This is a genomic window from Micromonospora antibiotica (genome assembly GCF_017599305.1).
GTDB lineage: Bacteria > Actinomycetota > Actinomycetes > Mycobacteriales > Micromonosporaceae > Micromonospora > Micromonospora antibiotica.
Genome location: NZ_JAGFWR010000019.1, coordinates 1 through 56,746, shown reverse-complemented (window position 1 = coordinate 56,746; position 56,746 = coordinate 1). Strand labels below are relative to the sequence as shown.

Genomic DNA, 56,746 nt, shown 5'->3' with positions numbered 1-56,746 from the left:
TTCGGCGTTGTCGAGGAAGAAGGCGCGCAGCAGGTGCGCGGAGCCGACACCCTTGGGGCCGAAGCGCAGCAGCGCGACGCCGTCGAAGTGCGCGGCGTTGCCCTCCTTCTTGACCTGGAACTTCCGGTTCCGGAAGTCGTCGCCCACGCTGCTGGCCAGGCCCGGCTCGCCGGTGCCGTTCAAGATGTTGATCTTGACATCCTGGTAGGTGCGCAGGGACAGGTCGGCCAACGGCCAGCCCTCGGGGCATCCCCTGGCGTTGGCCCCGCTGCCCTGGGTGTCGCGGACCACGGCGACGACGACGAAGACCAGGGCGACGGCCGCCAGCAGTCCGACGACAACGAGTGCTCGCACTCGCGCAAAACTCATCTGGGCGCTCCCCGGACAGTGAGGTGGTGGTGGCGGCGGACGCCGTCGGCGGGCGGTGTCGTCGGCCGTCGAGTACGCCGCTGAGGTTAACGGTTGTCCGGCAGTCGCGTGGAAACAGTCCGACATGCCGGCGCGCCAACCGGGAACGGGGTACTACTACCCCTATCTTCGTGTCGCCTGAGTCACATTGGGAACATCTTGGGTCCCTGGGGCGTACATCTCTGCCGCGAGGGCGGTATACATGCCTCGCCTGGGAGGGGGTAAGGTACCGCGCTCGTCGGTGCTTGCCCCGGAGACCTCGATCCAGAGGCCGTCGGGTGGGGCGACCGACACACATTGGTGGCCGGCCAGTGGGAACCGAAACAGCGTCGCCCGGCGTTACAACCGGAAGCGACAACATCGATATGGGAGAGTGAAACCGATGGCCACCGACTACGACGCCCCGCGTCGCGACGAGGTCGACCTCGGCGAGGACAGCCTGGAAGAGCTCAAGGCCCGGCGGGTCGACTCACAGTCGGGTGCCGTGGACGTCGACGAGGCCGAGGTGGCCGAGAGCTTTGAGCTGCCCGGCGCCGACCTGGCCGACGAGGAGCTGACCGTGAAGGTCCTCCCGATGCAGCAGGACGAGTTCCGATGTGGGCGCTGCTTCCTGGTGCATCACCGCAGCCAGTTGGCAGTCGAGCGCAACGGCGACCTGATCTGCCGTGAGTGCGTCTGAGTACCCACCCCACCGGCGGCGGCCTCCTCGCGGGGCCGCCGCTGCCCGAGCCGCCGTGCGCACACGGCGGGTTGCTGCTTGACTCGTACCGGCGTCCACCGGAACCGGTGGGACCTCGGGAGGGCAGGCAGATGAACGAGCACGGCGAGCGGCATGGCGAGTCCGACCCGGACGGGTCGCTGTCCGACGCCGGGCCGCCCGTCGCCGTACCCGAGGACCGGACCGCCGGGGCTGACCCGGCTGCCCGGCCCGGCGACGAGTTGGGCGCGACGGTGGCGGCGCTGACCGCCGACGACATCGCGCCCGCCCGCCGCCGGCAACTGCTCACCCGACTGGTCGGGCAGGCCCGTGGTCGAGGGCTGGGCGACCTGTTCAAGCCGCGGTCGGCGCTACGTTGGATGGCCGACACGGTCGCCGACGTCGCGCCGCACGTCCCGGTCCGGGACCTGGCCACCCTGCGGCTGCACTTCCCCGGTCTGGACGACGAGGCGCTCGCCGACCGGCTCGTCCGCAACGCCGCCCGGGCCACCGCCGGGGTGGGTGCGGCCGGCGGCGGCGTCGCCGCGGTGGAGTGGGCCGTCGCGCCGACCCTGCTCTCCGCGCCGGTGCTGCTCGCCGCCGAGACGGTGGCCGTGGTGTCGATCGAGCTGAAGCTGATCGGCGAGCTGCACGAGATCTACGGGGCGCCGCTGCCCACCGGCACGACCCCCAGGACCGTCGCCCTGCTCCAGTCCTGGGCCAGCCAGCGGGGAATCAACCCGATGGTGCCGGGCGCCGGGGTGGGTGCCGTGCTCGGTACCGCCGCCCGCAAGGAACTACGGGACACCCTGCTCAAGCGTTTCGGCCGCAACCTGACCACGCTGGGCCCGTTCCTCACCGGGGCCGCCGTCGCCAGCTACCTCAACCGTCGGGCCACCCGCTCCCTGGCCGACCAGCTCCGGCGGGACCTGCGCAAGCAGCGCCGGGAGCTGCCCCCCGGCGGGCGCCCCGCCCTGCCTTGACCCACCCCGCCCTGCTGCCCTGACCCGCCCTGCTGCCCTGACCCACCCTGCTGCCCTGACCCACCCCGCCTTGACCCGCCCGCTGCACCCGCGAAGGAGCGGTCGACCCTGACCACGGGCGGGAAGGTCTGCCGGGAGCGGCGCAGTGGCGGGGCCGGCGGCGTTCAGGCCGCGTCGCGGGCGGCCAGCAGGGCGGCGGCCAGCTCGGTCGGCCGGCGGGAACTCACCACCCAGAACGGGGTCGGGTCGGCCGGATCGTCGAGCACCACCTGCACCGCGCCGCCGATCCACGGTCGCTGCACCACGAAGGCCAGCGGGTCCGCACCCACCCCGAGTACCTCGCGCCGGCCCTCGGCGTCGAGCGCGACGGCGTCGGCGACGTACCGCACGGGCAGGTGGGCGTCGTCGACCCACAGCTCACCGCCGTCGACCGCGACCCGGACCCGGCCCAGCCACCACAGCCCGGCCAGGACTGCCGGCAGCAGCAGCACGAACGGCAGCCAGGACCGCACCCCACCGGCACCCATCCACAGCTCGGCGGCGGCGAACCCGGCCAGGGCGAGCCCGGCCAGCCAGCACCACCACGGCAGGCCGAGCCGCTCGGAGTACGTCGGGGCGGCCGCGGCGCGCGGCGTCGACGACGACGGGGAAGGCGACAGGCTCACACTCGAAGGGTACGGAACACGACGGCCGGTCGACCCGGCAGGATGGCAGGGGCACCCCGTGAACGCCGACGGAAGAGGCAGAACGTGACCCACGTCGTACCCGTGCCCGTACGGCAGCTCGATCCGGAGCTGCCGCTGCCCGCGTACGCCCATCCCGGTGACGCCGGCGCCGACCTGGTGGCCGCCGCGGACGTCGAGCTGCCCCCGGGTGGCCGGGCCCTGGTCCCCACCGGCGTGGCGCTGGCCCTGCCGGAGGGCTACGTCGGTCTGGTCCACCCGCGCTCCGGGCTGGCCGCCAGGCTCGGCGTGACGGTGCTCAACGCGCCCGGTACGGTCGACGCCGGCTACCGGGGTGAGATCCTGGTCAACCTGATCAACCACGATCGGGGCGCACCGGCGAAGATCTCCCGTGGCGATCGCATCGCGCAACTCGTTGTCCAGCGGGTGGAGCGGGCCGATTTCCAGCCGGTGGCGGTGCTGCCCGGGTCCCGACGGGGGACCGGCGGGCACGGGTCGACCGGCGGCCATGCCGGGCTCGTGCCCCCGCCCGGTGGCCCGGCCGGGCCCGAGGGCCCCGACCGGGCGGGCGAACGGACGGAAGAGGTGGCAGGGTGAGTGCGAACAGCGGAGGGTGGGCGCAGTGATCTTCTCCCGAAAGCGGGCCGACGGTGGGCGGCACGCCCGTGACCAGCGGGCCGACGTCCTCGACTCGTACGAGGCGGCGGGCCCGGCCCGTGGCCCGTACGACCTCGCCGAGGCACCGGACGACGTGCAGCGGCTCGATCTGGGCAGCCTGCACATCCCGGCGGTGCCCGGGGTCGAGGTGCGGGTGCAGGCCGACCCGCAGGGCGTCGTCCAGCAGGTCGTGCTGGTGAACGGCGACAACGCCCTCCAGCTCGGTGTCTTCGCCGCGCCCCGCTCCGAGGGCATCTGGGACGAGGTGCGCGAGGAGATCCGGCAGTCGCTGGTCGGTGACGGCGCCACCGTCCAGGAGACCCGGGGCGAGTACGGCGTCGAGTTGCACGCCCGGGTGCGTACCCCGGACGGGCCGACCGACCTGCGTTTCGTCGGCATCGACGGGCCGCGCTGGATGGTCCGGGGTGTCTACCAGGGCGCGGTCGCCACCGACCCGGCCGCGGCCGGCCCGCTCGCCACCTGCCTGGACGGCCTGGTGGTCGACCGGGGGCAGGAGGCGAAGCCGGTCCGTGAGCCGCTGCCGCTGCGGTTGCCCCGGGAGATGGCCGACCAGGCCGCCGAGGCCCCGAGCGAGAGCTGAGCGACCCCGTCCGGGCCGGAGGCCGTCACCCGAGGGTGGCCGCACCCGGCCCGGACCGCTGTCCGGCTTCGGACCGGGCCATCGTCGACCGGGTGGTCGTCGGTCGGGTGGGACTCGGTCGGGTGGGCCCGGGCTTCGGGCCGGGACCGGCACACCGCACCGACGCCGTCGGGGCCCGATCGGCGTACGCTGGCGGCACGGTCCCGCCCGGGGTCGGAGCAGCGCCGGTGCCGACCGGTCCACCTGGAGAGGGTGACGCGGAGGTCATGTCGACCGACGAGAGCAGGAAGTCACTGCGGGACATCCTGCGCCGGTTCACCGCCAGCGAGGCCGAGATCGAGGCGCAGGAGCTGCGCCGGGAGAGCGCCGAATCCGGTGGCGTGCTGGCCCGGCAGTGCATGCGGGGGCAGGTGGTCTCGGTCGCCGGGCGGCTCCGCACGGTGGTCTACACGCCGCGCACCAACCTGCCCACCCTGGAGGCGGACCTCTACGACGGCAGTGACGTGGTCACCCTGGTCTGGCTGGGTCGACGGCACATCGCCGGCATCGAGCCGGGCCGGCACCTCACCGCCCGGGGCCGGGTGGCCGTCCGGGACGACCGCAAGGTCATCTACAACCCGTACTACGAGCTGGAGTCGCCGAAGTGACGACAGGACAGCCCCCGGCCACCGAGCCGCAGACCACCCCGGCGGACGACGAACGGCTGCCCAGCCTCGCCGAGCAGATGGCCGACCAGTTGGGCGGCTGGCGCGGGCTGGTCGAGTCCAGCATCCCGGTGGTGGTCTTCGTGCTGGCCAACGTGGTCGGGGAGCTGCGGCCGGCGGTGATCGCCTCGGTCGGGGTGGCGCTGCTGATCGCGGTGGTCCGGCTGGTCCAACGCCGTCCGGTCCGGCACGCCGTCAACGGGCTCTTCGGCGTGGGCATCGGGGCGGCCATCGCCTGGCGTACCGGGGACGAACGGGACTTCTACCTCCCGGGCATCCTCTACGGCATCGGCTACGGCATCGCCCTGCTGCTCTCCGCGGTGATCCGGCAACCCCTGGTGGGGTGGATCTGGTCGGTGCTGGTCGCCAAGGGGCGCTCCGAGTGGCGCGACGACCCCCGGCTGGTGCGCACCTTCACCCAGCTCACCGTGCTCTGGGGAGTGGTGTGGCTGGCCAAGGTCGGGGTGCAGGCCGGGCTCTACCTGGCCCACCAGGACACCGCGCTGGGGGTGGCCCGGCTCGCCCTGGGCTACCCGCCGTACGCGCTGCTGCTGCTGATCACGGTCTGGACGGTGCGCCGGGTGACCCGGGAGAACGCCCCGACGCCGCTGCCGGGCAGCTGACCGGCAGCGCTCAGGTCGCGCCCCGGGTCCGTTCCACGCTGTCCGGGCCGAGGATCACCCCGCGCACGTCGTCCTCCACCTGGGCGGTGCACACGAAGATCAGCTCGTCGCCGGCCTCGATCGGGTCGTCGGGGCTGGGCACCAGCACCCGCTTACCGCGCAGGATCGCCACCAGCGCGGCGTCCCGGGGGAGCGGCACGGCGTGGATCGGCTGGCCGACGTAGGGCGCGGTCGGCGGCAGGGTGATCTCCACCAGGTTCGCCTCGCCCTGCCGGAACGTCATCAACCGGACCAGGTCGCCGACGGTGACCGCCTCCTCGACCAGCGCGGCCATCACCCGGGGCTTGCTGACCGCCACGTCGACGCCCCACTGCTCGGTGAACAACCACTCGTTCTCGGCCCGGTTGACCCGGGCCACCACCCGGGGCACCGCGAACTCGGTCTTGGCCAGCAGGGACACCACCAGGTTGACCTTGTCGTCACCGGTGGCGGCGACCACCACGTCGCAGCCCGCGACGTTCGCCTCCTCCAGGCTGGCCAGCTCGCAGGCGTCAGCCAGCACCCAGTCGGCGGTGGGCACCCGGTCCGGGCGCAGCATCCGCGGCTGCCGTTCGATCAGCATCACCTGGTGGCCGTTGTCGATCAGCTCCTGGGCGATCGACCGGCCCACGTTGCCGGCGCCCGCGATGGCGATCCGCATGGCTCAGTGCCCTCCTTCGGGCGGCGTCGCGGCCACCGCGGTGACCGAGGCGGCGATGTCGTCGGTGACCAGCACGTAGAGCTGGTCACCCTCCTGTACGACGCTGGAGGCGGTGGGCAGCATGCCGATGCCGAACCGGGTCAGGTACGCCACCCTGGTCCCCGCCGTCTGCTCCAGTTGGCTCAGCGGTCGACCGATCCAGTCCTTGTGCACCGGCACCTCGATGATCGACACGGTGCTGGTCGGGTCCCGGAAGATCTCCACGTTGCCCTCGGGGACCAGGTGGCGCAGCATCCGGTCGGCCGTCCAGCGGACGGTGGCGACGGTGGGGATGCCGAGCCGCTCGTAGACCTGGGCCCGGCGCTGGTCGTAGATCCGGGCCGCGACCCGGGAGACGCCGAACGTCTCGCGGGCCAGCCGGGCCGAGATGATGTTGGAGTTGTCGCCGCTGGAGACGGCGGCGAAGGCGTCCGCCCGCTCGATGCCGGCCTGGCGCAGCACCTCGCCGTCGAAGCCGGCACCGGTGACGGTGATCCCGGCGAAGTCGGGGCCGAGGCGGCGGAACGCGTCGGCGTCGTGGTCGATCACCGCCACCGAGTGCCCCCGGGACTCCAGGCTCTGGGCCAGCGTCGAGCCGACCCGCCCACAGCCCATGATCACGACGTGCACGGTGTCCCTCCCAAGGTGCGCCTGCGTCCGGCGACTGTCGTCTGCGAGCCTGCCACGTCCACCCCGCCGACGGGGGACCGAACCGTACCGCGCCGGGGCGTGGGAGCGGGATCAGGCACCCCCCGGCGACCACCATCCGGTGGTCGTACCCTTAGCGCTTGTGGCCAGTCCCACCTCGCTGCTGAAGCGACTCCTCGTCGGTCGACCGTTCCGGTCCGACCGGCTCCAACACACCCTGCTGCCCAAGCGCATCGCCCTGCCGGTCTTCGCCTCCGACGCGCTGTCCAGCGTCGCGTACGCCCCCGACGAGATCCTGCTGACCCTCTCCATCGCCGGGGCGTCGGCGTTCCTGTTCTCCCCGTGGATCGCCCTCGCGGTGGTCGTGGTCATGCTGACCGTGGTGGCCAGCTACCGGCAGAACGTGCACGCGTACCCCTCCGGCGGCGGCGACTACGAGGTGGCCACGGTCAACCTGGGTCCCCGGGCGGGGCTGGCGGTGGGCAGCGCGCTGCTTGTCGACTATGTGCTGACCGTCGCCGTGTCGGTCTCCTCCGGGGTGGCCAACCTCGGTTCGGTGGTGCCCTTCGTGGCCACCCACAAGGTGTTGATCGCGGTGACCGCGGTGGTGCTGTTGACCGCGATGAACCTGCGTGGGCTGCGTGAGTCCGGCACCGCGTTCGCCATCCCGACGTACGGCTTCGTGATCGTCATCGGCGGCATGATCCTCACCGGGCTGGTCCGGTACTTCATCCTCGGCGACGACCTGCGCGCCCCCAGCGCCGGGCTGGAGATCCAGGCCGAGCACAGCGTGACCGGCTTCGCGCTGATCTTCCTGCTGCTGCGGACCTTCTCCTCCGGCTGCGCCGCGCTGACCGGGGTCGAGGCGATCTCCAACGGGGTGCCGGCGTTCAAGGCCCCGAAGAGCCGCAACGCGGCCACCACCCTGCTGCTGCTCGGCACGATCTCGGTGTCCATGCTGGTCGGCATCATCTGGCTGGCCCGGCTGACCGGCCTGCAGTTCGTCGAGGACCCGAACACGCAGATCCTCTCCGGCCCCGACGGGTACGTGCAGAAGACCGTCACCACCCAGCTCGGCGAGACCGTCTTCGGTGGCGGGTCGGTGCTGCTCTACGTGGTCGCCGGGATGACCGCGCTGATCCTCTTCCTGGCCGCGAACACCGCGTTCAACGGCTTCCCGGTGCTCGGTTCGATCCTCGCCCAGGACCGCTACCTGCCCCGGCAACTGCACACCCGGGGCGACCGGCTGGCGTTCTCCAACGGCATCGTCTTCCTCGCCGTCTTCGCGATCGTGCTGATCGTCGGTTTCCAGGCCGAGGTGACCCGGCTGATCCAGCTCTACATCGTCGGCGTCTTCGTCTCGTTCACGCTCTCCCAGGCCGGCATGATCCGGCACTGGAACCGGCACCTGCGCACCGAGCGTGACCCGCAGGCCCGCCGCCGGATGTTCCGCTCCCGGGCGATCAACGCGTTCGGCATGGCGATGACCGGCACCGTCCTGGTCATCGTGCTGATCACCAAGTTCCTGCTCGGCGCGTGGATCGCCATCGCCGCGATGGCGGTGATCTACGTGCTGATGCTGGCCATCCGCCGGCACTACGACCGGATCGCCGCCGAGCTGGAACCGACCGAGGTGCGCGGGGTGCTGCCCGCCCGCAACCACGCCATCGTGCTGGTCAGCAAGCTGCACCAGCCGACCCTGCGGGCCATCGCGTACGCCCGTGCCACCCGGCCGGACACGCTGACCGCGGTCACCGTCAACGTGGACGAGAAGGACACCCGGCAGCTCCAGCAGGAGTGGGAGCGGCGGGAAGTGCCGGTGCCGCTGACCGTGGTCGACTCGCCGTACCGGGAGATCACCAGGCCGATCCTGAACTTCGTGGCGAACACCCGCCGGGAGTCGCCCCGCGACGTGGTCACCGTCTTCATCCCCGAGTACGTCGTGGGCCACTGGTGGGAGAACCTGCTGCACAACCAGAGCGCGCTGCGGCTCAAGGGCCGGCTGCTCTTCGAGCCGGGCGTGATGGTGACCAGTGTGCCCTGGCAGTTGGCGTCCACCGCGACCAAGAACCTCGACCGGCTGGACGAGACGTTGAGCCGTACCCCCGCCCGGGGTCCCCGGGTCGCGCCGCGCAGCACCCTGCCGCCGCCCGCCCCGCCGGTGAGCGCCGTCCCGTCGGGCGAGCCCGACCCGTCGACCGGAGACCGCCCGTGACCGCCCGATCCCGCCCCACCCGTTCCGCGACCACCGCCCGTTCCGGCCCGGCCCTGCCCGAGGCAGCCGGGTCCGAGGCGGGACGGTCCGAGGTGGCCGGGTCCGAGGTGGGTCGGTCGGCGGTCGGGGCCGGTGGGTCCGGGGCGGAGCGGCGGCCCGGGCTGGAGGAGGCCGAGCGGGTCGAGTTGACAGTCGACGCGGTCGCCCCCGGTGGGCACTGCGTGGCCCGGGTCGACGGCCAGGTGGTCTTCGTCCGGCACGCGTTGCCCGGTGAGCGGGTGATCGCCGAGGTGACCGAGCTGCACCGGGGCTTCGCCCGCGCCGACGCCGTCGAGATCGTCGCGGCTGCACCGGAGCGGGTCACCCCGCCCTGCCCGTACGCCCGGCCGGGCGGTTGTGGTGGTTGCGACCTGCAACACGTGGCCCCGGCCGCCCAGCTCGGCTGGAAGACGGCAGTGGTCCGTGAGCAGCTCACCCGGCTGGGCGGGCTCACCGACGCCGAGATCGACGGGCTGCGGGTCACCGTGGAGCCGTTGCCCGGCGGCCCGCTGGGCTGGCGCTCCCGGGTCCGCTACGCGGTCGACGCCGCCGGCCGGGCCGGGCTGCTCAAGCACCGCTCGCACGAGGTGGTGCCGATCGACCGCTGCCTGATCGCCCACCCGGCGATCCAGGAACTGCCGCTGCTCGGTCGGCCCTGGCCGACGGCCGAGTCGGTGGAGGTCGTCGCCTCGACCGGCGGCGACGTCGTGGTCACCGCCCTGACCGACGGGGTGCCCACCCTGGTCGACCTGCCCGGCCAGCCGGCTACGACCGTCGACGTCCCGGGTGGGCCGGCGGCCGAGGTCGACGGACCGGCGACGGTACGGGAGGTCGCCGCCGGTCGGAACTGGACGCTGCCGGCCGGCGGGTTCTGGCAGGTGCACCCGGCCGCCGCCGACACCCTGGTCGACGCGGTCCTCGACCTGCTCGCCCCGCAGCCCGGCGAGTCCGCCTGGGACCTGTACGGCGGGGCGGGCCTGTTCGCCGGCGCGCTCGCCGCCCGGGTCGGCCCGGACGCCCGGGTCACCGTGGTCGAGTCCGCCGCCGAGGGGGTCGCCGCCGCCCGGCGCAACCTGGCCGACCTGTCCCGGGTCGAGGTGGTCGCCGCCCGGGTGGAGACCGCGTTGGCCCGCCGCCGGATCACCGGCCCGGTCGACCTGGTGGTGCTCGATCCGCCGCGTACCGGTGCGGGCGCGGCGGTGGTCCGGGACATGATCGCCGCCGACCCCCGGGCGATCGCCTACGTGGCCTGCGACCCGGCCGCCTTCGCCCGGGACGTGCGCACCTTCACCCGGGCCGGCTGGCGGCTCGCCGCCCTGCGCGGCTACGACCTGTTCCCGATGACCCAGCACGTCGAACTGGTCGGCCTGTTCCTGCCGCCGCCCGCTGACTAACCTGGCCCGATGAGGATCGTCGGGCTCATGTCGGGCACCTCGTACGACGGGGTGGACGTGGTCGCCGCCGAGTTCACCGCCGTCGGGCAGACGCTGTGGATGCGGGCGTTGGGGCACCGGGAGTTGGGCTACGACGCGGAGTTGCGGGAGCGGATCGGGGCGGTGCTGCCGCCGAACCCGACCACGGTCGAGGCGGTCTGCCGGCTCGACAACGCCCTCGGTGCGGTGTTCGCCGACGCCGCCGCACTCGGCGTCGCGCTGGCCGGCGGGCGGGCCGACGTCGTCGTCTCCCCCGGGCAGACGGTCTTCCACTGGGTCGACGGCGGCACCGTGCACGGCACCCTCCAGCTCGGTGCGCCGGCCCGGGTCGCCGCCCGGGTGGGCGTACCCGTGCTGTCGGACCTGCGGTCGGCGGACGTCGCCGCCGGTGGCCAGGGCGCCCCGCTGGTCCCCGCCTTCGACGCCCTGCTGCTCGCCCCCGACGACCCGGCCGGGGCGCGCGGTGACCTGGGCGGGCGACCCGGCGGCGGGGTGCGGGCGGCGCTCAACCTGGGCGGCATCGCCAACCTCACCGTGGTCGCCCCGGACGCACCCGTGCTCGGGTACGACGTGGGCCCGGCCAACGCCCTGCTCGACGCGGCGGCCCGCCGGTTCCTCGACCGGCCCTGCGACGTCGACGGGGTACGGGCGGCGGCCGGCCGGGTGCACCCCGGGCTGCTGGCGCTGCTGCTCGCCGAGCCCTACTACGCGGCACCACCGCCCAAGTCCACCGGCAAGGAGCTGTTCCACCCCGGCTACCTCGACGACCGGCTGGCGGCGCTCGGGGAACCGGTCGCCCGCGACGACGTGTTCGCCACGCTGACCGAGCTGACCGCCCGGACCGTGGTCGACGCCTGCCGGCGGCACCGGGTGACCGAGCTGGTGGCCGCCGGTGGCGGGGTCCGTAACCCGACCCTGTGGGGTCGGCTGGCCGCCCTCGGCGACGGCCGCTGGACGCTGCGGACCACCGACGAGCTGGGGGTGCCCGCCCAGGCCCGGGAGGCGTACGCGTTCGCCCTGCTGGGCTGGCTGTCCTGGCACGGCCTGCCGGGGGCGCTGCCCTCGGTGACCGGGGCCCGCCGGGCGGCCGTACTGGGGTCCTGGACCCCGTCCGGGCCGCCGGCCGGGGTGACCGGGACGCTCCCGCCGCGTCGACTGGTCGTGCGGGGCTGATCCGGGCCCCCACCAGCGATGATCCACGGCCGCACTGCGGAGTGTGCGACGGCCGATAGACTCTCTCGTCATGAGTGTTGACGAGGACACGGCCCACCACGGCCGGCTGCTGGGCACCGTGCGTGGTCCGCAGGACGTGAAGCGGATGACCGGCGAACAGCTGGACATCCTCGCCGCCGAGATCCGTGACTTCCTGATCGCCAAGGTCTCCCGCACGGGTGGGCACGTCGGCCCCAACCTGGGGGTGGTGGAGCTGACCCTGGCCATGCACCGGGTCTTCGACTCCCCGCGCGACCGGCTCCTGTTCGACACCGGCCACCAGTCGTACGTGCACAAGATCCTCACCGGCCGGCAGGACGGCTTCGACAAGCTCCGCCAGCGCGGTGGCCTGTCCGGCTACCCCAGCCAGGCCGAGAGCGAGCACGACCTGATCGAGAACTCGCACGCCTCCACCGCCCTGTCCTACGCCGACGGGCTGGCCAAGGCGTACGCCCTGCGTGGCGAGCAGCGCAGCGTGGTCGCCGTGGTCGGCGACGGCGCGCTCACCGGCGGCATGTGCTGGGAGGCGCTGAACAACATCGCCACCGCCGGCAACCGGCTGGTCATCGTGGTCAACGACAACGGCCGCTCCTACTCGCCGACCATCGGCGGCCTGGCCGACCACCTGTCGTCGCTGCGGCTCAACCCCGGCTACGAGAAGGTCCTCGACACGGTCAAGGACGCCCTCGGCAACACCCCGTTCGTCGGCAAGCCGATGTACGAGGTGCTGCACGCGGTCAAGAAGGGCATCAAGGACGCGGTCGCCCCGCAGGCGATGTTCGAGGACCTCGGCATCAAGTACGTCGGCCCGGTCGACGGGCACGACATCGCCGCCGTCGAGTCGGCGCTGCGCGCGGCCAAGAACTTCGGCGGCCCGGTGATCGTGCACGCGGTGACCCGCAAGGGCTACGGCTACCGCCCGGCCGAGGAGGACGAGGCGGACTGCCTGCACGGTCCGGGCGCGTTCGACGCCGAGACCGGCAAGCTGCTCGCCGCCCCGTCGGTGAAGTGGACCCAGGTCTTCGCCGACGAGCTGGTCGCCATCGCCGACGAACGGCCCGACGTGGTGGGGATCACCGCCGCGATGGCCGAGCCCACCGGCATCGCCACCCTGGCCCGCAAGCACCCCCACCGGGTGTACGACGTGGGCATCGCCGAGCAGCACGCGGCCACCTCCGCGGCCGGCCTGGCGATGGGCGGCCTGCACCCGGTGGTGGCGGTCTACGCGACCTTCCTCAACCGCGCCTTCGACCAGGTCCTGCTGGACGTGGCGATGCACAAGCTGCCGGTGACGTTCGTGCTGGACCGCGCCGGCATCACCGGGCCGGACGGACCGAGCCACTACGGCATCTGGGACATGTCGGTCTTCGGGGTGGTGCCGGGGCTGCGGATCGCCGCCCCCCGCGACTCCGCCAGCCTCCGCGAGGAGCTGCGCGAGGCGATCGCCGTCGACGACGGGCCCACCATCGTCAGGTTCCCCACCGGCACCGTCGCCGCCGACCTGCCGGCCATCCGCCGGGTCGGCCCGGTCGACGTGCTGGCCGAGTCGGCCCGTACCGACGTGCTGCTGGTGGCGGTCGGCTCGTTCGGGCTGCTCGGGATGGAGGTGGCGTCCCGGCTGGCCGAGCAGGGCTACGGCGTCACCGTGGTCGACCCGCGCTGGGTGCGTCCGGTGCCGGCCGAGCTGGTCGAGCTGGCCGCCGGGCACCGCCTCGTGGTCAGCGTCGAGGACGGCGTCCGCATCGGTGGTGTCGGTGACGCGTTGGGCCAGGCGCTGCGCGACGCCGACGTCCGGGTGCCGCTGCGCGACCTGGGCGTACCGGCCGACTGGCACCCGCACGGTACCCGGGCGCAGATCCTGGCCGACCTGCGGTTGACCGCGCAGGACGTGGCCCGCGACGTCACCGGCTGGATCTCCGGCCTGGACGGCGACGCCCCCACGGTGGAAACCGTCCGCCTCCCCGCCCGCGACACCACCCCCAACTGACCCACCCCGACCCCGCAGGGGCGGTCACGGCACCGCCGTGACCGCCCCTGCGTCGTCTCTCTCCCGCGCCCCGCCCCCGCCCGCCCGCCTGCCTGCCCGCCCGCTCGCCGCCGCCGACCCCGGTGATCAAGAGGTTTGCGTCACCTGCGGCGGCCACCGTGACGCAAACCTCTTGATCACCGGGGCGAGCGGGGGAGTCGGGGCGAGAGGGAGGGCGGGCCGGGGTGGGGCGGGGTGGGGCGGGGTCAGCGGCCGCCGGCGGAGCGGTAGTAGGTTTTTTCGGCGGTGGCCAGGCTGAAGGTCTGGCGGGCGGCGGGCAGCGGGACGACCACCAGGCCGGGGCGGTCCACCAGGCGGGGGGTGCCGGGCGGCACCGACAGGGACGCGTCCCGGTTGCCCCGCCAGGTCAGCACCACCAGCGGCTGCCCCGGCACCGGCAGGACGTACGTCTGGAGCGGGTTGGACCGGTCGGCGGGGGAGACCACCGGTGTGCCGTCGCCGGCCGGGCGGTAGACCACCGCGGTCATCGTCCCCGCGTCGGTCTCCCAGGTCAGCTGCTCCAGGTCACCGGGGTCGGCTCCGCCGCCCAGCATCATCTCGCCGATCGCCCGGACGGCCACCTTCTCCATCGGCCACGACTCGGGCACCGACCGGGGTGCGTCCCGGTCGCCGATGCGGCGCGGGATGCTCCCGAACGGGCCCTGCTCGTCGGCGAGCATGCAGGTGTCCAGCCCGTCGAGGGCCCGCCGGCCGGAGCCGGTGTCGTCGCGGACCAGGGGGTACCTCGGGTCGGCGGTGGCGACGCCCAGGTCGAGCAGGCGGTCGGCGGCCCGCCCCCGGGGCAGCGACTCGGTGGCCCGCAGGGTGGCCGTCACCGGCACCGCCCGGCACTCGGGCACCTTGACCGCGCCGGTCAGCCCGTCGGTCAGCAGCAGCGCCCGACCGTCCGGGCCGAGCAGGCGTTCCACCCGGCCGGAGGTCAGGTAACGCCGGCCGTCGGGCAGGTGCAGCGGGAGCACGTCGGCGTAGACCAGGTAACCCGGGTCGGTGTACTCGCTGGCCCGGGTCACCTCGTACCGGCCGTCGCGACCGGTGAGCTGAAGCAGCCAGGAGGCGCTCTCCCCGGGCACGTCGGCCGCGACCAGGGCCAGCGGGACGCCGTCGACCGCACCCGACCACAGGATGCCCGACGACGGCAGGTGGGCGCGGTCGTCGATCGGGGAGCGCCAGGCACGGACCGCCTCGGTCACCGCCGACGTCGCCGTGGCGTCCCCGGCGAGCGACCCGCGGGGCGGCCACACCGCGCGGGTGCCGTCCAGGCTGTCGTAGCCGACCCGCAGCTCGCGGGCCTGACGCTCGGCGACCGGGCCGCACGCCGGGACCGCCAGCAGCAGGCCGAGCAGCACGGCGACAGTCGTGCCACGACGGCGAACCGAAGCCATCCCTACGCCCCCGATCGCGTCGCCGTCGTTGTCGGAAGCCCACATGGTACGCAACGCCCGGTGACGCCCCGCAGCCGTGTCCCCGATGACCACAAGGGACACCAGAGTGAATTTCGGGCTTTTTCCCGGCTCCGGTAGACTCCGCCGACTGTGACGTCTGCCGAGCCCCGTGGCGCCTCCGCACCGGCCCCCGACGACTCCGAGGGCCCTGCCCGCGGCACGACGGCCACCGCGACAGCGCCCCCACCCGTGACCCGTACCACCCCTGCCGACCTGCGTATCACCGGAGTGCCGGCACCCGTGGACCGGACCGTCGAGGCGACGCCGGTCGACGCGCCACCGGTGGAGGCCGCGCCCGTCGGGGCAGCCGACGGGTCGGAAGTCGACGGCGACGGCACGGCGACGGTGGGCGTACCGGAGCGGGGGGCGGCGGACACGGACGGTGACGGCGCGACGCCGGCCGCGTGGTGGCGGCGCTGGCGCTGGACCGCCCGCCGCAAGGACCTGGTGGTGTACGGCATCTTCCTGCTCGTCGCGCTCTGGGTGACCAGCCGGATCTGGGCCGACCCGGCCGGCCGGGTGGCCTCGCTCTACAGCAGCGACCCGGCGCAGGTGCAGTTCTTCCTGGCCCACTCGGTGCGGGTGGTGCTGCACGGGGAGTTCCCGTTCTACACCGACCAGTTCAACTTCCCCGACGGCGTCAACCTGATGGCCAACACGGCGGTGCTGGCGCTGGGCATCCCGATGGTGCCGGTCACCCTGCTGTTCGGGCCGGCGGTGTCCTTCGTGGTGCTGGTCACCCTCGGCCTCGCCGGCACCGCCGCCGCCTGGTACCACGTGCTGTCCCGGCACCTGGTGCGGCGGCGGCTCGCCGCGGCGGTCGGCGGCTGGTTCTGCGGGTTCTCCCCGGCGATGCTCTCGCACGCCAACTGGCACCCCAACATCATCAGCCAGTTCCTGCTGCCGTTCATCGTGTGGCGGGTGATGGTGCTGACCCGTTCCACCCGGCCGCTGCGCGACGGCCTGCTGCTCGCCGTGCTGGTCACCGGGCAGGCGTTCATCAACGAGGAGATCCTGCTCTTCACCGCCCTGGCCTGCGGCATCTTCCTGATCGCCATGGTGGCCCAGCGGCCGGCGCTGTGGTCGGCGGCGTGGCGGCCCCTGGCCAAGGGGGTGGCCGCGTGCGCGGTGCTGGCCGGGGCGCTGCTGGCGTACCCGCTCTACATCCAGTTCGCCGGGCCGATGGCCTACCACGGGCTCAGCGACGCGGTGCAGGACTACGGCAACGACATCGCCGCCTTCTTCGCCCCCGGCTCGCCCACCTTCGGCGGCAACGAACGGGCCAACGTCAATCTGGCCCCGAACTACTCCGAGGAGAACGCCTTCTTCGGCTGGAGCCTGTCGCTGATCGCCGTCGGCATCGTGCTCTGGCTGCGCCGCGAACGCCTCGTCCGGGCGCTCGCCGTCACCGGCGCGTTCTTCGCGCTGCTCTCCCTCGGCGAGCGGATCTCCTGGTGGGGGCGGGACCTGGTCACCGGGCCGTGGGAGCTGCTGGTGCGGTTGCCGCTGCTGGACGCGGTGGTGCCCACCCGGTTCGCGCTGATCACCTCCGTGGTGATCGGCATGCTGCTGGCGCTGGCCGTGCAGCGGGCCTGGACGCTGCGCGGCGCACAGTGGCAGCACGCCAAGACCGTCACGGTGGCCGCCCTGGTGCTGGCCCTGCTGCCGATCGTGCCGATGCCGCTGAAGGTGACCTCCCGCCCGCCGGTGCCGGACTTCATCACCGCCGACCGCTGGCGGGAGTACGTCGGCCCCGGGCAGACCCTGGTGCCGGTGCCCGTGCCCAGCATGGGCAACACCCACGGGATGCGCTGGGCGGCGGCCACCAACCTGGACTTCAAGATCCCCGGTGGCTACTTCCTCGCCCCGCGCAACGGCAACACCGGTGACCCGGGGCGGTTCGGCGGGCGGCCCAGCGGCATCGGGCAGCTCCTCGACGAGGTGGCCACCACCGGGCGTACCACCAAACTGGACGACCGGCAGCGCCGGCGCAGCCTGGACGAGCTGCGGCACTGGAACGCCGCCGTGCTGGTGCTGCCGTTGCGTCAGCACAACGCGGAGCCGTTGCGCCGGACCGTCGAGCAGTTGGTCGGCCCCGCCCGCCGGGAACTCGACGTGTGGGTGTGGGACGTCCGGCCGCTGTCCGCCCGCACCGCCTGACCGGTCCGGCCCGGCCGCCCGCACCGCCTGACCGTTCCGGTCCGGCCCGGCCGGACCACGGTCCGACCGGGCCGGGCTGCGCGACGGGCCGGGCGGGTCAGCCGACCAGCGGGCGGACGTCCCAGAGCCAGACGTCGTCGACCCGCTGCGCCGGGCCGAGCAGGCCGGTCATCAGGTCCCGCAGCACCGCCTCGCGCGGATGGGCGCCCAGCACCACCACCGAGGCCCGCCAGAACCGCAGGTCCGCCACCGCCTGCCGACGGTTCTCCTCGGTCAGGGCGGGCACCGTGCCGGCGTCCATGGTGGCGTAGACCAGGGTGCTGGTCGGCCGGTTCGGGGCACCGAAGACACCCTGACCCAGCTCGTTGGGGCCGATGAAGTAACCGCCGGGCACCGGGAACTCGTGCCCGGTCAGCGCGCTCCACCGCAGCGTGGGCAGGCCGTGCACGTTGCTCGGGATCGGCACCGGCACCAGGGTGCGCCCGTCCGGCACGTACGGCCGCCAGCCGCCCGCGGTGATGAAGTGCGGGGGCAGGTCGATGTGCTGCGCGGGCAGCGGACGGGGGAACAGCGGCAGCACCGCCAGCGCGATCGCCGCGTACCCGACCGGGCGGACCCAGCGGCGGCGGGCCGGCGGCCCCGACGGGTCGGGCACGGCGGTGGGGGTGGCGTCGTCGGCGGCGGCGCGGGGCGCGGGCACCCGGGGCCGGCGGTGGCCGCCCAGCGCGTCCCAGGCCAGCGCGAGCAGGACACCGACCGCACCGGTCACCACCAGGGTCAGCCGGGTCGGCATCATCATCTCGACCAACGGCAGATCGTCGGAGATGTACGCCCACGGGCCGTCGACGGTGGTCTCCACCCCGTTGAACCGCACCTTGGGGCCGATCGCCGCGACGGTGAAGACGACCACCAGCACCCCGGCGATCCGGGCGGCCAGCGACCGCCGCCAGAGCAGCACCAGGGCGGCCACCGCGACCAGCACCAGCGGCCAGCCGAACCAGGTGTTCTGCTCGGTCAGTCCGATGGTCTTCTCGACCGCCTCGTCCCCGGCCACCGTGTCCCGGGCGAAGGTGACGAAGGCCATCAGGTCCTCGCCCCAGTTGTGGAACACCCCGCCCTGCAACCCCCGGTAGGACTGCGGCCCGTTGAACTGGTACCAGATCGGGTACGCGGTGAGCAGCAGCGCCAGCCCGCCGCCGACCCCGAGCGCGGCCAGGAAGCCACCGGCCCGGGCGCGGGCCTCGCGGGGCCGCTGCACCACGTACGCCACCACCGCCACCAGGCAGGCCAGCGCGGTCAGCAGCAGCATCTCCTCGTTGATGAAGACCTGGTACGCCACCAGCAGCCCCAGCACCAGCCCGTCGCGGCGCCACCGGCCGGGCCGGCCCAGCAGCAGCACCCGGGTCACGATCACCGGCAGCAGGAAGTTGGAGACGAAGTTGGGCTGCCCGTTGGCGTGGTGCACGATGCCCGGGGCGAAACCGAGGAACGCGCCGCCGACGAACGCGCCGGCCCGCGAGCGCACCAGGTGCCGGGAGAGCATCCAGTACGAGGTGGCCGCCGTCGCGGCGAGCGCCCCGCCCAGATAGAGGGCGTAGGTCACCTGTGGGCCGAACAGCAGCGTGACCGGGGCCAGCGGGATGGTCATGCCCAGCAGCGAGGTGTTCGCCATCATGTTCACCCCGTCCGGGGCGTTCTGCCGGGCGCTGAACAGCGGGTTCTCCAGGTGCCGCACCGAGTACGCGCCGTGGGTGAACAGCCACTCGAACCAGCTGTGGTCGGTCGGCAGGTGGGACGACACCCGGTGCTGCACGTCCACCCAGTAGTTCAGGCACACCAGAACGCCGATCAGCACATAGGCTCCGATGGCGAGCACGTCGACCCGGCCCGGACGACGGCGGGGCCGCCGGTGCGGGTCTGTCGCGTCCGGCTCGACGGCGTCGGGCACGGACGTCGGGTTCAACGAGGGATCTACCACCGGCACGGCCACGACGGGCCATCGTACAGGCGACGGTCGGCCGGTCCGGTGACCCGGTGCACGGCGGTCCCCGTCCACCGGCGGGCGGTGCGGTCGACGGGGTGCGACTGTCGAAAGAGGGTGCGCGTGACGGTCATCGATCTGGGTGAACTCCGCGACGCCGGGTCACCGCCGCCCGGTCCCGTGCCCCGGCCCGTCGGCCGACCGCTGCGGCTGGCCGTGGTGCTGGTGTTCGCCCTGCTGGCGTTGGCCGCCGCCGCACCGGTGGCGAAGCGGGCGACGTTCGTGGTGCCCGCCCCGCTCGGCGCGGTGGCGCTGCTGCACGACGGGGACGTCTTCCTGCTCGAGCCGGCTGACGCCTCGACCGCTTCCGGCCGGTTGAGCGCGTGGCGGATCCCCGACTCGCCGGGGGCGCGGCCGGTGCGGCGCTGGCAGGTGCCGGTGCCGGTGGTCAGCGGCTCCGCCGAGCTGCGCTGGCACGCCGACCTGGTGCTGGTCACCGGCTCCTCCGGCCGACCGGACGGGGCGTACCGGACGTTCGCCCACGCGCGGGACACCGGTCGGGTGCGGTGGCAGCGGTCCGGGGAGGGCCTGGCCGCCGGCCCCGACCTGCTCTTCGAAGACGGTGGGGACGGCCCACCGACGGTTCACTCGGTCGACCCGGTGACGGGAAGGGACCGCTGGTCGGCGTCGATGCCGTCGGCGGTCACCCTGTACCGCAACCGGGCCGACGGCGTGGACCGGATCGTGACGGTACGCCCCGACGGCCCGGCCGAGGTCTGGGACGCCCGCCGTGGGGTACGCCTGCACACCGCACCGTTGGTGACCTCGCCGTCGGGCACCTACGGGGTCGCCGGCGATCTGCTGCTCGCCGTCGAGCCGAACGCCGACCGGCTGACCGGGTACGACATCGACGGGCTGACGCGCCGGTGGGACGTACCGTGGCGGGTCCCGTCGTTCTTCGTCCCGTGCGGGTCGTTGATCTGCGCGCAGGGTGAGGCCGGTGGGGTGCGGGCGTTGGATCCGGCGACCGGCCGGACGGTGTGGCGCGACAACCGGTGGGAGCTGGCCGGCGCCGAACGCGGCGGCCGGATGCTGGCGAGCAGCCTGGGGCGGGGCGTCTGGCACCCCCTGGTGGTGCTGGACGTCGCCTCCGGGCAGGTCGCCGCCGAGCTGGACGTCTGGAACCTCGCCCCTTCGGACACGCCGGACGGGCCGGTGTTCGGGGTGCGTCCGGCCGGCGGGGACCGGATGCTGGTCGCCGAGTTGGATGTCGCCGCCGCGCGGGTCCACGCGCGCGACGTGCTGCCCGCCGTGTCCGGTGACTGCCGGGCCGACGCTCAGCTCCTGCTGTGCCGGCTGATGGACGGCAGGTACGGGGTGTGGCGGGTGTCCCGGTGACGGTGATCGATCTGGGTGAGGTCGGTCACCACGACGAGCCGACGCCGCCGCCGGCAGGCCGGCCCCGGGCGCGGCGGTCGGCCGGCCACCCGGTGTTCGTCGCCCTGACCGTCCTGCTCCTGCTGCTCACCATGGCCGGCGCGGATCCCGGGCCGCCCCGGTTGATCCCGGTGCCCCTGCCGGATATGCCGGAGCCCAGTCACCTGATCGTCGGGGACCTGCTGGTGCTCGCCTACCCGTCGGCGCTGTCACCGGCCGGCAGCCGGCAGCTCACCGCGATCGACCTGACCGACGGGCGGGTGCGCTGGGAGACGTCACTGTCGCCCCGGCACCAGCTGGTGGTGCTGGAGGGGGTCGACGACGACGTGGTGGTCACCACCGATCCCGGCGGCGAACCCGTCTCCATGGTGCTCGACCACGTCGACGGGCGGACCCGGTGGCGGCGGCCCGGGACGGCGGTGGTGACCGGCGACGGCGGGTTGCTGCTGGAGGATCTCCACGTCGACCGGGTGGCGGTGCGCGGCGTCGACCCGGCGACCGGCGCGGTCCGCTGGACGGCCACGGCCGGACCGGCCACCGTCGGGTACCGGACGGGCCCCCGGGGCATCGAGGACCTCGTCCTGGTCACCAGCGCCGGTCAGGCCGAGGTGTACGACGTCGGCACCGGCGCGCGTCGGTCCACCTTCCCGGTGCCGCCCGCCCGGGGCGACCACCACCACCTGGCCCAGCCGGTCGGTGGCCTGCTGCTGGTCAGCGAGGACCCGGGCCGGGTCGCCGCGTACGACCTGGGGTCCGGTCGGCGTCGCTGGGACACGACGGATCCGGTCCCCGGCGGCGGGAGCGCCTACGCCTGCGGCGATGCCGTCTGTCTCGGTGGCTCCTCCACCGCCCGGGTGCTCGATCCGGTGACCGGCCGGGAGCGCTGGTCCAGCGACCGGTGGGCCCCGGTCGAGGCGGTCGGCAACCGGATGCTCGGCGTCAGTTTCGGCGACGGGCCGCAGCGGCTGGCCCTGCTCGACTCGGTGACCGGCCGACTGGAGGCCGAGCTGGGCGAATGGAGGACGGTCTACCAGCGGCCGTTCACCGCGCCGATCCTCGCCTTTCGACCGGCGGCGGGCGGCCGGCAGTTGCTCGCCGAACTGGACCCCACCGACGGCACCGCCCGGGTACGCGACGTGCTGTCCGGGCGGTGGGACGTCTGCTGGCACAGTCAGGGTGTGTTGGTCTGCTGGCGGCAGAGCAACAGTCTCGGGGTGTGGCGGATGCCGGCTGACCGTGCCGGGTGACCTGCCTGCGGCCGGTCGTTTGGCCGGCGGGGCTAGGTTGTCGGACAGGTCGGCGAGGAGGTCGGGATGCGGGTGCTGGTGGTCGAGGACGAACGGAACCTCGCCGACGCGATCGTGCGTGGGCTACGCAAGCGGGGGATGGCGGTCGACGTGGCGTACGACGGGGACGCCGGCCACGAGGCCGCCTTCGTCACCCGGTACGACGTGGTGGTCCTCGACCGGGACCTGCCCGGGATGCACGGCGACCAGATCTGCGCCGAACTGGCCGCCTCCGGCACCCTCACCCGGGTGCTGATGCTGACCGCCAGCGACAGCGTGGCCGACCGGGTGGCGGGGTTGGGGCTCGGCGCGGACGACTACCTGCCCAAGCCGTTCGCCTTCGACGAGTTGGTGGCCCGGGTGCAGGCGTTGGCCCGCCGGGCCACCCCGGCCGCCCCGCCGGTGCTCCAGGTGGGCGACGTGGTGCTCGACCCGGCCCGCCGGGTGGTGACCCGGGCGGGTGCCCCGGTCGACCTGACGAACAAGGAGTTCGGTGTGCTCAGCGAGCTGGTCAAGGCGCGCGGCGCGGTGGTCTCCAGCGAGGAGCTGCTGGAACGGGTCTGGGACGCGAACACCGACCCGTTCACCACCATCGTCCGGGTCACCGTGCGGACCCTGCGCAAGAAGCTCGGCGACCCCCCGTTGATCGAGACGGTGGTCGGCGCCGGCTACCGGACGGTCAGCCCGTGAGCGCGAGGAGTGAGCGGGGTGTGCGAGCCCCGCAGTCGCGAGCTGAGGTCGCTTCCGTGAGCGCGAGGAGTGAGCGGGGTGTGCGAGCCCCGCAGTCGCGAGCTGAGGTCGCTTCCGTGAGCGCGAGGAGCGGGTGGGTCGTGCGGGTCGGGGTGGGTTCGTGACCCGGCGGTTGCGGCCCACCCTGCGGCTGCGGCTGACGCTGCTCAACGGGGTACTGCTGGTCGGGGCCGGGGCGATCCTGGTGACGCTGGCCTGGCTGCTGGTGCGCGACGCGCTGCGGCCCACCGACGAGCTGCGGCCGGGCACCACCGTGCTGCTGGCCGACGGGCGGTCGCTGGACGCGGCGGTGTGGCAGCGGCAACTGGTCGACGCCGCCTCCGACGAGTTGCTGGTCAAGGGCCTGCTGGCGCTGCTGGCGATCAGCGTGGTCGGGGTGGCCGGGGCGTACTGGGTGGCGGGCCGGACACTGCGCCCGCTGCACCAGGTCACCGCGACCGCGCGTCGGCTCGGCGAGACCACGCTGGACCAGCGGATCGGCTGGTCGGGGCCGGACGACGAGGTGGCGGAGCTGGCCCGGACGTTCGACGCGATGCTGGACCGGATCACCGCCGCCTTCGAGGCGCAGAAACGGTTCGTCGCCAACGCCTCGCACGAGCTACGGACCCCGCTGGCGGTGATGCGTACCGAAATCGACGTGACCCTCAGCGACGACGAGGCGGACGCCGCCGAGTACCGCCGGATGGCCACCGTGGTCCGGGACGCCTCGGAACGTGCCAACGGTCTGGTGGACGCGTTGCTGGTGCTGGCCCGCAGCGAGGCTCAGACCGGCCGCCGGTTGGCCCGGCGGACGGAGTGTGACCTGGCGACCGGGACCGCCAACGCGTTGTCGGCGATGTCCCGGGAGGTGGAGCGGATCGGGCTGCGGGTGCAGTCCTCGCTGCGGCCGGCCCCGGTGACCGGCGACCCGGGCCTGCTGGACCGGCTGGCCGGGAACCTGATCGAGAACGCGGTGCGCTACAACCACCTGCACGGTCGGCTCTGGGTGCGTACCGGCACCGACGGGCGCTCCTCGTGGCTGGTGGTGCGCAACACCGGCTTCGAGGTGGACCAGGCCGACGTGCCGGGGCTGTTCGAACCCTTCCGCCGGGGTGGGCGGGAACGGACCGGGGCCCGGGGGTCCGGGCTGGGCCTGTCCATCGTCCGGGCGGTCTGCGACGCCCATGGGGGGACCGTCCAGGTCACCGCACAGAAGGGCGGCGGGCTGGAGGTGACCGTCACGTTGCCGTCGGTCGACCAGGTGCCGACCGGCTCCGGTCGGGTCGAGCCGCACCGGTAGCACCCGGTCCACCGGGCGGATCAAACGGATTGCCGGCCGGCCGGGCCGCCTGCGAGGATCATGCGGTCGGCCCGAGCCGGAGAGAGGGGGTGCGGTTGATGTCCACCATGACCTGTCCCGCGCCCCACCCCGCCCACCGCTGACATCGCACGTCGCGGGGCGCGTACCACTGCTTCGGAGGCAGACCCGTGAGCGCACGAATCCACAACCTGAGCATCGACTGTCATGACACCTATGCCCTGTCCGGCTTCTGGGCGCAGGTCTTCGAGTGCCCCCGCCAGCCCGACGACCTTCCCGGCGACCCGGAGGCGATGCTCCTGCCCGAGGGTGGGCCGGAGGTGCTCTTCCTGGCCGTGCCGGAGGGCAAGTCGGTGAAGAACCGCCTGCACCTCGACCTGGAGCCGGTCGACCGGACCCGGGACGAGGAGGTCGAGCGGCTGCTGGCCGTCGGCGCCGTCCACGTCGACGACCAGCGTCGGCCGGACGGCACGGGCTGGGTGGTGCTGGCCGATCCGGAGGGCAACGAGTTCTGCGTCCTGCGCAGCGCCGCCGAGCGGGCCGCCACCGCCGGCTGACGTTCGCGTCCCGTCGTCGACGGCGACAGGCCCCGCCCACCCGGAGGTGGACGGGGCCTGTCGGGCCGACCGGTGGGTCAGCCCTTCTTCTCGATCTGCCCGCGCATCGTGACGAACTCGGACTTCAGGTCGGCGGCCGACTTGTAGTACTGCACGATCAGGCCGACGCTGCCCCGGTCGGCCCAGATGCAGACGCCCAGCGGGACACCCTCGCTCTTGCCGTCGCCGCACTTGGCGTCGCCGCCGAGCGGGCCGGCGTCGACAGCCGCCATGTTGGTGACGTTCAGCTGGGTGGCGATGCCGGTGACGGCGTCGTTCAGCTCCTTCTTCGGGTCGGCCATCACGCCGGACGCGGCGGCGATCATCAGCAGGTCCCGCTTGGCCGGGTCACCGTAGAAGGCACCTGCGGTGCTCGTCTCGTTTTGCACGGACTTCTTCATCTCGGTGACCAGCCCGTCGGCGACCGCCTTCAGCGCCGGCTCGGTGACCTGCGGGCGGCCGGCCAGGGTGGCCGGGGCGGAGACCGTCGTGTTGACGGCGTCCACGGCCTCCTTGACGTCGTCCTTGAGGGCGAAGGCGGCGATGGCGGCACCACCGAGGCAGAGCACCAGCAGTACGGCCAGCACGATCAGGACGATCTTGAAAGGGGACCGCTTCTTGGCCGGTGGCGCGGGCGGCCCGGCGTACGGCGGCGTGCCGACGGTGTCCGGCTGCGGCGGTGGCGGGTAGCCGCCCTGGGGCGTACCGCCGTCCGGCTGGGAGGCGTGCGGACCGGTCGGGGGCTGGGACATGAGGTCGACTCCAGAACGTCGTGGGTAAGGCCGGATGATCTTAGCCAGAGGGTCGGACAACCGTGGCCCCGCTCCACCGGCCCGTTGCGACCCGGCCCGTCGGGCGGTCGGCGCGTTTCGGGACAGGTCGATGCGGGCGGAGGGGTACGGTCGCCGGGCGGCGCGCGGGGTGGGCCCGGGCGCGCGGAGTCACCGGTCCCACGTGGGACCGGTGACCGTGACCGTCGTCGCGCGGATCAGTCCCGCTTCTCGATCTGCCCCCGGATGGAGACGAACTCGGACTTCGCCTTGCTGGCCGAGGAGAAGTACATGACGATCATGCCGACGCTGCCGTGGTCGGCCCAGACGCAGACGCCGAGCGCGATGCCGGACGCCTTGCCGTCCCCGCACTTCGCGACCCCACCCAGCGGACCCGGGTCGATGGTCGACATCTTGGTGACCGCAAGCGAGCTGCCCAGTCCCTTGACCGCGTCGTCCAGCTCCTGCTCGGGGAGGATGACCGGGCCCGACGCGCCGGCCATCATCACCATGTTCCTGCTGGCCGCGCTGCCGTAGAACGCGCTCACCGCCCCGGTCTCGTTGCGGACCTCGGACTTCATGTCGCGGACCATCTGGTCGGCGATCCGGCGCAGCTCCGGGTCGGTGCTCTTGGACCGGCCACCGAGGGTCGTCGGGGTCACCAGCCGGATCGGGCCCGGGTCGTCGGCGCTCTCGGTGGGGGTCGGCTCGGGAGTCGGGCTGTCGGTCTCGACGGGGGTGGGGCTCGGGGTGGGCGACGTGACCGCGGTGGGCGTCGGCGACGGGGTCGGCGTCTTCGGGTCGTCGTCGCTGAGGGCGACCCAGGTGAGACCGCCGCCGCCGAGGCAGAGCACCAGTAGGCCGGCGAGCCCGAGCGTGAGCAGCAGCGGCAGCTTCGACCGCTGCGGCGCGGGTCCGTGCGGCAACCCCGGCGGAGCGCTGTACGGCGCACCGCCGAAGCCGGCGTACTGCGGCGCGGCGGGCTCCGGGTAGCCGCCGGGCCGGGGCGCACCCGGGTACCCCGGCTGCGGGCCGGGGTAGCCGGGCTGCGGGGTGCCCTGGTAGCCGGACTGCGGGGCGGCCGGGTAGCCGGACTGCGGGGCGGCCGGGTAGCCGGACTGCGGGGCGGCCGGGTAGCCGGACTGCGGCGCACCGGGATAGCCGGCGGGCGGGCCGGACTGCGGCGCACCTGGGTAGCCGGCGGGCGGGCCGGACTGCGGCATGCCGGGGTAGCCGCCGGGTGGGCCGGACTGCGGGGCGGCGGGGTAGCCGGACGAGGGGGTGCCGGGCGGGCCGGAGTGTGGGGGCGTGGGGTAGCCGCCCTGCGCCGGGTCGGGCTGCGACCAGCCGCCGTACTGCGGACCGGGATAGGAGTCGGCCGGGGGAGCTGACTGCGGGTCGGGCCACCCGCCGGGCTGCGGGGTCGCTGCTCCCGGGTACGGCGTGGTGGGCCAGCCGCCACCCGGTGGCGGGGTGTGCGGACCCTCGGGCGGGGCGGGCGGGCCGTCGGACGGAGGCGGGTAGTGACCGGTGGGCGAGCCGTGCTCCGGCTGCCCGGACCAGGGATCGACCGGCGGTGTGGTCATCAGATCAGCTCCAGGCGAGGGTGAGAACGCGTGATCGTAGCCAGACGGAGCCCGGCCCCGCAGCCCCCCGAGTCTGACGAGGGTACGCAAATGACGATCGCGGTGGCCACGATAGCCCGGGGGGAGGACATCGTCGGCCACCGCGATCGCGGGGGAGCGGGGATGGTTCAGGCGCGCAGGCTGGCGACCCCGCGCGGCAGGAAACGCTGCCCGGTGACCCGCTCGGAGGTGCCGGTCCGGTCCAGGTACGGGGTGACCCCGCCCAGGTGGAACGGCCAGCCCGCACCGAGGATCATGCACAGGTCGATGTCCTGCGCCTCGGCGACGACACCCTCGTCGAGCATCAGCCGGATCTCCTGCGCCAGCGCGTCGAGCGCGTTCTGCCGGACCTGCTCGCCGCTGAGCGGCTGGTCGCCGACGACGAGCAGCTTGGCCACCTCGTCGTTGATCCGGTCCTCGACGACGATCGGCTGACCCGACTCGGCGATCCGGCGGAGGTTCTCGCTGACGTCGAACCGGTCCGGGTACGCCGCGTGCAGGGTGCCGCCCACGTGGTACGCCACGGCCGGCCCGACCAGCTGGAGCAGGGCGAGCGGACGCATGGGCAGCCCCAGCGGGTCCAGCGCGCTGTCCGCCACGTCGAGCGGGGTGCCCGCGTCGACGGCGGCGAACACGGTGCCCAGGAAGCGGGTGAGCAGCCGGTTGACCACGAACGCCGGGGCGTCGGAGACCAGCACCGACGACTTCTTCAACTGCTTGCCCACGGCGAACGCGGTGGCCAGGGTGGCGTCGTCGGTCCGCTCGCCCCGGACGATCTCCAGCAGCGGCAGCACCGCGACCGGGTTGAAGAAGTGGAAGCCGACCACCCGCTGCGGGTGCTCCAGCTCGGCCGCCATCGCGGTGATCGACAGCGACGAGGTGTTGGTGGCGAGCACCGCCTCCGGGGAGACGATTTTCTCCAGCTCGGCCCAGACCTGCTTCTTGACGTCCAGGTCCTCGAAGACGGCCTCGATGACGAAGTCGGCGTCGGCGAAGACGGACTTGTCGACCGAGCCGGAGACCAGGCCGTACAGCTTGGCGGCGGTGCCCTTGTCCATCCGGCCCTTGCTGACGGCCTTCTCGATCTGGGTGTGCACGTAGCCGACGCCCTTGTCGACCCGCGACTGGTCCAGGTCGGTCAGCACGACCGGCACCTGGAGGCGGCGGGCGAACAGCAGCGCGAGCTGGCTGGCCATCAGGCCGGCGCCGACGATGCCGACCTTGGTGACCGGCCGGGCCAGGGCCTTGTCCGGTGCGCCGGCCGGCCGCTTGGCCCGCCGCTGCACCAGGTCGAAGGCGTACAGACCGCTGCGCAGTTCCTCGGAGAAGATCAGGTCGGCCAGTGCCTCGTCCTCGGCGGCGGTGCCGGTGGCGAAGTCGGCGTCCTTGGCCGTCTCCAGCAGGTCCAGCGCCTTGTACGCGGCCGGGACCGCGCCGTGCAACCGCTGGTCGAGGGTCTGCCGGGCGAAGTACAGCACACCCGCCCACATGTCCTTGTCGACCTCGGGTCGGGTGACGGTGACCGCGCCCCGGACCACCCCGGCGGCCCATTCCAGCGACCGTTCGAGGAAGTCGGCCGGCTCCAGCAGCACGTCCGCGATGCCCATCTCGGCGGCCTGCTTCGGCTTGAGCATCTTGTTCTGCATCAGCGGGTTCTGCAGGATCACCTGGGTGGCGGCGGGGATGCCGATCAGATTGGGCAGCAGTTGGGTGCCGCCCCAACCGGGGATCAGGCCGAGGGAGACCTCGGGCAGGGCCAACGCCGCCGCGCCGCCGGACAGCGTCCGGTAGTGGCAGTGCAGGGCCAGTTCCAGGCCGCCGCCCATCGCCGCGCCGTTGACGAAGGCGAAGGTCGGCACCGCGCTGTCCTTGAGCCGGGCGAAGACCCGGTGGCCGAGCCGGCCGATCTCCAGCGCCTGCTCCCGGTCCGCCAAGGCCGGCAGGCTGGTGATGTCCGCGCCGACGCAGAAGATGTACGGCTTGCCGGTGACCGCGATGAACGCCGGGTCGGCGGCCAGCGCGGCGCTGATCGCCTCGTCGAGGCTGGCCAGGCCGGCCGGGCCGAAGGTGTTCGGCTTGGTGTGGTCGAGACCGTTGTCCAGGGTGATCAGGGCGGCGGGCCGGTCCAGCCCCGGCACGTTCACCTGGCGCAGCAGCGCCCGGGTGACGACCTCGTTCGGTGCGCTGAGGCTCATTTGTCTGCACCCTCCCAGTTCGGGTTCTCCCAGATGACCGTGCCGCCCATGCCGATGCCGATGCACATGGCGGTGAGGCCGTAGCGCACCTCGGGGTGCTCGGCGAACTGCCGGGCGAGCTGCGTCATCAGCCGTACGCCGGAGGAGGCGAGCGGGTGGCCGATGGCGATCGCGCCGCCCCACGGGTTGACCCGGGGGTCGTCGTCGGCGATGCCGAAGTGGTCGAGGAAGGCGAGCACCTGCACGGCGAACGCCTCGTTCAGTTCGAACAGGCCGATGTCGTCGATGCTCAGGCCGGCGATGCGCAGCGCCTTCTCGGTCGACGGGATCGGGCCGACGCCCATCACCTCGGGCTCGACGCCGACGTAGCCGTATGACACCAGCCGCATGGCGACCGGCAGGCCCAGCTCACGGGCGGTGGCCTCGTCGGCGAGCAGGCTGGCGGTGGCGCCGTCGTTGAGGCCGGCCGCGTTGCCGGCGGTGACCTTGCCGTGCGGGCGGAACGGGGTCTTCAGGGTGGCCAGTTTTTCCAGCGACGTCTCCCGGGGCGCCTCGTCGGCGGTGGCCAGGCCCCAGCCGCCGTCGGCGTCGCGGATCGCGACCGGCACCAGGTCGTCCTGGAGCTTGCCGTCGGCGTACGCCTTGGCGGTCTTGAGCTGCGAGGCGAGCGCGAACGTGTCGGTGCGCTCCTTGGTGATGTGCGGGACCCGGTCGTGCAGGTTCTCGGCGGTGGCCCCCATTACTAGGGCGGACGGGTCGACCAGCTTCTCGGCGATGATCCGCGGGTTGGGGTCGACGCCCTCGCCCATCGGGTGCCGGCCCATGTGCTCGACGCCACCGGCGATGGCGATGTCGTAGGCGCCCATCGCGATGCCACCGGCGACGGCGGTCACGGCGGTCATCGCGCCGGCGCACATCCGGTCGACGGAGAAGCCGGGGACGGTCTTGGGTAGGCCGGACAGCAGGGCGGCGGTGCGGCCGATGGTGAGGCCCTGGTCACCGATCTGGGTGGTGGCGGCGACGGCCACCTCCTCGACCCGCTCCGGGGGTAGCTGCGGGTTGCGGCGCAGCAGTTCGCGGATGCAGCGGATCACCAGGTCGTCGGCGCGGGTGTTGGCGTACATGCCACCCGCCTTGCCGAACGGGGTGCGGACACCGTCGACAAAGACGACATCCCGAACTTCTCGGGGCACTTGGAGCCTCCTCTTCGACCACGATCCGGCGTCATGCCGCCGGACGGCGGCACGCGCCGAACGAGGGTCGGCCGGCACTGGCGTTTGCCCCGAATGCTACTAGCCAGTAACCATGGGCGTCACCACCCCGGGTGTGGCCCACCCCACACCCCGACCGGTCGGGTCAGGGGGTGGGTAGGAGGGCCTCGGCGAGCGCGGGGAGCAGGAGGTCGAGCTGCCACTGCCGGGCACCGTAACCACGCAGGGTCTCCGTGACGGTGTCCACCGTGATCTCGCCGGGCGGCTGCCAGGCCAGCCGGCGGACCGAGTCGGGGGTGATCAGGTTCTCCGGCGGGAGCCGGTGCTCACCGGCGACCCGTACCACCAGCTCCCGGCACCGGGCCAGCCGGCCAGCGGCCACCGGGTCCCGCTCCGCCCACCGGTGCGGCGGGGGCGGCCCCTCCACCGTCGGGGTGACCGGCAGCGCGTCCTCCGCCAGCTGCCGGGCCTCGTCGAGGGCGACCAGCCAGGTGCGGGCCAGCCGGCGTACCGACCGGCCCCCGAAGCCGGGCAGGGTCAGCAGGGTCTTCTCGTCCTTCGGGTCCAGCTCGGCGGCGGCGATGATCGCCGAGTCGGGCAGCACCCGACCGGGCGCGGCATCGCGTCGGACGGCGATCTGGTCCCGGGCGTACCACAGGGCCCGGACCCGGGCCTGCGCCCGCGACCCGCGCACCCGGTGGATGCCGGAGGTCCGCCGCCACGGCTCCGCCCGCACCCGGGGCGGCCGGGTGGCCCAGGTGATCAGCGCGGCGAACTCCTCCGCCGCCCACGGCGACTTGCCCTGCGCGTGCAGCTCGGCGTCGAGCGCGTCGCGCAGGTCGACGAGCATCTCGACGTCCAGCGCGGCGTACGTCAGCCACGACTCGGGCAGCGGCCGGGTGGACCAGTCCGCCGCCGAGTGGTGCTTCTCCAGCGTGTAGCCGAGCAGCTGCTCGGTCAGCGCGGCCAGGCCGACCCGTTCGAAACCGGCCAGCCGGGCGGCCAGTTCGGTGTCGAACAGCCGGCGCGGACGCAACCCCACCTCGGCCAGGCAGGCGAGGTCCTGGCTGGCGGCGTGCAGCACCCACTCGGTGTCACCGATGGCCTCGTCGAGGGTGGACAGGTCGGGCAGCGGCAGCGGGTCGATCAGCGTGGTGCCGGCACCCTCGCGGCGCAGCTGCACCAGGTAGGCCCGCTGGCTGTAGCGGTAGCCGGAGGCGCGTTCGGCGTCCAGGGCCACCGGGCCGGTGCCCGCCGCGAAGCGGGCCACGACCTCGTCCAGCTCAGCCGGGGTCGCCACCGGTTGGGGGGTGCCGTCGCGGGGTGCGGTCAGCGGAACGGGCCCGCCGGTGGGCTGCTCGGTGCCCGCGTCCGCCGGCTCCGCGACGGCCGGGGGCGGAACGTCTGCCGTGCGGCTTTCGGCGGCCCGACGGCGCAGGGGTGGTTCGTCGGTCACCTGACAACCCTAGTGCGCCCGGCGATGTGGTGTGCGCAGCCGGTCCGGTGTGTGTCGTCCCGGTGTCCGGCAGAGGTCCGGACGGTACGGACACCGACCTCGCGCCGGGGACGTTCCCGGCCGCTCGGGACGTCCCTGTCGTGTCCAGGACATCTACTTGCGGCTCGGGCGTGTCGCGCGGTCCTACGGTCAGGCCGCGCCGGCCGGCCGGCGCTCGGAGAGCGCGGTGACCCCGGGCGGCGGCAACCCCGCGGTGGAGGCGAGCAGGGCGCACCAGGCCGACAGATGCGCGGCGAGGTCCTCACCCAGCGGCGTCCAGGACGCCCGGATCTCGACGTCCCCGGCGGCGGGCGGGCCGGCCAGCTCGCCGAACCGGGTCGAGACGGTCTGGGTGACCGTGCCGCCGGCCGCCCGGTGCCGCGCCTCGTGCGCCTCCAGGGCATCGGTGAGCCAGGTCCAGCCCACCCCCGGCAGCAGCGGATCGGCCGCCAGGTCCACCTCCAGCTCGGCGGTCACATAGGTGACCAGCCGCAGGGTGCCCTGCCAGGCGTCGTGCCCCGCCGGGTCGTGCAGCAGGATCAACCGGCCGTCGGCCACCTCGTCGTCGTCGCGCAGCACGGTGGCGGAGAGGGCGAACGCGTACGGCGCGAGCCGCTGCGGCGCACCGACCTCCTCCAGGACGATCTCCGCCCGGGGAGTGACCGACCGCAGGCCGGCGACCGCGCGGGCGAACGTCTCCGGGAGCGCGATCGGGGGGGCCATGACCGGAGCTTATGCCGACGCGCCGCCGCCCGCTGGGACGGCACGCCGAAGCAGCCACCGACGGCGGTGTCCCGTCGCCGACCGGGGCGTCCGGGGGTCAGCCGGCACCATCGGCCGGGGGCGGGCCGGGCCCCGGATCACCGCCGCCGGGCCCGACCGGGGGCGCGGGTCACAAAAGGCGGCGCTGCCCGCCGCGTCCCCACGGGTGCGTGGCACGATTGCCCCGATGACCACCGACACCACGGGCACCGCCGCCCGAGACGGAGAATCCCGCCGCAGCGGGCCGGCCGACTCGCCCTTCGTCCGGGCCTGCCGCCGGGAACCCGTCGGGCACACCCCGGTCTGGTTCATGCGCCAGGCCGGCCGGTCCCTGCCGGAGTACCGGAAGATCCGGGCCAACGTGGGGATGCTCGACTCCTGCCGCCGGCCGGACCTGGTCGCCGAGATCACCCTCCAGCCGGTCCGCCGGCACGGCGTCGACGCGGCCATCCTGTTCAGCGACATCGTCGTCCCGGTCGCCGCGGCCGGCGTGGACCTGGACATCGTCGCCGGCACCGGGCCGGTGGTGGCCGAGCCGGTCCGCACCGCCGCCGACGTCGAGCGGGTCCGCCGCATCGACCGGGCCGACGTGTCCTACGTGGACGAAGCCGTCCGGCTGCTCGTCGCCGAACTGGGCGACACCCCGCTGATCGGCTTCGCGGGCGCCCCGTTCACCCTGGCCAGCTACCTGGTCGAGGGCGGGCCGTCGCGTACCCACGCCAAAACCAAGGCGATGATGTACGGCCAGCCCGAGCTGTGGCACGCGCTCTGCGCCCGGCTCGCCAAGGTCACCCTGGCGTTCCTGCAGGTGCAGATCGACGCCGGGGTCTCCGCCGTGCAGCTCTTCGACTCCTGGGCCGGCGCGCTGTCGGAGGCCGACTACCGCCGCTTCGTCCTGCCGCACTCCACCACCGTGCTGTCCGGCCTGGCCGACGCGGGGGTCCCCCGGATCCACTTCGGGGTGGGCACCGCCGAACTGCTCGGCGCGATGGGGGAGGCCGGGGCCGACGTGGTCGGCGTCGACTGGCGTACCCCGCTGGACGTGGCGACCCACCGGATCGGGCCGGAGCGCGCCGTGCAGGGCAACCTCGACCCGACCGTGCTGTTCGCCCCCTGGCCGGTCATCGAGGCCGAGGTGCGGCGGATCGTCGAGCAGGGCCGGGCCGCCCCCGGCCACGTGTTCAACCTCGGTCACGGCGTGCTGCCGGAGACCGACCCCGAGGTGCTGACCCGGGTGGTCGCGCTGGTGCACGAGGTGTCCGCGCGCCGGGCCGAGCAGGGCTGACCCGTGGGCGCGCGACCGTGGCGGGTGGCGGTGGTCGGTGGCGGCATCACCGGCCTGGCCGCCGCGCTGCGGCTGCGCGACCGTGCCCCCGCCGACACCGAGATCACCGTGTACGAGCAGTCCGGCGCGCTCGGCGGCAAGCTGCGCACCGGTGAGCTGGCCGGCCGCCCGGTGGAGTTCGGCGCGGAGTCGTTCCTGATGCGGGACCCGGCCGGGGGCGAGTCCGCAGCGGTGGCCCTGGCCCGCCGGCTCGGCCTGGCCGGGCGGATCGTGCACCCCACCGTCGGGCAGGCGGCGCTCGTCGTCGACGGCGGGCTGCGCCCGATCCCCGGCGGCACGCTGGTCGGCGTACCCGGGGATCTGGCGGCGGTGGTGGCGGTGGCCGAGCCCACGGCGGACGCCGACCGCGACGGCGGCCGGCCGCTGCTCGGCGCGGACCAGGACGTCTCGGTCGGCGCGCTGGTCCGGGCCCGGTTCGGTGCGCAGGTGGTGCAGCGGCTGGTCGACCCGATGCTCGGCGGCGTCTACGCCGGTCGGGCCGACGACCTGTCCCTGGTCACCACCATGCCGGCGCTGGCCCGCGCGGCGCGGGTGGAACACACCCTGGTCGGGGCGGTCCGGGCCGCGCAGGCCGCCGCGCCCCGCGCGCCCGGTGCGCCGGTCTTCGGCACCCTGGCCGGCGGGCTCAGCACCCTGGTCGAGGCGGCGGCCACGGCCAGTGGGGCGACGATCCGCCGGCACGCGGCGGTCCGCGAGCTGACCCCGGTCGGCGACGGCTGGCGGCTCACCGTCGGCCCGACCCGCGACCCGGAACTGGTCGAGGCGGACGCGGTGCTGCTCACCGTCCCGGCCCGGCCGGCCGCCCGGCTGCTCGCCGGGTTCGCCGAGGCGCAGGCGGCGACCGTCGGCGGGCTGAACTACGCCAGCGTCGCGCTGGTCACCCTGGCCCTGCCCCGGCCGGCGCTGCCCCCGCTCTCCGGCTTCCTGGTGCCGGCCACCGAGGGGCTGCTGATCAAGGCGTCGACCTTCTTCACCACCAAATGGGGGCACCTGGCCGCGCCGGACGGGTTGGCCCTGGTCCGCGCCTCCGTCGGCCGGTACGGCGAGGAGACCTCCCTCCAGCTCACCGACGACGACCTGCTCACCACCGTGCACCGGGAGTTGACCCGGGTGCTCGGGGTGGCGTTGCCCGCGCCGGTCGCCGGTCACGTGCAGCGCTGGGGTGGCGCGCTGCCCCAGTACCCGCCCGGCCACACCGGGCGGGTGGCCGCCGTCCGGGCGGCGCTGCGCGCGTCGCACCCCACCCTGGCGGTGGCCGGGGCGGGTTTCGACGGGGTCGGCATCCCGGTCTGCGTGCGCTCCGGCGAGGACGCGGCCGGGGAGATCATCGAAGCACTGGAAGGATCGGGGCCATGACCGAGCAGACGACCGAGCAGACCAACGCGGCCCGACTCAAGGAACTCAACGCCACCGTCCGTTACACCATGTGGTCGGTCTACCGGGCCACCGGCACCCTGCCGGCGCTGCGGGAGAACGTCACCGGCGAGGTGGAGTCCCTCTTCGAGGAGCTGGCCGGCAAGGACGTGGTGGTCCGGGGCATGTACGACGTGGCCGGGCTGCGCGCCGACGCGGACGTGATGATCTGGTGGCACTCGTCGTCCAGCGACGCCCTCCAGGACGCCTACCTGCGGTTGCGTCGGACCACTCTGGGGCGGGCGTTGACCCCGGTGTGGTCGCAGTTGGCGCTGCACCGGCCGGCGGAGTTCAACAAGAGCCACATCCCGGCGTTCCTCGCCGACGAGGCACCCCGCCCCTACCTGTGCGTCTACCCGTTCGTCCGGTCCTACGAGTGGTACCTGCTGCCGGACGCCGAGCGGCGGGAGCTGCTGGCCGAGCACGGCAAGATGGCGCGCGGCTACCCGGACGTACGGGCCAACACGGTGGCGTCGTTCGCCCTCGGTGACTACGAGTGGATGCTGGCCTTCGAGGCCGACGAGCTGCACCGGATCGTCGACCTGATGCGCGACCTGCGGGCCTCCGGGGCCCGTCGGCACGTCCGCGAGGAGGTCCCGTTCTACACCGGCCGCCGTCGCTCCGTCGCCGACATCGTCAACTGCCTGGTCTGACACCGCCCTGCCCCGCCCGCCCTGCCCCGCCCCGCCCCGCCTTGCCCCGCCCGGTCGGGTCGCGGTGCCCCGGCGGTCAAGATCGTGCCCGATCATGGAAATAGTGGCCTCCCGCCGCGCGGGAGGCCACTATTTCCATGTTGTTGCGTGTGCTGTGCTGTGCCGACCGGTCAGACGGTCGCGGTGCAGACCGGGGTGGGGCTGGCGCCGCTGCCGGAGGCGAGGAAGCCGAAGGTGGTCTTCCCCCCGGCGGCCAACGCGCCGTTGTAGTTGACGTTGCGGGCCGTCACCGTCGAACCGCTGCTGGCCAACGTGGCGTTCCACGCCTGGCTGACCTGCTGGCCCCCGGAGTACGTCCAGTTCACCGTCCAACCCTTGATCGCCGAGGACCCGGCGGTCACGTCCACCTCACCCTGGAACCCGCCGTTCCAGGTGGAGGTCACCCGGTAGGTGGCGGTGCAGCCACCGGTCGCCGGCGGCGGGGTGGTCGGCGGGGCCGTGGTGGGCGGCGGCGTGGTCGGCGGGGCCGTGGTGGGCGGCGGGGTGGTCGGCGGCGCGGTGGTGGGCGGCGGCGTGGTCGGGTTGTTGCCGCCACCGAAGTCGACGTCACTGCACAGGTAGTACGACTGGTCCAGGTGGCTGGCCTGCCACACGGTGTAGACGATGTGCCGGCCGGTACGGCCGGCCGCGTTCACCGGGACCTGGATCGACACGCCACCGGTGTCCTTGTCCCACTGGGAGGCCGGCGTGTTGCCGATCTGCCCGGCCAGTTCCAGGTTGCTCCAGCCCAGTGGCGTGGTCAACGCGTTGAAGCCCTGCTTGGTCACGTAGACCCGGATGTAGTCGGCACCGTGGCTGGCCTGGTCGAAGAACTTCAGCCGGAAGCTGTTCGCCACCGACGTGGTCTTCCAGGCGCCGAGGGTGTCCAGGGCGTTGTAGCGGCCGTTCTGGGTGCGGCCACCGCTGCACAGTTGGCCGTTCGGGATGGCGCCCTGGTGGTTGCCGGCGACACCCTCCCGGAACAGGCCGTTCCAGTTCCACATGGCCTGCGGGTCGGCCTGCCAGGCCTGCCAGCACATCGGGTCCTCGGTGGCCATGCGCGGGTTCTGGAACTCGGCACCCCAGCGCTCCCAGCAGCTGTAGGCGCGGAACCCGGGGTTCACCACCGCGCCGTGCGCGGAAGCCGAGTTGGCCAGGGCGGTGGTGAGCAGCAGCGCGATGATCGCGCCGATGGTGAGCAGCGACCCCGCGAGCGCGGTGGGTCGTCTGCGTAGGACGGTGGACATGGAGCCTCCGAGGTGAAGGGGTCGGTCGAACGACGCCCGGACGGCCGGGAGTTGCCCCTCCCATGCCTGCTGTGCGGCTCCCACGACGGCTCTATCCCGCAGGCTTGCACAGGAAAGCGGTATCCGTCAATGTTTCGGACGGCTCGACCAGGCGGCACCCCGGGTGGGCCGGTCAGCTCTCCCGGCGCATCGGCAGGTGCGGGATGCCGTCCTCGACGTACTGCGGTCCGGTCACCGTGAAACCGTGCCCGGCGTAGAACCCCGCCAGGTGGGCCTGCGCCTCCAGCACGCACGGCCGGTCACCGACCAGCCGCAGGGCCTCGGTCATCAGCCGGCCGGCGAGCCCGCCGCCCCGGGCCGCCGGGTCCACCACTACCCGACCGATCCGCGTCACGTCACCCGGGTCGACCAGCAACCGCAGATACGCCAGGACGACGCCGTCGTGGGCCAGCCAGAGGTGCCGGGTGCCGGGTTCGACGTCGCGACCGTCCAGCTCCGGGTACGGGCAGCGCTGCTCCACCACGAACACGTCGACGCGCAGCCGCAGCAGGTCGTGGAAGGTGCGCGCGTCCAACTCGGCGAACGTGGCGACGTGGACGTCGACGGTCTGAGGTGCCATCCCGCGATGCTAGGCGGCCCCGCCCGACACCGCTCTGCTGCCCTGCCCGCGACGCTGACGCCCTGTGGCCGGCTGCTCTGCTGCCCTGCCCGCGACGCGGCTGTCCCTGTGGCCGGCTGCTCTGCTGCCGGTTGGTGTGCCGTGCCTCGTCGCCCGGTCGGTTCGCGTCGGACGCCGGGTCGCGGCGGACGCCGGATCGCGATGGGTCAGGCCGGGTCGCGATGGGTCAGGCCGGGCGGGCACCGACCGCGTCGCGGATCTCGGCGCCCAGGGCCTCCACCGCGCGGGCGCAGTGCGCGCAGCAGAAGAACCGGCCGCCGACCTCCACGCCGTGCCCGATGATCTTGACCTGGCAGTGTTCGCAGATCGGCGCGAGCTTGTGTGCCGCGCACTCGAAGCTGTCGAAGGTGTGCACGTCACCGCTGACCGTACGCACCTCGAACGCCATCCAGTAGTCGTTGCCGCAGACCTCGCAGGTAGCCATCTGTCGTACCCCCCGAATCGGACATCTGCCCCAAGCGTGCCTTGCGGGAACGCCTCAAGGGGGCAAATGTCCTGAATTCGGTCGGGTTGGACGGCGTGTCGGGGTCAGCTCTGCGTCGGCTCCAGCCGGATCGAGACCGAGTTCACGCAGTGCCGGGTGTCCTTCGGGGTGAAACCCTCGCCGTGGAAGACGTGCCCCAGGTGGCTGTCGCAGCGGGCACAGCGGATCTCGGTGCGGACCATGCCGAGGCTGCGGTCCTGGATCTCCTTGACCCGGCCCGGGATGGCGTCGTCGAAGCTCGGCCAGCCGCAGTGCGAGTCGAACTTGGTGTCACTGGAGAACAACTCCAGCCCGCAGGCCCGGCAGTGGTAGACGCCTGCGGTCGTGGTGTCGACGTACTCGCCCGTGAAGGGGCGCTCGGTGCCGGCCTCGCGCAACACCCGGAACTCCTCCGGGGTCAACCGGACCCGCCACTCGTCCTCGGTGCGGGGCAGCTCTTTCTCGTCAGGACTCACCGGTCAACCGTACGTCGGATGTCGGGGGCATCGCATATGGTCGCGCCATGGCGGGCAGCGCGAAGGCGACCGAGGTCGAGGTGGCCGGGCACACCGTCCGGCTGAGCAGTCCGGATCGGGTGATCTTCCCGGGGCGTGGGTTCACCAAGGCCGACGTCTTCCACTACTACGTCGCGGTGGGCGACGGCATCATGCGCGCCCTGCGGGACCGGCCGACCACCCTGCAACGCTTCCCCGACGGGGTCGAGGGGGAGGCGTTCTACTCCAAGCGGGTGCCCACCCGGGGGGTGCCGCCGTGGGTGCAGACCGTCGGGATCACCTTTCCCAGCGGGCGCGGGGCCGACGAGTTGCGCCCCACCGACCTCGCCCACGTCGCCTGGGCCGCGCAGATGGGCACCGTGGTGTTCCACCCCTGGCCGGTCCGGGCCGCCGCCGTCGACCACCCCGACGAGCTGCGGGTGGATCTCGACCCGCAGCCCGGCACCGACTTCGCCGACGCGGCCACCGCCGCCGCCGAGCTGCGCGGCATCCTCGCCGAGCTGGGCATCACCGGCTGGCCGAAGACCTCCGGCGGTCGGGGGCTGCACGTCTACCTGCGCATCGCCCCGCGTTGGACGTTCACCGAGGTCCGCCGGGCCACCATCGCGCTGGCCCGGGAGCTGGAACGGCGTCGTCCCGACCTGGTCACCACCGCCTGGTGGAAGGAGGAGCGCGGGCAGCGGGTCTTCGTCGACTACAACCAGATGGCCCGGGACCGCACCATCGCCTGCGCGTACTCGCTGCGGGCCAACGCGCGGGCCACCGTCTCGACCCCGGTCACCTGGGACGAGTTGCCCGACGTCGACCCGGACGACTTCGACCTGAAGACGGTGCCGGTCCGGCTGGCCGAGCGGGGCGACCCGCACGCGGGCATCGACGACGACGCGGTCGACATCACGCCCCTGCTCGACTGGGCCGAGCGGGACGCCGGGCACGGCCTGGGCGACCTGCCCTACCCGCCCGACCATCCGAAGATGCCGGGCGAACCGAAACGGGTGCAGCCGAGCCGGGCGAAGCGCCCGGCCGACGACACCGCCGAGTGAAAGCCGCCGACCCACCGACGGAAATCGGAATGCCGGCGGCGACGGTGGTACGGGCTGTCCGCCGGTAATCCGAAATCAGTTGCGCGGCATGCCACTCCCACGCGTGAAAATGGCATTCCTCCAGACTCTTTCCGGTACTGATGATTGCGCTCGGCTGGTCGTCGCGCCTACGGTCGAATATGAAAGGTAGGATGCGCGGAAGTCGGCTGCACTCGTGTGACCAGGGAATATGACCTCGCTGTGGAGTGTCCGGTCGGCTGCTGCCCGGCGGCGACAGTCGATTCGCCGGTCAGCGGCTCCGATTCATCCGACCGGACGCGGGCACCGGACAGGGGAATCACCATGGCGGCCACGACGAGAAGAACGCAGCGGATCGGTGGGACGCCGCGCCGGCATTCCGTGATCCTCGAATACCTCAAGATCTTGCCGGCCGTACTCACCGGGGTGGCGGCGGTCCTCGTCGCCCTCACCGGACTACTGACCCTGCTCGTCAGATAGTTTCCGGCAGGCGGTCGGCCGGGCGGTCCGTAGCCGGTTCCGGTTCCGGTTCCGGGGTCGCGGCCCCGGCTCGACGCCCGTCGCCCGGCCGGGACGTGTTCGCGGCCCGGGTTGACGGTCGGGCCGTCCAGGCGAGGAAACGGTCGAACAGTTCCGCCGGGGACGGGGCCGGGTGCGGATTGAGTCGCACCAGATCGGCGGTGGCCTCGAACAACTGGCTGGCCATGTAGATCGACAGTGCCACCCGGTCCCGTCGGTACTCCCTGGTCAGGAGCAGTCGGGCGGGTTGGCACGGCCAGGGTGCGGCGCACGTGCGGCACCGCCACAGCGGGCGCATCGGCGGATGCCCGCCCACGGGCCGCCGCTGCCGATCATGAACAGGCGAAACGTTCGACTCGGTCACGCCACTATCGTGACCCTGTCCGTTGTCTCCGTCAATAGCCTCCGTAGTTGTCGGCGTCGAGAGCGGTGGGTGCTGTCATTGTCAACCCGTGGACCTCGTCGGCGTGTCGGAGATCAGGACGATGCTCGGGAACGTCTCCCGACAGCGCGCGTCCGTGATCGCCAACCAGAGGAACTTCCCGGAACCCGTGGCGGTGCTGGCGATGGGCAAGGTGTGGCGGAAGGTCGACGTCGAGGCGTGGATCCGCGAGCACCGGCCGGAGCTGACCAAGGACTGACTAGGCCCGGGCCGATGACCAGCCACATCCGCCGGGCCACCGCCCTCGACCTGCCCCGCGCGGCACGTACGCTCGCCGTCGCCTTCCACGACTACCCGTGGACGCGATGGTCGATCCCGGCCGACGACCACCCGCGTCGACTCGAAGAGCTACAGGCCCTCTACCTGGGGCACGCCCTCGCGCACGGCCTGGTCCTCGTCACCGACGACGCTCAGGCGGTCGCCGCGTTCCTGCCGGGCGACGCGCCCGCGCCGGGGGATGACCTCCAGGCGCGGATCGCGGAGCTGCACGGTGACCGGCTGGCGGCGCTCATGGCCGTCGAGCTGCCGGCGCGGCCACCCGGCGCGTGGGAACTCGCGACGTTGGGCGTCCACCCGGAGCGGCGCGGCGTCGGTCTCGGCTCCGCCGTCGCCGCCGCGGGGGTGACCCTCATCGACGAGTCCGGCGACCCGAACGGCATCGCGCTGGAAACCTCCGACGAGCGCAACGTCCGCCTCTATGAACGCCTCGGCTTCACGGTCACGGCACGCACCACGATCGAGGGCGGCCCCCTGGTCTGCTCCATGTACCGACCGGCCCGGCGGACGCCGGTCCAGGGCTGACCCTGGCCGGGTCGGGCGGCGTCCCGGCCGGACCCGGTCGGCTCAGCGTCCGGCGGCGATCGCCTCGACCGCCTCCTTGGCGGTGCGCAGGTCCGTCCCGGTCGCCTCCCGGTAAGCCTTGATCGCCTTGATCTTCTCGCCCCGGGCCAGGTGCTCCCGCACCCCGGGCAGAGCCGGGCCCCGGTCCACGATGCCCAGGTGCTCCATGATCAGTCGCTGGCGACGCTCGATCTCCACCAGCCGAAACGAGCCGTCGCCCCGGCCGTCCCGGCGGGGGAGCTGCAACAGCAGCGCCAGCACGAGGGCGGTGCTCGACAGGATGAGGGCGATTTCCATGCCGCCGATCCCACCAGATCGACGCCGAACGGCCAACCCCGGCCCGGCCGGGCGGTGACCGGAGTAACGATCAAGTAACGGGTGCGAACCTTTACCGCCGGGTCGCCACTCTTGCTCTCCGTCGGCCCGACCCCGGGCCCCGGGGAGGCAACGGATGAAGCTGGTGTGGAGGCGGGCCCGCGAGGCGCGAGGGCTGCTGCTCGCGGCGGTGGCCGCCGCGCTGGTCGCGATCGCACTGGTCACCGGGCTGGCCGACTACAACCGGCGGGCCGTCGACGCCGGTCAATGCGCGCTGATCGCCGCCGCCCCCGTCGAGGAACGCAGCCTGCTGGTCAGCGGCTCCGGCGGGCGCGACCAGACCGAGTTCACCAGCCGGGACCGGGCCGTGCGGGACGGCTTCCGGACCGCCCTCGGGAACGTCCCGGTGCGGGTCGCCGCCGCCCGCTACGGCACGGGGCGGGAACTCACCGGCGACCTCGGGCCGGGCACCCGTACCGGCAAGGAACCGGTCTTCGCCAGCCTGGCCACCCTGGATGACCTGGTCGGCCACGCCGACCTCGTCGACGGCGACTGGCCCACCCCCGGAGCCGGCCCGCTCCAGGCCACCCTGCCGGAGAAGGTCGCCGGTGCGCTGGGACTGCGGACCGGCGACCGGGTGCCGATGCGCGACCGCAGCGCCGACCGGCGTACCGAGGTGGTGCTCTCCGGGACCTGGCGACCGCGCGACCCGGCCGACCCGTACTGGCGGCTCGCCCCCGGGCTCGGCGTCGCCCCGGACGCCGACGCCACGCACGGGCCGTTCGTGCTGGACCCGGCCGACTTCGACGCCACCTTCCCGGGCTCGGTCTCCGCATCCTGGGTGGTCGCGCCCGACCTGGCGGCCGTCGGGGCGGACCGGCTGCCGGCGCTGCGCCGGGCCGTCGCCACCGCCGCGACGGAGGTGCCCGAGGCGGCCGGGCTCGGCTCGTCGGCACAGGCGGTCACCACCCTCGACCGGCTGATCGACCGGATCAGCCGGGCCGACCTGGCCGGTCGCTCCGCGCTGGCCACCCCCCTGCTGCTGATCGTGGTCCTCGGCGGGTACGCGCTGGTGCTGATCGCCGCCCTGCTGAACGAGGACCGCCGGGCGCAGACCGCCCTGCTACGGGCCCGGGGCGCGGCCCGCCGGCAGCTCGCCGGCCTGGCCGCCCGGGAGGCGACCCTGGTGGTCGTCCCGGCGGCCCTGCTCGGGCCGCTGCTCGCCGGTGGGGTGCTGCGCCGGGTCGCCGCCGACGGCCCGGTCGACCTGGGCGGCGCCGTCGGCGGCGGCCGGTGGGTGTGGGTGGCGGCCGTCGCCACCGCCGTCGGTTGTCTCGTCGCCATGGTCGCCCCCACCCTGCGGGGCGCGGGCACCTACGTGGCCGACCTGGCCGCCCGGTCCCGCCCCGACCGGGTCGCCACGGTCAGCCGGGCCGGGCTCGACCTGGCCCTGGTGGCCTTCGCCGTGCTGGCCTGGGTGCAGCTGCGCCGCTACTCCTCGCCGCTGGCCGGGGCCGGCAACGACCTCGGCGTCGACCCGCTGCTGGTGGCCGCGCCGACCCTGGGGGTGCTGGCCGGGGCGGTGGTGGCGTTGCGGCTGCTCCCACCGGCCACCCGGTTCGCCGAACGATTCGTCGACCGGCGGCTGTGGACCGCGACCATCCTCGGCATGTGGCAGGCCGGCCGGCGTCCGCACGCCGGACCGGTGCTGCTGCTCGCCCTCGCCGTCGGCGGCAGCACCCTGGCCTGGTCGCTGGTCGCCACCGGGGAACGGTCCCAGGTCGACCAGGCCGACCACACCGTCGGCGCGGACCTGCGGCTGGTCGAGCGGAGCGGGATCGCCCCCGTCGACCGGGTCGCGACGCTCGCCGCCCTGCCCGGGGTCGACCGGGCGTTGCCGGTCTGGCGCGACGACATCCGGGTCGGCCGCGACGACCGGCAGGCCACCGTGCTGGGCCTGGACACCGCACACGCCGCCGAGGTGGGCAAGTTCAGCGACCGACTCGCCGACCGGCCCGCGCGGGAGCTGTTCGCACCGCTGACCGCCGCCCGGGGACCGGCCCTCGGGGTGCCGCTGCCGGCCGACGCCCGCAGCCTCACCGGCACCGTCCAGACCCCCGTCGACCAAGCCGTCGTTCCGCACCGGATCGCCGTGTCGGTGCTGCTCACCCGGGCCGACGGGGTGGCGTACCGGCTGCCGGTGGCGCGCACCGGCAGCGACGGGCGGGCCGTCGGGTTCCGCGTCACCCTGCCGGCCGTCGACGGGCTACGACTGGCCGGATTCGAGGCCGACGGCGGGGACGTGGCCGGCACCGGATACGCGCTCCAGGTGCGTGACCTGCGTACCGTCGGCCCGGACGCCCGGTCGACCGCCCTCGCCCTCACCGGCCGGTGGCGGGTCGTCGCCGCCGAGTCCACCGGGAACAGCACCGCCACCGCCGACGCCGCCGGACTGACCGCCACCCACCCCGTCGGGTTCCTCGACGGCGGCCGGTACGCCTACCAGCCGTCGTCCCGCTTCGCGGTGGTGCCGGACGGCCCGGACACCCCCGCACCGGCGCTGATGACCCCCGCCGTGCGGGCCGCGCTCAACGTCCGGCCCGGGGAGACCGTGGTGCTGGCCCTGTCCGGGGTCTCCCTGCCGGTGCGCCTGGTCGGGGAGGTGACCGCGCTGCCCGCCACCGCCGGTGACGGGGTGCTGCTCGACCTGCCGGCGGCCACCGACTGGCTGATCCGCAACTCCGGGACCGTCCGGACGGTGCCCGAGTGGTGGTTACGGGTCGACCCCGCCGCGCACGCCGAGGCGACCCGGGCCGCCGCCGCCCTGCCCGGGACGACGCTGCTGGACCGCCGGCAGGCCGCCGCCGTGGCCGCCGACGACCCGTACTGGCAGGGTGCCCGGACGGGGTTGCTGGCCGCCGCCCTCGGTTCGGTGCTGCTCGCCCTCGTCGGTCTGGTGGTGGACGTCTGGGCCACCGCCCGACACCGGACCGGTGAGTTCTCGGTCCTGCACACCCTCGGCGCGTCGCCCCGGCTGCTGGCCCGGGCGCTGCTCGCCGAGCAGACCTTCCTGGCCGGGATCGGCGTCGGTGTCGGGCTGCTGCTCGGCGCGGTGGTCGGGGCCACCATGGCACCGCTGGTGGTGCTCACCCCGGCCGCCGGGCGTCCGGTGCCCGCACCGGTGTTCGCCCTGGCCTGGACCCCGATCGGGTGGACCGTGGCGGGGTTGCTGCTGGCCGCGCTCGCCGGCAGCGCGGCGATGGCCGCCGGGCTGCGGCGGCGGGTCGCCATCGCCCGGCTGCACACCGGGGGAGACCGGTGAGGGCGTCGACGACCCGACCGTCGCACCAGGGGGAGGACCAGCGATGAACATCGGTGCCGTGATCCGTCGGGTGCGCGCCCACAGCGGGCAGTTCCTGCTGCTGGCCGCGCTGACCCTGGTGATCGCCCTGCTCGTCGGCGGGGTGCCCCGGGTGGTCAACCGGCTGGCCGACCAGGGCCTGCGGGAACACCTCGCCGCCGAGCCCGCCGCCCGCCGCGACCTGACGTACGCCACCCGCCCCGGCGTCGACGCCCCGTCGGTGAGCAGCCAGGCGGTCGAGTTGGACACGCTCCAGCAGCGGATGCCCGCCGACGTACGGGCCGCCGTGGCGCAACGGTGGTACGCCGCGCAGACCCCCGAGGACCGGGTCACCGGCCCCGACCTGGCCCGGGGCAACTACCTGGTGCACCTCGGCCTGCGGGCCATGCCCGGGGTCGAGACGGCGGGCACCCTGGTCGAGGGACGCTGGCCGGACGGGACGGCCGCCGCCGACGCCCCGGTGCAGGTGGCCCTGGCCGCCGACATCGCCGGCCGGTTCGGGCTACGGGTCGGCAGCCGGCTCACCCTCGCCCCGCCCGACGAGGAACACCCGCCGACCCCGCTGACCGTGGTCGGGTTGTTCCGGCCCGTCGACCCCGCCGACGGCAACTGGGACACCCTGCCCTCGGTGCTGGAGGTGGCCGAGCCGGAGGGGGACGGCCAACCGTTCATCCTGGTCGGGCTGGTCTCCGTCGCCGCGCTGGACCGGCTGGCCGTCGAGGACCACCCGGTGTCGTTCACCTGGCGGTACCGGCTCGGCGCGGACGGCATGGACGTCCGGCGCATCGACCAACTCGTCGACGGGGTGCAGCGGCTGGTGCGGGCCAGCACCGGCACCGGCACGGAGCTGACCCAGGGGGTCGACGTCCCGCTGCGCGAGTTCGGGCGGGCGGTCACCTCGGCCCGTACCCTGCTCGCCGTCATCGCCGCCGGGGTGTTGGCGACACTCGCCGGGCTGGTGGTGCTGGCCGCCGCGTCGACCGTGCGCCGACGCCGCACCGAGTTCGCGCTGATCCGGGCCCGGGGCGGCGGGGTCACCACCGGCGTGCGGCGCAGCCTCGCCGAGTCGCTGCTGGTCGTACCGCCCGCCGCCGGATTGGGCTGGCTGCTCGGCGGCCTGCTGCCCGGTGCGCCCGGCGACACCGGCCCGCTCGCCGTCGGCGCTACCGCCCTGGTCACCCTGGCCCTGCCGGTGGCGACGCTGGCCGTACCGTCCGGGGTGGTCGGGCGGCGGGACCTGGGCCGGCTACGGCCGTCCGCGCGGCGGGCCACCACCGAGGCCGCCCTGGTGCTGCTGGCCGGGGTGGCGGTGGTGCTGCTGCGGCGGCGCGGGCTCACCCCCGGCACGGTGGACCCGCTGCTGGTCTCGGTGCCGGCGCTGGTCGCGGTCGCCGCCTCGGTGCTGGCGCTGCGGCTCTACCCGTGGCCGGTGCGGCTGGCCGGGCGGCTCGCCGCGCGTACCCGGGGAAGTGTGGCCTTCCTGGGCACGGCCCGCGCCGGTCGGGCGGCGGCGGCCACCCCGCTGGTCGTGGTGGTGCTCGCGGTCGCCACCGCCGCCTTCTGCGCGGTGATCGCCACCGGCATCGAAGCCACCCGCGACGACGTCGCCACCCGGGCGGTGCCGGCGGACGCGCTGATCCGAGGCGACCGGCTCGCCCCGGACACCGGCCCGGCACTGGAACGCCTGACCGGGGTGCGGGCCGCCACCGCGCTGGCCGACGAGTCGGCGCAACGCCTGGCGACCGACGCCGACGGCACCGACGCCCGGCTGCGTGACACCAGCGTGCTGCTGGTCGACGGCCCCGGGCTGGCCCGCACGGCACGGGCCGCCGGCCGGGACGTCCCGGTGCCCGGCCCGCTGCGCGACGCCCGGCCGGGCGGCGGACCGCTGCCGGCGGTGGTCTCCCCGGCGGTCGCCGCCGACCTGGCCGACGCCGGGCTGCGGTCCGCCTTCATCACCGTGCAGGGCCAGCGGTACGAGTTCACGCCCGTCGACACCGTCGTCGACTTCCCGCTGGCCCGACCCAACACCAGCCGGTACGTGGTGCTGCCCTGGCAGGCGCTGCCCCCGCGGGACAGCCCGCCCGTGCCCACCGCGTTCCTGGTCGCCGGTGACCGGCTCGACGCCGGGGTGCTGCGGCAGGTCGGGGACGAGGGACAGCAGCGCTACCAGACCGGCGGCGCGGTGACCGGCCGGGAACGACCCCGGGGCGTGGTGGTGCAGACCTGGTCGCAGACCCGGCTGCGGCTGGGCGGCGGTGGCGCGAACGGGCTGCTGGCGTTCGGGTTCGTCGCCGGGGCGGTGGCCGGTGGGGTGCTGGCCCTGCTCGCCGTCGCCTTCACCGTCCTCGCCGGGGCCCGCGCCCGGGGTGAGGTGCTGTCCCGGCTGCGCACCCTGGGGCTGTCCCGCCGGCAGTGGCGGGGGCTGCTGCTGGTGGAGCTGGCCCCGCTGGTCGGGGTGGCGGTGCTGACCGGAGCGCTGGTCGGGGTGCTGCTGCCGGTGCTGCTCACCCCGCTGCTCGGGCTCGCCGCGTTCACCAACGGCACACCGGTACGGGTGGGTTTCGCGCCCGGTCTGGTCGCCGCCACGGTCGGGCTCGGCGCGGTCGCGCTGGGCTTCGCCATGGCGGTGGAGGCTTTGAACAACCGTCGGATGCGCCTCGGCGAGGTGCTCCGGCTCGGAGAGGAGAGCTGAGATGACCACGACCGCCCAGAACCCCGTCGTACCCGACCTGGCGGACCTGCAACGCCGGGCGGCGCAGCGGGCGGCCGAACGGGCCGGCGGGCAGGACCGGCTGCGCGGGCACATCGTCTGCGACGGCCTGGTCCGGATCTTCAAGACCGAAGGGGTCGAGGTGGTCGCCCTCCAGGGGCTCGACCTGGTGATCGACCGGGGTGAGCTGGTGGCGATCGTCGGGGCCTCCGGCTCGGGCAAGTCGACCCTGCTCAACATCCTCTCCGGGCTGGACACGCCGACGGCGGGGATCGCCCGGGTGGCCGACTACGACCTGCTGGCGCTGTCGGCCCGCCGCCGGTTGCGCTACCGGCGGCACACCGTCGGGTTCGTCTGGCAGCAGACCGGCCGCAACCTGCTGCCGTACCTGACCGCCCGGGAGAACGTGGAGCTGCCGATGCGGCTGGCCCGGCGCGGCGGTGGCGGCCGGGCCCGCCGGCGACGGGCCGACGAGCTGCTGGACCTGGTCGGGGTGGGCTACTGCGCGGACCGGCGTCCCGGGCAGCTCAGCGGCGGCGAGCAGCAGCGCTGCGCGGTGGCGGTGGCGGTCGCCAACGACCCGGAGGTGCTCTTCGCCGACGAACCGACCGGGGAGCTGGACGAGGCGACCGGCGCGGAGGTCTTCGCGGCGCTGCGCACCATCAACGCCGAACTGGGGGTGACCGTGGTGGTGGTCACCCACGACCACGCCGTCGCCGACCAGGTCCGCCGCACCGTCGCGATCCGCGACGGCCGGACCGCCTCCGAGGTACGCCGGACCGCGCGGATCGGCGCCGACGGCAGCACCGAACTGGTCAGCGAGGAGTACGCGGTGCTGGACCGGACCGGCCGGATGCAGCTCCCGGCGCCCTTCGTGGCGGCCCTGGCACTGCGGGACCGGGTCCGCCTCGATCTCGCCCCCGATCACGTGCAGGTCCGCCCCGGCGACCAGACGCCGGACCAGAACGGGAGTGACGCATGAACGAGCAGGTTCCCGCCGTCCGGGCCGACACGACGGTCGTCCGGGCCGCCGACGCGGTCACCGACGAGGTGGTCCGGGTCGAGGGGGTGAGCCGGACGTTCGGCCGGGGGCGGCACACCGTGCACGCCGTCCGCGAGGTCTCCTTCACCGCCGCCCGGGGTGAGCTGGTGGCGGTGCGGGGCCGTTCGGGCGCCGGCAAGACCACCCTGCTGAACCTGGTCGGCGGGCTGGACCGACCGGACACCGGCCGGGTCCGGGTGGCCGGGCACGACGTCACCGGTGCCGGCGAGGCCGAGCTGCTGCGGCTGCGCCGGGGCACTGTCGGGTTCGTGTTCCAGACCTTCGGGCTGGTGCCGATCCTGTCGGCGGCGGAGAACGTCGGGGTGCCGCTGCGGCTGGCCCGGGTCCCGGCGGCGGAGCGTGAGGAACGGGTGGCGGTGCTGCTGGAGCTGGTCGGTCTGGGTGGCCACGCCGGTCAGCGCCCGTACGAGCTGTCCGGTGGGCAGCAGCAGCGGGTCGCCGTGGCCCGGGCCCTGGCCAACGAACCCGACCTGCTGATCGCCGACGAGCCGACCGGTCAGCTCGACTCCGAGACCGGCCGGGCGATCATGGACCTGCTCCGCGCGGTGGTGCACGCCCGGGGGATGACCGCGCTGGTCGCCACCCACGACCCGGCCCTGATCGAGGTGGCCGACCGGGCGCTGACCCTGCGCGACGGCCGCCTGGTCGACGACTGACTGGCAGAGGGTGGGTCGGACCGGCCGGGTGACCCGCACCCACATCCGCACCGTCAGAGGGGGAGTTTCATGCCTTCGTGGCTGGCGACGAAGCCGAGGCGCTGATAGAAACGGTGCGCGTCGGTGCGGGACTTGTCGGTGGTGAGCTGCACCAACCCGCAGCCCCGCCGTCGGGCCTCGTCGATCGCCCAGGTCATCATCGCCTGGCCCACCCCGTGCCCACGCAGGTCGGAGCGGACCCGGACCGCCTCCACGAGCGCCCGTTCCGCGCCGTGCCGGCCCAGCCCCGGAATGTAGGTGAGCTGGAAGCAGCCGACGACCTCCCCGGCGCGCTCGGCCACCAGCTGCTGGTTGCGTGGGTCGGCGGTGATGGCGGCGAACGCCCGCTCGTACGCCTCGTCCACCCCGGTGTGCTCGCGTGCCCGGCCGAGCACGTCGTCGGCGAGCAGGGCCAGGATCGCGGGCAGGTCGTCCCGGACCGCCTCGCGGAGGATCACGTCGGTCATGACCGGCAGCCTGTCACAGCACCCCGCCCGGTCGCCGGGCACAGGTGGGTGTCCCGGCCTGCGGGTCGGTCGTCGGACGCGCCCGGCGGGCGGCGGTGGCGTCCGGGAGGCAGCATGGTGCGGCATGAAGCTGTTGTTGCCGTTCCGGTGGGTCTACCGGGGCCTGGTGTACTTCGCCAACTCGCCCCGGACGCTGATCACGTCGTACCTGTTGATGATCGTGGTGGCCGGGGTGATCTACGGCCAGGTGGAGCACCGCAGCGCCGCCGACGCCGTGTGGTGGGCGGTGGTCACCGCCTCCACCGTCGGCTACGGCGACATCTCCCCGACCAGCTGGCAGGGACGCATCCTGGCCGCGCTGCTGATCTCCACCATGGTGCTGCTGGTCATTCCCCTGATCACCGCGCACTTCGCCAGCCGGCTCATCGTCGACGACGACGCCTTCGAGCACGTCGAGCAGGAGGAGCTGAAGAACGACGTGCGCCGGATGCGGGCGCTGCTGGAGGAGTTGGCCGCCCGGCAGGGCATCGAGCTGCCCGAGCTGCCACCGCCGCCGGCCCCACCGGACCACGCGACCCTGGTCAGGCAGCGGCTGCGCGGACGCCGCAACCGCCGCTGACCACCGGCAGCGACCCCGAAACCCGGTCGGAGCAGCGACCGTGACGTGGTGGGGTCGGCGACCGTCGCTCGGCGGGAGTGTCCTTCGCCCGGAGGGAGCGTCCGTCGCCCGGCGGGAGTGTCCTTCGCCCGGTGGCGGCGTCGCCGGGTCAGCGGGCGGGGCAGCGCAACCCCTCCCGGGGCACGGTGAGCGAGATCAGGTAGGCGTCCACCGCCTCGGTGATGCAGGCGGTCTGCGGGTAGGCGGTGTGCCCCTCGCCCTCCCAGGTGAGCACCCGGCCGACCCCCAGCATCGCGGCCAGCCGGGCCGTCTGCTCGTACGGCGTGGCCGGGTCACCGGTGGTGCCCACCACCACGATCGGTGGCGCCCCGTCGGCCCGGCCGGTCGGGTACGGGTCCCGCCCGCCCGGCCACTCGACACACCCGAACATCCCCACCGCCAGGGCCGGCCCGAACAGCGGGTACTGCTGCCGCCACTGCGACTGCAACTGGCGGATCTGCGCCACGCTGGGCTTCTCGGTCTCGTCGGCGCAGTTGACCGCGAGGTTGGCGTCGAAGAGGTTGGAGTAGTGCCCGTCCTCGCCCCGCCCGGCGTACGAGTCGGCGAGCTTGAACACGTCGGTCGGGTCGCCCTCGTCGAGCCGGTCGATTGCGCGGGCCAACTCCTCCCAACCCGACTCGGTGTAGAGCGAGGAGATCACCGCGTAGAAGACCCACCCGGAGGTGGCCTCCCGCCCGTCGGCACCGCGTACCGGGGAGACCTTCGCCTTGTCGATCGCCGAGGTCACCGCACCCCGGGCGTCCGGGGCGATCGGGCAGCGGCCGGCATTCGCCGCGCACCACCGGTCGAAGTTGTCGAACGCCCGCTCGAAGCCCCGGGCCTGGCTCTCCGAACCGGCCACCAACTGCTGCCGGGGGTCGACCGCACCGTCGAGCACCAGCGCCCGGACCCGCTGCGGGTAGAGCTGGGCGTAGGTCGCGCCGAGCAGGGTGCCGTAGGAGTAGCCGAGGTAGGTGAGCTTGTCGTCGCCCACGGCGGCCCGCACCGCGTCCATGTCCCGGGCGGCCTGCTCGGTGCCGTAGAGGGGGAGCTGGTCGCCGTACCGGTTGCCGCAGCCCTGGCCGATCCGCCGGTTGAGCGCCTGGTAGGCGTCGAACGACTGTTGGCTGCGCGGGTCGGGGTCGTAGCCGAAGCTGGCGTCCAGGTCGGCGTCGGAGATGCACTTGACCGGGCTGGACCGGGATACCCCGCGCGGGTCGAAGCCGACGATGTCGAACCGGTCGGTGACCGCGGCGGGCAGCCCCCCGAAGGACGGCCCGAAGGACAGGTAGACGGCGGTGTCCACGCCGGAACCGCCCGGCCCACCCGGGTTGATCACCAGGGAACCGATCCGGTCCCGTTGTTTCGAGGACCGGGCCCGCAGCAGCGCGATCTCGAAGGTCTCGCCGCTGCCCGGTCCGGTGGTCGCTCCCGTCCCGGCACCCCAGTTGCGGGGCACCGCGATCCGGGCGCACTCGTAGCGCATGCCCGGGGCACCCCGGCCCACCAGCTCGTCGGCGACCTCCGGGCAGGCCCGCCAGGCGGGCGTGTCGCCCGGTGCCGCCGCCGACGAGTCCTCCGTCCGCGGGGCGAACGCCGGCATGGTGCACCCGGTGACGAGCAACGCGCCCGCGACGAACCCGGCCAGGGCGAGCCGGAACCGGCGGTTGCGGCGGGCGGTGCTGGTCACCGGCGAACCTCCATGATCGGATAGCAGTCAGGCTACGCCCGGGTGCCGGCGTCCGGCGGCACGGTCGCCGCCGGATCGCCCCGGAGCACCTGGTCGACGTCGAAGCGCACCGGGCGGTCGAGCTGGTCGTAGCGGCAGGACCGGGGATCGCGGTCGGGCCGCCAGCGGACGAACCGGGCGGTGTGCCGGAACCGGTCGCCCTCCATCGCGTCGTAGCCGACCTCCATCACCAGCCCGGGGCGCAGCGGCACCCAGTCGAGGTTCTTGCCGCCCGTCCAGCGGCTGACCCCGCCGGGGATCCGCTGGCCGCGCTCGTGGTCGCCGTGCACCCACGGGTGCTCCCCGTCGCCCTCCCGGTAGGGGGCCAGCTCGTCGAGCAGCTCCTGCCGGCGGGCCATGGTGAACGAGGCGCTCACCCCGACGTGGTGCAGCACCCCGGCGTCGTCGTAGAGGCCCAGCAGCAACGAGCCGACCACCGGCCCGGACTTGTGCCAGCGGAACCCGGCCACCACCACGTCGGCCGTCCGGGCATGTTTGACCTTGGCCATCAGCCGCTTGCCCGGCTGGTAGGTCAGGTCGGCCGGCTTGACGATCAACCCGTCCAGCCCGGCACCCTCGAACACCTCGAACCAGCGCCGGGCGGTCTCCGGATCGGTGGTGACCTGGGTGACGTGCACCGGCGGCCGGACCCCGGCCAGCGCCCGCACCAGACGCTCCCGCCGGGTCGGGTAGGGCTGGTCGACCAGCAGCTCGTCGTCGAGGGCGAGCAGGTCGAAGGCGACGAAGTCGGCCGGGGTCGTCTCGGCGAGCAGGGCGACCCGGGAGGCGGCCGGGTGGATCCGCTGGGCGAGCTGCTCGAAGTCGAGCCGGGGCTGGCCGCCCGGACCGTCGCGGCGGATCACGATCAGCTCGCCGTCGACCGCGCACCGGGTGGGCAGCTGCGCCAGCGCCTGCGCGACCACCTCGGGGAAGTAGCGGGTCATCGACTTGCCACCGCGGCTGGCCAGCTCGACCTCGTCGCCGTCGCGGAACACGATGCAGCGGAAGCCGTCCCACTTGGGCTCGTAGGTCAGGCCGGGATCGGTGGGCAGGCGGGCCACGCTCTTGGCCAGCATCGGCTCGACCGGCGGGTTGATCGGCAGGTCCACGGCGACAGTCAACCAGACGCCACCGACAGTGGTGAGGCAGATCACCGTCGGTCCCGGTCCGGCGTGTCCCCGCGGGTACCGGCCGTCCCTCGGGGGCGGATTCGTCTGCGCAGCTCAGAGCTACCGTCGCGGGGTGGAGTGGCGGTGTGGTTGCTGTGGGCGCTGGCAGGTCAGCGTCGAGCTGGTGCGGGGCCGGCACCGCTACCGCCTGGTGCACCGCTATCCGGCCCGCTTCGGCGGCGGCAGGAACGTGCTCGGCGAGGCGGGCACCGTCGCCGAACTGACCGAGCTGCTCCACCGGCACACCCCGCTGGACCTGGCCGACCTGCGCGAGGCCGGCTGACCCGCGCCCCGGCCGAGGCCCCGCCCGGTCGAGGCTGCGTCCCACCCGGTCGAGGCTGCGTCCGGTCCCCGCCTCCGGTCCCCGCGTCCGGCCCGGCCGCGTCCCGACGGGCGCACGGTCGGGAGGTCGCACGGTCGGGAGGGCGACCGGAGGGTGGCCCGGTCACGATCGCTGCGGCAGGCTCGTCGGGGAACCGGGCGGCACGCGGGTGCCGCCGGTGGAGCCACGGAGGCGGCATGCGGTTCGAGACGGCGACCGAGATCGACGCGGACATCGACACGGTCTGGGCGGTGCAGAGCGACATCGACCGCTGGCCCGAGTGGACCGAATCGGTGCGGACCGCCCGCCGGGGTGAGACGGGACCGTTGGTCCTCGGGGCCACCGCCCGGCTGGAGCAGCCCTGGCTCCGTCCGACGTCCTGGCGGGTCACCGAGATCGACCCGCCCCGCTGCTTCGTCTGGGAGTCCAGCACCCCGGGGGTGCACAGCCGGGGCGAGCACCGGATCGTGCCGCTGCCCGACGGTCGGGTCCGGGTGGAGCTGGCCCTGGTGCTCACCGGACCCCTCGCCGGACCCACCGGCCGGCTCGGCGGCCGGTTGGTGCGCCGTTACCTGCGGTTGGAGGCCGACGGGCTCCGGCGACGCTGCGAGGCCGGCTGAGCCGGGTGGGCGGCACCGCCGGTCGGGTCGCCGGGCGACGACATCGGCCATAAGCTGGGGGTGACCCTGGGGAGGCGCGGTGTCCGAGTTGACGTACCCCGAGGTGGGTGCGACCCGACGGGGGCCGCTGCCGGCGGGCTACCACCACCTGCGGCACACCGCCCCGATGCCGCCCGGCAGTTTCCTGGTCGCCGCCGAGGCGGTGCTGAGCTGGCGGCTGCACCGGGCGGCCGGGGTGCGGATGCGCACCGACGCGCCCCGGGCCGCGCCCGGGGTGCGGGTCACCCCGGGGCTCGGGCTGGGACCACTGCGGGTGTGGGGGCCGTGCGAGGTGGTCTGGGTGGCCGAGGACGACCGGGAGGCCGGCTTCGGCTACGGCACCCTGCCCGGCCATCCGGAACGCGGGGAGGAGGCGTTCCTGGTCCGCTGCGACGCTGAGGGCAGGGTCAACTTCGAGGTCACCGCGTTCAGCCGGCCGGACCGCTGGTTCATGACCGCCGCCGGGCCCGCCGGTCGCGCCGTCCAGCACGGGTACGCCCGTTGGCTGGCCCACACCCTGCGCCGGCTCTCCCACCAGCCGACGTCATGAGCGACCCGGGGTCGCCTCGGTAACGGCATCCGCCCGCCCCCGTAGCCCCCGCATCGGCGTCACGGCGCACCGGGTCCCCGCCCGGCGGGGCGACGGTGGCTGGTGGGGAGGGGTCAGAAGCGGGCGAAGGAGCGGATCGGCATCCGGGGACCGAACCGGGGCGCCTGGATGCCGGCGACGGCCAGCAGCAGGCAGACCCGCCCCCGGTGACCCCGGAACGGGGCGAGCAGGTCGAGCATCCGGGCGTCGTCACCGCGCGCCTCACCGGCGAGCGCCCAGGCCACCGTGTTCGGCACGTGGTAGTCGCCGACGCTTACCGCGTCCGGGTCGCCGTACCCGATCCGGACCACCTCGGCGGCGGTCCACGGGCCGATGCCGGGGATCGCGGTGAGCCGTCGGGTCGCCTCGGCGCTGTCGACGCAGCGTTCCAGCCGGTCGGCGAGGACGGCGGCCCGCCGTAGCGTGTCGGCCCGGCGCTGCTCCACGCCGAACGGGTGGAACACCCAGTACGGCGTCGCGGCCACGGTGGCCGCGTCGGGTGGCAGCAGCAGCGGCTGGAACGGGCCCGGCGCGGGCTCGGCGAAGTGCCGTACGGTCGCCGCGTACGCCCGGTACGCCTCCGTGCCGGTGACCTTCTGTTCGAAGACGGCGCGCAGCACGCGGGGGAAGAGTTGGCCGGTGGCGGGCATCCGCAGCCCCCGGTGCCGGGCGGCCAGTTCGGCCACCACCGGATGGGCGGCGGCCAGCTCGGCGAAGCCGGTCAGGTCGTCGCGCAGTCCGGCGACCGCGTCGGCCCGCTCGACCACCCAGTCGGCACCCGGCCCGTGGCCCTCGGCGACCAGTTCCCCCTGCCCGGGGCGCAGGGCGAGGGTGGCCGGCCCGGCCGGGGTGCGGGTGGCCCACCAGAAGGTGCCGGCGGCGATCCGCGCACACGGGTCGTACGGGCTGAAGGTGAGGGGCCGGACGGAGGCGGTGAACCGGTAGTCGGCCGGCGGTCGCAGCACCCGGCGTGCTGCCGGCTCGTCCCAGGTCACCCCGTCACTGTGCCATGCCCGGGCGGCCGGGTCACCCGGCCGCGCCCCGGCCCCGCCCCGGCCCCGCCCCGCCCCGCCCCGCCCCGGCCCCGGCCCCGC

General features: G+C 74.1%; 52 protein-coding genes and 1 pseudogene (1 of these 53 cut by a window edge). 31 read left to right on the top strand and 22 right to left on the bottom strand.

Annotation, left to right across the window (positions count from 1 at the left end; genetic code table 11):
- Positions 1 to 354, bottom strand: partial view of a LytR C-terminal domain-containing protein gene (locus JQN83_RS24670; RefSeq protein ID WP_208569585.1) — the 5' portion only. It extends 162 nt beyond the left edge of the window; 354 of the gene's 516 nt are visible here — the first part of the coding sequence; its start codon is at positions 352 to 354; the stop codon falls past the left edge of the window.
- A gap of 436 nt (positions 355 to 790) precedes the next feature.
- On the opposite strand from JQN83_RS24670, the gene JQN83_RS24665 reads away from it, so the two are divergent.
- A complete protein-coding gene (locus tag JQN83_RS24665) occupies positions 791 to 1,087 on the top strand; it encodes a DUF4193 domain-containing protein (protein WP_067315205.1) in 297 nt (98 codons plus the stop codon).
- 131 nt (positions 1,088 to 1,218) lie between these two features.
- A complete protein-coding gene (locus tag JQN83_RS24660; protein WP_244253119.1) occupies positions 1,219 to 2,088 on the top strand; it encodes a hypothetical protein in 870 nt (289 codons plus the stop codon).
- A gap of 164 nt (positions 2,089 to 2,252) precedes the next feature.
- Here the strand turns inward: JQN83_RS24660 and JQN83_RS24655 are convergent, their stop codons facing one another.
- Positions 2,253 to 2,747 (bottom strand): DUF3093 domain-containing protein, encoded by a 495-nt coding sequence (locus tag JQN83_RS24655; protein ID WP_208569583.1) that lies wholly within the window; start codon positions 2,745 to 2,747, stop codon positions 2,253 to 2,255.
- Positions 2,748 to 2,795: 48 nt separating this feature from the next.
- Between JQN83_RS24655 and dut the strand changes: the two genes are divergently transcribed.
- From dut to JQN83_RS24635, 4 genes are all read left to right on the top strand, one after another.
- On the top strand, positions 2,796 to 3,368 hold the full coding sequence (dut, locus tag JQN83_RS24650) for a dUTP diphosphatase (protein ID WP_372444119.1): 573 nt from the start codon (positions 2,796 to 2,798) through the stop codon (positions 3,366 to 3,368).
- Positions 3,369 to 3,393: 25 nt separating this feature from the next.
- Positions 3,394 to 4,029, top strand: a complete 636-nt coding sequence (locus tag JQN83_RS24645) for a DUF3710 domain-containing protein (RefSeq protein WP_208569536.1) — start codon at positions 3,394 to 3,396, stop codon at positions 4,027 to 4,029.
- Between the two features lie 266 nt (positions 4,030 to 4,295).
- Positions 4,296 to 4,676, top strand: a complete 381-nt coding sequence (locus JQN83_RS24640) for an OB-fold nucleic acid binding domain-containing protein (RefSeq protein ID WP_208569535.1) — start codon at positions 4,296 to 4,298, stop codon at positions 4,674 to 4,676.
- Positions 4,673 to 5,356: a DUF3159 domain-containing protein gene (locus tag JQN83_RS24635; RefSeq protein WP_208569534.1), complete on the top strand. Its 684-nt coding sequence runs from the start codon at positions 4,673 to 4,675 to the stop codon at positions 5,354 to 5,356. The genes JQN83_RS24640 and JQN83_RS24635 overlap by 4 nt, the downstream gene beginning before the upstream one ends.
- Positions 5,357 to 5,366: 10 nt before the next feature.
- On the opposite strand, the gene JQN83_RS24630 is transcribed toward JQN83_RS24635, so the two are convergent.
- Together JQN83_RS24630 and JQN83_RS24625 are read right to left on the bottom strand one after the other, a co-directional pair.
- On the bottom strand, positions 5,367 to 6,056 hold the full coding sequence (locus JQN83_RS24630) for a potassium channel family protein (RefSeq protein WP_208569533.1): 690 nt from the start codon (positions 6,054 to 6,056) through the stop codon (positions 5,367 to 5,369).
- 3 nt (positions 6,057 to 6,059) lie between these two features.
- Positions 6,060 to 6,725, bottom strand: coding sequence for a potassium channel family protein (locus JQN83_RS24625; RefSeq protein WP_208569532.1), 666 nt, complete (start codon positions 6,723 to 6,725; stop codon positions 6,060 to 6,062).
- A gap of 160 nt (positions 6,726 to 6,885) precedes the next feature.
- Between JQN83_RS24625 and JQN83_RS24620 the strand changes: the two genes are divergently transcribed.
- The 4 genes and pseudogenes from JQN83_RS24620 to dxs form a co-directional block, all read left to right on the top strand.
- Positions 6,886 to 8,958: an APC family permease gene (locus JQN83_RS24620; protein WP_208569531.1), complete on the top strand. Its 2,073-nt coding sequence runs from the start codon at positions 6,886 to 6,888 to the stop codon at positions 8,956 to 8,958.
- Between the two features lie 107 nt (positions 8,959 to 9,065).
- Complete coding sequence (locus JQN83_RS24615) at positions 9,066 to 10,391, top strand: class I SAM-dependent RNA methyltransferase (protein WP_372444122.1); 1,326 nt, start codon at positions 9,066 to 9,068, stop codon at positions 10,389 to 10,391.
- 9 nt (positions 10,392 to 10,400) lie between these two features.
- Complete coding sequence (locus JQN83_RS24610; protein ID WP_208569530.1) at positions 10,401 to 11,603, top strand: anhydro-N-acetylmuramic acid kinase; 1,203 nt, start codon at positions 10,401 to 10,403, stop codon at positions 11,601 to 11,603.
- 70 nt (positions 11,604 to 11,673) lie between these two features.
- A pseudogene (gene dxs, locus JQN83_RS24605) lies at positions 11,674 to 13,645 on the top strand (1-deoxy-D-xylulose-5-phosphate synthase); the annotation flags it as partial.
- Between the two features lie 229 nt (positions 13,646 to 13,874).
- On the opposite strand, the gene JQN83_RS24600 reads toward dxs, so the two are convergent.
- On the bottom strand, positions 13,875 to 15,071 hold the full coding sequence (locus JQN83_RS24600; protein ID WP_208569528.1) for a hypothetical protein: 1,197 nt from the start codon (positions 15,069 to 15,071) through the stop codon (positions 13,875 to 13,877).
- Positions 15,072 to 15,371: 300 nt separating this feature from the next.
- Here JQN83_RS24600 and JQN83_RS24595 point away from each other — a divergent pair, with 300 nt between their 5' ends.
- Positions 15,372 to 17,291, top strand: coding sequence for a hypothetical protein (locus JQN83_RS24595; RefSeq protein ID WP_372444121.1), 1,920 nt, complete (start codon positions 15,372 to 15,374; stop codon positions 17,289 to 17,291).
- Positions 17,292 to 17,388: 97 nt separating this feature from the next.
- Here JQN83_RS24595 and JQN83_RS24590 read toward each other — a convergent pair whose 3' ends face one another.
- Positions 17,389 to 19,254 (bottom strand): hypothetical protein, encoded by a 1,866-nt coding sequence (locus JQN83_RS24590; RefSeq protein WP_208569581.1) that lies wholly within the window; start codon positions 19,252 to 19,254, stop codon positions 17,389 to 17,391.
- Positions 19,255 to 19,395: 141 nt separating this feature from the next.
- Between JQN83_RS24590 and JQN83_RS24585 the strand changes: the two genes are divergently transcribed.
- The 5 genes from JQN83_RS24585 (at position 19,396) to JQN83_RS24565 (ending at position 24,599) form a co-directional block, all read left to right on the top strand.
- A complete protein-coding gene (locus JQN83_RS24585; protein ID WP_208569527.1) occupies positions 19,396 to 20,670 on the top strand; it encodes a PQQ-binding-like beta-propeller repeat protein in 1,275 nt (424 codons plus the stop codon).
- The gene (locus JQN83_RS24580) at positions 20,667 to 21,956 is read left to right on the top strand and encodes an outer membrane protein assembly factor BamB family protein (RefSeq protein ID WP_208569526.1); all 1,290 of its coding nucleotides are present in this window, start codon (positions 20,667 to 20,669) and stop codon (positions 21,954 to 21,956) included. Before JQN83_RS24585 ends, JQN83_RS24580 begins: the two co-directional genes overlap by 4 nt.
- A 66-nt stretch (positions 21,957 to 22,022) precedes the next feature.
- Positions 22,023 to 22,685, top strand: coding sequence for a response regulator transcription factor (locus JQN83_RS24575; protein ID WP_208569525.1), 663 nt, complete (start codon positions 22,023 to 22,025; stop codon positions 22,683 to 22,685).
- Between the two features lie 160 nt (positions 22,686 to 22,845).
- Entirely contained in the window at positions 22,846 to 24,024 is a 1,179-nt protein-coding gene (locus JQN83_RS24570; protein WP_208569524.1) for a sensor histidine kinase, read from the top strand.
- A gap of 188 nt (positions 24,025 to 24,212) precedes the next feature.
- Entirely contained in the window at positions 24,213 to 24,599 is a 387-nt protein-coding gene (locus JQN83_RS24565) for a VOC family protein (RefSeq protein ID WP_208569523.1), read from the top strand.
- Positions 24,600 to 24,676: 77 nt separating this feature from the next.
- Here the strand turns inward: JQN83_RS24565 and JQN83_RS24560 are convergent, their stop codons facing one another.
- The 6 genes from JQN83_RS24560 to JQN83_RS24535 all read right to left on the bottom strand — a co-directional run bounded on the left by JQN83_RS24560 (position 24,677) and on the right by JQN83_RS24535 (position 32,657).
- Entirely contained in the window at positions 24,677 to 25,390 is a 714-nt protein-coding gene (locus JQN83_RS24560; RefSeq protein ID WP_208569522.1) for a hypothetical protein, read from the bottom strand.
- A gap of 236 nt (positions 25,391 to 25,626) precedes the next feature.
- Complete coding sequence (locus tag JQN83_RS24555) at positions 25,627 to 26,994, bottom strand: hypothetical protein (RefSeq protein WP_208569521.1); 1,368 nt, start codon at positions 26,992 to 26,994, stop codon at positions 25,627 to 25,629.
- Between the two features lie 167 nt (positions 26,995 to 27,161).
- Positions 27,162 to 29,228, bottom strand: coding sequence for a 3-hydroxyacyl-CoA dehydrogenase NAD-binding domain-containing protein (locus JQN83_RS24550; protein WP_208569520.1), 2,067 nt, complete (start codon positions 29,226 to 29,228; stop codon positions 27,162 to 27,164).
- The gene (locus JQN83_RS24545; RefSeq protein WP_208569519.1) at positions 29,225 to 30,421 is read right to left on the bottom strand and encodes a thiolase family protein; all 1,197 of its coding nucleotides are present in this window, start codon (positions 30,419 to 30,421) and stop codon (positions 29,225 to 29,227) included. The genes JQN83_RS24550 and JQN83_RS24545 overlap by 4 nt, the downstream gene beginning before the upstream one ends.
- 163 nt (positions 30,422 to 30,584) lie before the next feature.
- Positions 30,585 to 31,895, bottom strand: coding sequence for a ribonuclease D (locus tag JQN83_RS24540; protein WP_208569518.1), 1,311 nt, complete (start codon positions 31,893 to 31,895; stop codon positions 30,585 to 30,587).
- A gap of 189 nt (positions 31,896 to 32,084) precedes the next feature.
- Positions 32,085 to 32,657, bottom strand: coding sequence for a DUF3000 domain-containing protein (locus tag JQN83_RS24535; protein WP_208569517.1), 573 nt, complete (start codon positions 32,655 to 32,657; stop codon positions 32,085 to 32,087).
- Positions 32,658 to 32,883: 226 nt separating this feature from the next.
- Between JQN83_RS24535 and hemE the strand changes: the two genes are divergently transcribed.
- From hemE to hemQ, 3 genes are read left to right on the top strand one after another with little or no spacing between them, the layout of a single operon-like run.
- On the top strand, positions 32,884 to 33,981 hold the full coding sequence (gene hemE / locus JQN83_RS24530) for a uroporphyrinogen decarboxylase (RefSeq protein WP_208569516.1): 1,098 nt from the start codon (positions 32,884 to 32,886) through the stop codon (positions 33,979 to 33,981).
- A 3-nt stretch (positions 33,982 to 33,984) separates the two neighbouring features.
- Positions 33,985 to 35,397 carry a protoporphyrinogen oxidase gene (gene hemG, locus JQN83_RS24525; RefSeq protein ID WP_208569515.1) on the top strand — a complete coding sequence of 471 codons (1,413 nt, stop codon included), beginning with the start codon at positions 33,985 to 33,987 and terminating at the stop codon, positions 35,395 to 35,397.
- Positions 35,394 to 36,107 (top strand): hydrogen peroxide-dependent heme synthase, encoded by a 714-nt coding sequence (hemQ, locus tag JQN83_RS24520; RefSeq protein ID WP_208569514.1) that lies wholly within the window; start codon positions 35,394 to 35,396, stop codon positions 36,105 to 36,107. The genes hemG and hemQ overlap by 4 nt, the downstream gene beginning before the upstream one ends.
- Positions 36,108 to 36,277: 170 nt before the next feature.
- Here the strand turns inward: hemQ and JQN83_RS24515 are convergent, their stop codons facing one another.
- The 4 genes from JQN83_RS24515 to msrB all read right to left on the bottom strand — a co-directional run bounded on the left by JQN83_RS24515 (position 36,278) and on the right by msrB (position 39,011).
- Positions 36,278 to 37,393, bottom strand: a complete 1,116-nt coding sequence (locus JQN83_RS24515; protein ID WP_208569513.1) for a lytic polysaccharide monooxygenase auxiliary activity family 9 protein — start codon at positions 37,391 to 37,393, stop codon at positions 36,278 to 36,280.
- 172 nt (positions 37,394 to 37,565) lie between these two features.
- Positions 37,566 to 38,012, bottom strand: coding sequence for a GNAT family N-acetyltransferase (locus JQN83_RS24510; RefSeq protein WP_208569512.1), 447 nt, complete (start codon positions 38,010 to 38,012; stop codon positions 37,566 to 37,568).
- A gap of 226 nt (positions 38,013 to 38,238) precedes the next feature.
- Entirely contained in the window at positions 38,239 to 38,496 is a 258-nt protein-coding gene (locus tag JQN83_RS24505) for a metallothionein (RefSeq protein ID WP_088645482.1), read from the bottom strand.
- A 104-nt stretch (positions 38,497 to 38,600) separates the two neighbouring features.
- Positions 38,601 to 39,011 (bottom strand): peptide-methionine (R)-S-oxide reductase MsrB, encoded by a 411-nt coding sequence (gene msrB, locus JQN83_RS24500; RefSeq protein ID WP_208569511.1) that lies wholly within the window; start codon positions 39,009 to 39,011, stop codon positions 38,601 to 38,603.
- Positions 39,012 to 39,058: 47 nt separating this feature from the next.
- Here msrB and ligD point away from each other — a divergent pair, with 47 nt between their 5' ends.
- Complete coding sequence (gene ligD / locus JQN83_RS24495; protein WP_208569510.1) at positions 39,059 to 40,093, top strand: non-homologous end-joining DNA ligase; 1,035 nt, start codon at positions 39,059 to 39,061, stop codon at positions 40,091 to 40,093.
- A 342-nt stretch (positions 40,094 to 40,435) separates the two neighbouring features.
- Positions 40,436 to 40,591, top strand: coding sequence for a hypothetical protein (locus JQN83_RS24490; RefSeq protein ID WP_208569509.1), 156 nt, complete (start codon positions 40,436 to 40,438; stop codon positions 40,589 to 40,591).
- Here the strand turns inward: JQN83_RS24490 and JQN83_RS33335 are convergent.
- A complete protein-coding gene (locus tag JQN83_RS33335) occupies positions 40,584 to 40,835 on the bottom strand; it encodes a hypothetical protein (protein WP_244253118.1) in 252 nt (83 codons plus the stop codon). The genes JQN83_RS24490 and JQN83_RS33335 overlap by 8 nt on opposite strands.
- A 247-nt stretch (positions 40,836 to 41,082) precedes the next feature.
- Between JQN83_RS33335 and JQN83_RS24480 the strand changes: the two genes are divergently transcribed.
- A complete protein-coding gene (locus tag JQN83_RS24480) occupies positions 41,083 to 41,271 on the top strand; it encodes a hypothetical protein (protein WP_208569508.1) in 189 nt (62 codons plus the stop codon).
- A 14-nt stretch (positions 41,272 to 41,285) separates the two neighbouring features.
- Positions 41,286 to 41,873, top strand: coding sequence for a GNAT family N-acetyltransferase (locus JQN83_RS24475; protein WP_208569507.1), 588 nt, complete (start codon positions 41,286 to 41,288; stop codon positions 41,871 to 41,873).
- 42 nt (positions 41,874 to 41,915) lie between these two features.
- Here the strand turns inward: JQN83_RS24475 and JQN83_RS24470 are convergent, their stop codons facing one another.
- The gene (locus JQN83_RS24470) at positions 41,916 to 42,209 is read right to left on the bottom strand and encodes a hypothetical protein (RefSeq protein WP_208569506.1); all 294 of its coding nucleotides are present in this window, start codon (positions 42,207 to 42,209) and stop codon (positions 41,916 to 41,918) included.
- Positions 42,210 to 42,363: 154 nt separating this feature from the next.
- Here JQN83_RS24470 and JQN83_RS24465 point away from each other — a divergent pair, with 154 nt between their 5' ends.
- The 4 genes from JQN83_RS24465 to JQN83_RS24450 are packed head-to-tail and all read left to right on the top strand — an operon-like array spanning position 42,364 to position 50,020.
- Positions 42,364 to 45,549 (top strand): FtsX-like permease family protein, encoded by a 3,186-nt coding sequence (locus tag JQN83_RS24465; protein WP_208569505.1) that lies wholly within the window; start codon positions 42,364 to 42,366, stop codon positions 45,547 to 45,549.
- Positions 45,550 to 45,592: 43 nt separating this feature from the next.
- Positions 45,593 to 48,283, top strand: a complete 2,691-nt coding sequence (locus tag JQN83_RS24460; RefSeq protein WP_208569504.1) for an FtsX-like permease family protein — start codon at positions 45,593 to 45,595, stop codon at positions 48,281 to 48,283.
- A gap of 1 nt (position 48,284) precedes the next feature.
- Positions 48,285 to 49,283 (top strand): ABC transporter ATP-binding protein, encoded by a 999-nt coding sequence (locus JQN83_RS24455; protein WP_208569503.1) that lies wholly within the window; start codon positions 48,285 to 48,287, stop codon positions 49,281 to 49,283.
- Positions 49,280 to 50,020, top strand: a complete 741-nt coding sequence (locus JQN83_RS24450; RefSeq protein WP_244253117.1) for an ABC transporter ATP-binding protein — start codon at positions 49,280 to 49,282, stop codon at positions 50,018 to 50,020. The genes JQN83_RS24455 and JQN83_RS24450 overlap by 4 nt, the downstream gene beginning before the upstream one ends.
- Positions 50,021 to 50,073: 53 nt before the next feature.
- Here JQN83_RS24450 and JQN83_RS24445 read toward each other — a convergent pair whose 3' ends face one another.
- Positions 50,074 to 50,526 carry a GNAT family N-acetyltransferase gene (locus JQN83_RS24445; protein ID WP_208569502.1) on the bottom strand — a complete coding sequence of 151 codons (453 nt, stop codon included), beginning with the start codon at positions 50,524 to 50,526 and terminating at the stop codon, positions 50,074 to 50,076.
- Between the two features lie 124 nt (positions 50,527 to 50,650).
- Here JQN83_RS24445 and JQN83_RS24440 point away from each other — a divergent pair, with 124 nt between their 5' ends.
- Positions 50,651 to 51,145, top strand: coding sequence for a potassium channel family protein (locus JQN83_RS24440; protein WP_208569501.1), 495 nt, complete (start codon positions 50,651 to 50,653; stop codon positions 51,143 to 51,145).
- Positions 51,146 to 51,293: 148 nt separating this feature from the next.
- On the opposite strand, the gene JQN83_RS24435 is transcribed toward JQN83_RS24440, so the two are convergent.
- Positions 51,294 to 52,874 carry an alpha/beta hydrolase gene (locus JQN83_RS24435; protein ID WP_372444118.1) on the bottom strand — a complete coding sequence of 527 codons (1,581 nt, stop codon included), beginning with the start codon at positions 52,872 to 52,874 and terminating at the stop codon, positions 51,294 to 51,296.
- A gap of 32 nt (positions 52,875 to 52,906) precedes the next feature.
- Positions 52,907 to 54,022, bottom strand: a complete 1,116-nt coding sequence (locus tag JQN83_RS24430; RefSeq protein WP_208569500.1) for an ATP-dependent DNA ligase — start codon at positions 54,020 to 54,022, stop codon at positions 52,907 to 52,909.
- 133 nt (positions 54,023 to 54,155) lie between these two features.
- Here JQN83_RS24430 and JQN83_RS24425 point away from each other — a divergent pair, with 133 nt between their 5' ends.
- The 3 genes from JQN83_RS24425 to JQN83_RS24415 all read left to right on the top strand — a co-directional run bounded on the left by JQN83_RS24425 (position 54,156) and on the right by JQN83_RS24415 (position 55,613).
- Positions 54,156 to 54,365, top strand: coding sequence for a hypothetical protein (locus JQN83_RS24425; protein ID WP_208569499.1), 210 nt, complete (start codon positions 54,156 to 54,158; stop codon positions 54,363 to 54,365).
- A gap of 236 nt (positions 54,366 to 54,601) precedes the next feature.
- The gene (locus tag JQN83_RS24420) at positions 54,602 to 55,024 is read left to right on the top strand and encodes an SRPBCC family protein (RefSeq protein WP_208569498.1); all 423 of its coding nucleotides are present in this window, start codon (positions 54,602 to 54,604) and stop codon (positions 55,022 to 55,024) included.
- Between the two features lie 79 nt (positions 55,025 to 55,103).
- Positions 55,104 to 55,613, top strand: a complete 510-nt coding sequence (locus tag JQN83_RS24415) for a DUF1990 domain-containing protein (RefSeq protein WP_208569497.1) — start codon at positions 55,104 to 55,106, stop codon at positions 55,611 to 55,613.
- A gap of 113 nt (positions 55,614 to 55,726) precedes the next feature.
- Here the strand turns inward: JQN83_RS24415 and JQN83_RS24410 are convergent, their stop codons facing one another.
- Entirely contained in the window at positions 55,727 to 56,647 is a 921-nt protein-coding gene (locus tag JQN83_RS24410; protein ID WP_208569578.1) for a DNA-3-methyladenine glycosylase family protein, read from the bottom strand.
- Positions 56,648 to 56,746: the final 99 nt, after the last annotated feature.

What these genes read in the sequence shown, in the direction of transcription:
- JQN83_RS24665 (WP_067315205.1), top strand. Translation starts at nt 791, where the DNA reads ATGGCCACCGACTACGACGCCCCGCGTCGCGACGAGGTCGACCTCGGC.
- JQN83_RS24660 (WP_244253119.1), top strand. Translation starts at nt 1,219, where the DNA reads ATGAACGAGCACGGCGAGCGGCATGGCGAGTCCGACCCGGACGGGTCG.
- dut (WP_372444119.1), top strand. Translation starts at nt 2,796, where the DNA reads ATGGCAGGGGCACCCCGTGAACGCCGACGGAAGAGGCAGAACGTGACC.
- JQN83_RS24640 (WP_208569535.1), top strand. Translation starts at nt 4,296, where the DNA reads ATGTCGACCGACGAGAGCAGGAAGTCACTGCGGGACATCCTGCGCCGG.
- JQN83_RS24630 (WP_208569533.1), bottom strand. Translation starts at nt 6,056, where the DNA reads ATGCGGATCGCCATCGCGGGCGCCGGCAACGTGGGCCGGTCGATCGCC.
- JQN83_RS24610 (WP_208569530.1), top strand. Translation starts at nt 10,401, where the DNA reads ATGAGGATCGTCGGGCTCATGTCGGGCACCTCGTACGACGGGGTGGAC.
- JQN83_RS24600 (WP_208569528.1), bottom strand. Translation starts at nt 15,071, where the DNA reads ATGGCTTCGGTTCGCCGTCGTGGCACGACTGTCGCCGTGCTGCTCGGC.
- JQN83_RS24575 (WP_208569525.1), top strand. Translation starts at nt 22,023, where the DNA reads ATGCGGGTGCTGGTGGTCGAGGACGAACGGAACCTCGCCGACGCGATC.
- JQN83_RS24560 (WP_208569522.1), bottom strand. Translation starts at nt 25,390, where the DNA reads ATGTCCCAGCCCCCGACCGGTCCGCACGCCTCCCAGCCGGACGGCGGT.
- JQN83_RS24555 (WP_208569521.1), bottom strand. Translation starts at nt 26,994, where the DNA reads ATGACCACACCGCCGGTCGATCCCTGGTCCGGGCAGCCGGAGCACGGC.
- JQN83_RS24550 (WP_208569520.1), bottom strand. Translation starts at nt 29,228, where the DNA reads ATGAGCCTCAGCGCACCGAACGAGGTCGTCACCCGGGCGCTGCTGCGC.
- JQN83_RS24535 (WP_208569517.1), bottom strand. Translation starts at nt 32,657, where the DNA reads ATGGCCCCCCCGATCGCGCTCCCGGAGACGTTCGCCCGCGCGGTCGCC.
- hemE (WP_208569516.1), top strand. Translation starts at nt 32,884, where the DNA reads ATGACCACCGACACCACGGGCACCGCCGCCCGAGACGGAGAATCCCGC.
- hemQ (WP_208569514.1), top strand. Translation starts at nt 35,394, where the DNA reads ATGACCGAGCAGACGACCGAGCAGACCAACGCGGCCCGACTCAAGGAA.
- JQN83_RS24515 (WP_208569513.1), bottom strand. Translation starts at nt 37,393, where the DNA reads ATGTCCACCGTCCTACGCAGACGACCCACCGCGCTCGCGGGGTCGCTG.
- JQN83_RS24510 (WP_208569512.1), bottom strand. Translation starts at nt 38,012, where the DNA reads ATGGCACCTCAGACCGTCGACGTCCACGTCGCCACGTTCGCCGAGTTG.
- JQN83_RS24505 (WP_088645482.1), bottom strand. Translation starts at nt 38,496, where the DNA reads ATGGCTACCTGCGAGGTCTGCGGCAACGACTACTGGATGGCGTTCGAG.
- ligD (WP_208569510.1), top strand. Translation starts at nt 39,059, where the DNA reads ATGGCGGGCAGCGCGAAGGCGACCGAGGTCGAGGTGGCCGGGCACACC.
- JQN83_RS24490 (WP_208569509.1), top strand. Translation starts at nt 40,436, where the DNA reads ATGGCGGCCACGACGAGAAGAACGCAGCGGATCGGTGGGACGCCGCGC.
- JQN83_RS24475 (WP_208569507.1), top strand. Translation starts at nt 41,286, where the DNA reads ATGACCAGCCACATCCGCCGGGCCACCGCCCTCGACCTGCCCCGCGCG.
- JQN83_RS24470 (WP_208569506.1), bottom strand. Translation starts at nt 42,209, where the DNA reads ATGGAAATCGCCCTCATCCTGTCGAGCACCGCCCTCGTGCTGGCGCTG.
- JQN83_RS24465 (WP_208569505.1), top strand. Translation starts at nt 42,364, where the DNA reads ATGAAGCTGGTGTGGAGGCGGGCCCGCGAGGCGCGAGGGCTGCTGCTC.
- JQN83_RS24460 (WP_208569504.1), top strand. Translation starts at nt 45,593, where the DNA reads ATGAACATCGGTGCCGTGATCCGTCGGGTGCGCGCCCACAGCGGGCAG.
- JQN83_RS24455 (WP_208569503.1), top strand. Translation starts at nt 48,285, where the DNA reads ATGACCACGACCGCCCAGAACCCCGTCGTACCCGACCTGGCGGACCTG.
- JQN83_RS24450 (WP_244253117.1), top strand. Translation starts at nt 49,280, where the DNA reads ATGAACGAGCAGGTTCCCGCCGTCCGGGCCGACACGACGGTCGTCCGG.
- JQN83_RS24445 (WP_208569502.1), bottom strand. Translation starts at nt 50,526, where the DNA reads ATGACCGACGTGATCCTCCGCGAGGCGGTCCGGGACGACCTGCCCGCG.
- JQN83_RS24440 (WP_208569501.1), top strand. Translation starts at nt 50,651, where the DNA reads ATGAAGCTGTTGTTGCCGTTCCGGTGGGTCTACCGGGGCCTGGTGTAC.
- JQN83_RS24420 (WP_208569498.1), top strand. Translation starts at nt 54,602, where the DNA reads ATGCGGTTCGAGACGGCGACCGAGATCGACGCGGACATCGACACGGTC.